Origin of the sequence: Agromyces chromiiresistens, from assembly GCF_029167465.1 — a bacterium.
Taxonomy (GTDB): Bacteria; Actinomycetota; Actinomycetes; order Actinomycetales; family Microbacteriaceae; genus Agromyces; species Agromyces chromiiresistens.
This window is the reverse complement of sequence record NZ_JARFNL010000003.1, coordinates 283,285-334,496: the sequence shown is the minus strand read 5'-3', so window position 1 is coordinate 334,496 and position 51,212 is coordinate 283,285. Positions and strand designations below refer to the sequence as shown.

The 51,212-nt window shown below is 70.0% G+C and carries 54 protein-coding genes and 1 pseudogene (1 of these 55 running past the window's edge); 29 read left to right on the top strand and 26 right to left on the bottom strand.

Annotated elements, in window-relative coordinates:
- The 7 genes from PX701_RS07490 to PX701_RS07460 form a co-directional block, all read right to left on the bottom strand.
- Positions 1-374, bottom strand: a 374-nt coding sequence (locus PX701_RS07490; protein WP_275505912.1) for an IS5 family transposase, incomplete at its 3' end; no start/stop codon positions are given.
- A gap of 62 nt (positions 375-436) precedes the next feature.
- Complete coding sequence (locus PX701_RS07485; RefSeq protein ID WP_275505911.1) at positions 437-2,503, bottom strand: KAP family P-loop NTPase fold protein; 2,067 nt, start codon at positions 2,501-2,503, stop codon at positions 437-439.
- A gap of 1,325 nt (positions 2,504-3,828) precedes the next feature.
- Entirely contained in the window at positions 3,829-4,533 is a 705-nt protein-coding gene (locus PX701_RS07480; RefSeq protein WP_275505910.1) for a hypothetical protein, read from the bottom strand.
- Positions 4,534-4,613: 80 nt separating this feature from the next.
- The gene (locus PX701_RS07475) at positions 4,614-5,156 is read right to left on the bottom strand and encodes a Pycsar system effector family protein (RefSeq protein WP_275505909.1); all 543 of its coding nucleotides are present in this window, start codon (positions 5,154-5,156) and stop codon (positions 4,614-4,616) included.
- Positions 5,153-5,866, bottom strand: a complete 714-nt coding sequence (locus PX701_RS07470) for an adenylate/guanylate cyclase domain-containing protein (RefSeq protein WP_275505908.1) — start codon at positions 5,864-5,866, stop codon at positions 5,153-5,155. The genes PX701_RS07475 and PX701_RS07470 overlap by 4 nt, the downstream gene beginning before the upstream one ends.
- 665 nt (positions 5,867-6,531) lie before the next feature.
- Positions 6,532-6,696 (bottom strand): hypothetical protein, encoded by a 165-nt coding sequence (locus tag PX701_RS07465; protein ID WP_231431249.1) that lies wholly within the window; start codon positions 6,694-6,696, stop codon positions 6,532-6,534.
- A 3-nt stretch (positions 6,697-6,699) separates the two neighbouring features.
- A complete protein-coding gene (locus PX701_RS07460; RefSeq protein WP_231431248.1) occupies positions 6,700-7,161 on the bottom strand; it encodes a DUF6325 family protein in 462 nt (153 codons plus the stop codon).
- A 342-nt stretch (positions 7,162-7,503) separates the two neighbouring features.
- Between PX701_RS07460 and helR the strand changes: the two genes are divergently transcribed.
- Positions 7,504-9,663 (top strand): RNA polymerase recycling motor ATPase HelR, encoded by a 2,160-nt coding sequence (gene helR / locus PX701_RS07455; protein WP_275505907.1) that lies wholly within the window; start codon positions 7,504-7,506, stop codon positions 9,661-9,663.
- A 3-nt stretch (positions 9,664-9,666) separates the two neighbouring features.
- Here the strand turns inward: helR and PX701_RS07450 are convergent, their stop codons facing one another.
- Positions 9,667-10,173 carry an O-acetyl-ADP-ribose deacetylase gene (locus PX701_RS07450; RefSeq protein ID WP_275505906.1) on the bottom strand — a complete coding sequence of 169 codons (507 nt, stop codon included), beginning with the start codon at positions 10,171-10,173 and terminating at the stop codon, positions 9,667-9,669.
- Between the two features lie 52 nt (positions 10,174-10,225).
- Positions 10,226-11,446, bottom strand: coding sequence for a globin domain-containing protein (locus PX701_RS07445; RefSeq protein ID WP_275505905.1), 1,221 nt, complete (start codon positions 11,444-11,446; stop codon positions 10,226-10,228).
- 108 nt (positions 11,447-11,554) lie between these two features.
- On the opposite strand from PX701_RS07445, the gene PX701_RS07440 reads away from it, so the two are divergent.
- The 4 genes from PX701_RS07440 to PX701_RS07425 all read left to right on the top strand — a co-directional run bounded on the left by PX701_RS07440 (position 11,555) and on the right by PX701_RS07425 (position 15,540).
- Positions 11,555-12,169 (top strand): winged helix-turn-helix transcriptional regulator, encoded by a 615-nt coding sequence (locus tag PX701_RS07440; RefSeq protein ID WP_275505904.1) that lies wholly within the window; start codon positions 11,555-11,557, stop codon positions 12,167-12,169.
- 84 nt (positions 12,170-12,253) lie between these two features.
- Positions 12,254-12,832, top strand: coding sequence for a histidine phosphatase family protein (locus tag PX701_RS07435; RefSeq protein ID WP_275505903.1), 579 nt, complete (start codon positions 12,254-12,256; stop codon positions 12,830-12,832).
- An 89-nt stretch (positions 12,833-12,921) separates the two neighbouring features.
- Positions 12,922-14,151 (top strand): dual-specificity RNA methyltransferase RlmN, encoded by a 1,230-nt coding sequence (rlmN, locus tag PX701_RS07430; protein ID WP_231431242.1) that lies wholly within the window; start codon positions 12,922-12,924, stop codon positions 14,149-14,151.
- 138 nt (positions 14,152-14,289) lie between these two features.
- On the top strand, positions 14,290-15,540 hold the full coding sequence (locus tag PX701_RS07425) for a Fic family protein (protein ID WP_231431241.1): 1,251 nt from the start codon (positions 14,290-14,292) through the stop codon (positions 15,538-15,540).
- 185 nt (positions 15,541-15,725) lie between these two features.
- Here PX701_RS07425 and PX701_RS07420 read toward each other — a convergent pair whose 3' ends face one another.
- The 3 genes from PX701_RS07420 to fdxA are packed head-to-tail and all read right to left on the bottom strand — an operon-like array spanning position 15,726 to position 17,292.
- Positions 15,726-16,358 carry a superoxide dismutase gene (locus PX701_RS07420; RefSeq protein ID WP_231431240.1) on the bottom strand — a complete coding sequence of 211 codons (633 nt, stop codon included), beginning with the start codon at positions 16,356-16,358 and terminating at the stop codon, positions 15,726-15,728.
- Between the two features lie 50 nt (positions 16,359-16,408).
- Positions 16,409-16,948: a flavin reductase family protein gene (locus PX701_RS07415; RefSeq protein ID WP_231431239.1), complete on the bottom strand. Its 540-nt coding sequence runs from the start codon at positions 16,946-16,948 to the stop codon at positions 16,409-16,411.
- Entirely contained in the window at positions 16,945-17,292 is a 348-nt protein-coding gene (fdxA, locus tag PX701_RS07410) for a ferredoxin (RefSeq protein ID WP_231431238.1), read from the bottom strand. The genes PX701_RS07415 and fdxA overlap by 4 nt, the downstream gene beginning before the upstream one ends.
- Positions 17,293-17,371: 79 nt before the next feature.
- On the opposite strand from fdxA, the gene soxR reads away from it, so the two are divergent.
- On the top strand, positions 17,372-17,854 hold the full coding sequence (gene soxR, locus PX701_RS07405; RefSeq protein ID WP_231431237.1) for a redox-sensitive transcriptional activator SoxR: 483 nt from the start codon (positions 17,372-17,374) through the stop codon (positions 17,852-17,854).
- Positions 17,855-18,101: 247 nt separating this feature from the next.
- The gene (locus PX701_RS07400) at positions 18,102-19,019 is read left to right on the top strand and encodes an aggregation-promoting factor C-terminal-like domain-containing protein (RefSeq protein WP_231431236.1); all 918 of its coding nucleotides are present in this window, start codon (positions 18,102-18,104) and stop codon (positions 19,017-19,019) included.
- Positions 19,020-19,105: 86 nt separating this feature from the next.
- Here PX701_RS07400 and msrA read toward each other — a convergent pair whose 3' ends face one another.
- Entirely contained in the window at positions 19,106-19,681 is a 576-nt protein-coding gene (gene msrA, locus PX701_RS07395; RefSeq protein WP_374201125.1) for a peptide-methionine (S)-S-oxide reductase MsrA, read from the bottom strand.
- 66 nt (positions 19,682-19,747) lie between these two features.
- Here msrA and PX701_RS07390 point away from each other — a divergent pair, with 66 nt between their 5' ends.
- Complete coding sequence (locus PX701_RS07390; protein WP_275505902.1) at positions 19,748-20,665, top strand: YihY/virulence factor BrkB family protein; 918 nt, start codon at positions 19,748-19,750, stop codon at positions 20,663-20,665.
- A gap of 36 nt (positions 20,666-20,701) precedes the next feature.
- On the opposite strand, the gene PX701_RS07385 is transcribed toward PX701_RS07390, so the two are convergent.
- On the bottom strand, positions 20,702-20,956 hold the full coding sequence (locus tag PX701_RS07385; RefSeq protein WP_231431233.1) for a hypothetical protein: 255 nt from the start codon (positions 20,954-20,956) through the stop codon (positions 20,702-20,704).
- Positions 20,957-21,121: 165 nt separating this feature from the next.
- Between PX701_RS07385 and PX701_RS07380 the strand changes: the two genes are divergently transcribed.
- The 3 genes from PX701_RS07380 to ligD are packed head-to-tail and all read left to right on the top strand — an operon-like array spanning position 21,122 to position 23,022.
- The gene (locus tag PX701_RS07380; RefSeq protein ID WP_275505901.1) at positions 21,122-21,637 is read left to right on the top strand and encodes a nitroreductase family deazaflavin-dependent oxidoreductase; all 516 of its coding nucleotides are present in this window, start codon (positions 21,122-21,124) and stop codon (positions 21,635-21,637) included.
- A 17-nt stretch (positions 21,638-21,654) separates the two neighbouring features.
- Positions 21,655-21,933, top strand: coding sequence for a DUF2277 domain-containing protein (locus PX701_RS07375; RefSeq protein WP_231431231.1), 279 nt, complete (start codon positions 21,655-21,657; stop codon positions 21,931-21,933).
- 51 nt (positions 21,934-21,984) lie between these two features.
- Complete coding sequence (gene ligD / locus PX701_RS07370) at positions 21,985-23,022, top strand: non-homologous end-joining DNA ligase (protein WP_275505900.1); 1,038 nt, start codon at positions 21,985-21,987, stop codon at positions 23,020-23,022.
- On the opposite strand, the gene PX701_RS07365 is transcribed toward ligD, so the two are convergent.
- Both PX701_RS07365 and PX701_RS07360 read right to left on the bottom strand, forming a co-directional pair.
- Positions 23,011-23,823 (bottom strand): isocitrate lyase/PEP mutase family protein, encoded by an 813-nt coding sequence (locus tag PX701_RS07365; protein ID WP_275505899.1) that lies wholly within the window; start codon positions 23,821-23,823, stop codon positions 23,011-23,013. The two genes, ligD and PX701_RS07365, sit on opposite strands and share 12 nt — an antisense overlap.
- Positions 23,817-24,608, bottom strand: coding sequence for a hypothetical protein (locus PX701_RS07360; RefSeq protein ID WP_275505898.1), 792 nt, complete (start codon positions 24,606-24,608; stop codon positions 23,817-23,819). Before PX701_RS07360 ends, PX701_RS07365 begins: the two co-directional genes overlap by 7 nt.
- 64 nt (positions 24,609-24,672) lie before the next feature.
- Between PX701_RS07360 and PX701_RS07355 the strand changes: the two genes are divergently transcribed.
- Positions 24,673-25,344, top strand: a complete 672-nt coding sequence (locus tag PX701_RS07355; protein WP_275505897.1) for an ArsR/SmtB family transcription factor — start codon at positions 24,673-24,675, stop codon at positions 25,342-25,344.
- A gap of 18 nt (positions 25,345-25,362) precedes the next feature.
- On the opposite strand, the gene PX701_RS07350 is transcribed toward PX701_RS07355, so the two are convergent.
- Together PX701_RS07350 and PX701_RS07345 are read right to left on the bottom strand one after the other, a co-directional pair.
- Positions 25,363-26,007, bottom strand: coding sequence for a GTP pyrophosphokinase (locus PX701_RS07350; RefSeq protein WP_376930426.1), 645 nt, complete (start codon positions 26,005-26,007; stop codon positions 25,363-25,365).
- A gap of 227 nt (positions 26,008-26,234) precedes the next feature.
- Positions 26,235-26,651, bottom strand: a complete 417-nt coding sequence (locus PX701_RS07345) for a YchJ family protein (protein WP_275505896.1) — start codon at positions 26,649-26,651, stop codon at positions 26,235-26,237.
- Between the two features lie 258 nt (positions 26,652-26,909).
- Between PX701_RS07345 and PX701_RS07340 the strand changes: the two genes are divergently transcribed.
- Entirely contained in the window at positions 26,910-27,644 is a 735-nt protein-coding gene (locus tag PX701_RS07340; RefSeq protein ID WP_231431225.1) for an aggregation-promoting factor C-terminal-like domain-containing protein, read from the top strand.
- 29 nt (positions 27,645-27,673) lie between these two features.
- Here the strand turns inward: PX701_RS07340 and PX701_RS07335 are convergent, their stop codons facing one another.
- The 3 genes from PX701_RS07335 to PX701_RS07325 form a co-directional block, all read right to left on the bottom strand.
- Positions 27,674-28,360, bottom strand: a complete 687-nt coding sequence (locus tag PX701_RS07335; RefSeq protein ID WP_231431224.1) for an NAD(P)H-hydrate epimerase — start codon at positions 28,358-28,360, stop codon at positions 27,674-27,676.
- Positions 28,360-28,653 carry a GNAT family N-acetyltransferase gene (locus PX701_RS07330; protein ID WP_231431223.1) on the bottom strand — a complete coding sequence of 98 codons (294 nt, stop codon included), beginning with the start codon at positions 28,651-28,653 and terminating at the stop codon, positions 28,360-28,362. The genes PX701_RS07335 and PX701_RS07330 overlap by 1 nt, the downstream gene beginning before the upstream one ends.
- 78 nt (positions 28,654-28,731) lie before the next feature.
- Positions 28,732-29,103: an RNA-binding S4 domain-containing protein gene (locus PX701_RS07325; RefSeq protein ID WP_275505895.1), complete on the bottom strand. Its 372-nt coding sequence runs from the start codon at positions 29,101-29,103 to the stop codon at positions 28,732-28,734.
- Positions 29,104-29,162: 59 nt separating this feature from the next.
- Between PX701_RS07325 and PX701_RS07320 the strand changes: the two genes are divergently transcribed.
- The 5 genes and pseudogenes from PX701_RS07320 to PX701_RS07300 form a co-directional block, all read left to right on the top strand.
- Positions 29,163-29,612, top strand: coding sequence for an NUDIX domain-containing protein (locus tag PX701_RS07320; RefSeq protein ID WP_231431221.1), 450 nt, complete (start codon positions 29,163-29,165; stop codon positions 29,610-29,612).
- 33 nt (positions 29,613-29,645) lie between these two features.
- Complete coding sequence (locus PX701_RS07315; protein WP_275505894.1) at positions 29,646-30,269, top strand: CDP-alcohol phosphatidyltransferase family protein; 624 nt, start codon at positions 29,646-29,648, stop codon at positions 30,267-30,269.
- Positions 30,270-30,376: 107 nt separating this feature from the next.
- Positions 30,377-30,790: an FHA domain-containing protein gene (locus PX701_RS07310; RefSeq protein ID WP_231432343.1), complete on the top strand. Its 414-nt coding sequence runs from the start codon at positions 30,377-30,379 to the stop codon at positions 30,788-30,790.
- On the top strand, positions 30,790-31,479 hold the full coding sequence (gene ftsR, locus PX701_RS07305) for a transcriptional regulator FtsR (RefSeq protein WP_275505893.1): 690 nt from the start codon (positions 30,790-30,792) through the stop codon (positions 31,477-31,479). Before PX701_RS07310 ends, ftsR begins: the two co-directional genes overlap by 1 nt.
- A 111-nt stretch (positions 31,480-31,590) precedes the next feature.
- Positions 31,591-32,121 (top strand): annotated as a pseudogene (locus PX701_RS07300) (MerR family transcriptional regulator); the annotation flags it as partial.
- An 86-nt stretch (positions 32,122-32,207) separates the two neighbouring features.
- On the opposite strand, the gene PX701_RS07295 reads toward PX701_RS07300, so the two are convergent.
- Positions 32,208-33,041, bottom strand: coding sequence for a ParA family protein (locus PX701_RS07295; RefSeq protein ID WP_231431219.1), 834 nt, complete (start codon positions 33,039-33,041; stop codon positions 32,208-32,210).
- A gap of 75 nt (positions 33,042-33,116) precedes the next feature.
- Between PX701_RS07295 and PX701_RS07290 the strand changes: the two genes are divergently transcribed.
- Genes PX701_RS07290 through def form a run of 3 tightly spaced genes read left to right on the top strand, consistent with a single transcriptional unit; the run spans position 33,117 to position 38,443 of the window.
- On the top strand, positions 33,117-36,521 hold the full coding sequence (locus tag PX701_RS07290; protein WP_231431218.1) for a pyruvate carboxylase: 3,405 nt from the start codon (positions 33,117-33,119) through the stop codon (positions 36,519-36,521).
- Between the two features lie 37 nt (positions 36,522-36,558).
- A complete protein-coding gene (locus tag PX701_RS07285) occupies positions 36,559-37,941 on the top strand; it encodes a MinD/ParA family ATP-binding protein (protein ID WP_374201124.1) in 1,383 nt (460 codons plus the stop codon).
- Positions 37,942-37,951: 10 nt separating this feature from the next.
- Positions 37,952-38,443: a peptide deformylase gene (def, locus tag PX701_RS07280; RefSeq protein ID WP_231431217.1), complete on the top strand. Its 492-nt coding sequence runs from the start codon at positions 37,952-37,954 to the stop codon at positions 38,441-38,443.
- A 107-nt stretch (positions 38,444-38,550) separates the two neighbouring features.
- On the opposite strand, the gene PX701_RS07275 is transcribed toward def, so the two are convergent.
- Positions 38,551-40,383, bottom strand: a complete 1,833-nt coding sequence (locus PX701_RS07275; protein ID WP_231431216.1) for an AMP-dependent synthetase/ligase — start codon at positions 40,381-40,383, stop codon at positions 38,551-38,553.
- Positions 40,384-40,531: 148 nt separating this feature from the next.
- On the opposite strand from PX701_RS07275, the gene PX701_RS07270 reads away from it, so the two are divergent.
- The 3 genes from PX701_RS07270 (at position 40,532) to PX701_RS07260 (ending at position 43,672) form a co-directional block, all read left to right on the top strand.
- The gene (locus tag PX701_RS07270; RefSeq protein ID WP_231431215.1) at positions 40,532-41,482 is read left to right on the top strand and encodes an ROK family glucokinase; all 951 of its coding nucleotides are present in this window, start codon (positions 40,532-40,534) and stop codon (positions 41,480-41,482) included.
- 50 nt (positions 41,483-41,532) lie between these two features.
- A complete protein-coding gene (locus tag PX701_RS07265) occupies positions 41,533-42,222 on the top strand; it encodes a lysophospholipid acyltransferase family protein (protein ID WP_231431214.1) in 690 nt (229 codons plus the stop codon).
- 79 nt (positions 42,223-42,301) lie between these two features.
- On the top strand, positions 42,302-43,672 hold the full coding sequence (locus tag PX701_RS07260; protein WP_374201123.1) for a class II 3-deoxy-7-phosphoheptulonate synthase: 1,371 nt from the start codon (positions 42,302-42,304) through the stop codon (positions 43,670-43,672).
- Between the two features lie 99 nt (positions 43,673-43,771).
- Here PX701_RS07260 and pknB read toward each other — a convergent pair whose 3' ends face one another.
- Both pknB and PX701_RS07250 read right to left on the bottom strand, forming a co-directional pair.
- Positions 43,772-45,685, bottom strand: coding sequence for a Stk1 family PASTA domain-containing Ser/Thr kinase (gene pknB / locus PX701_RS07255; protein WP_275505892.1), 1,914 nt, complete (start codon positions 45,683-45,685; stop codon positions 43,772-43,774).
- A gap of 108 nt (positions 45,686-45,793) precedes the next feature.
- Positions 45,794-47,029: a muramidase family protein gene (locus PX701_RS07250; protein WP_231431212.1), complete on the bottom strand. Its 1,236-nt coding sequence runs from the start codon at positions 47,027-47,029 to the stop codon at positions 45,794-45,796.
- 240 nt (positions 47,030-47,269) lie between these two features.
- Here PX701_RS07250 and PX701_RS07245 point away from each other — a divergent pair, with 240 nt between their 5' ends.
- Positions 47,270-47,608, top strand: coding sequence for an Rv2175c family DNA-binding protein (locus PX701_RS07245; RefSeq protein WP_231431211.1), 339 nt, complete (start codon positions 47,270-47,272; stop codon positions 47,606-47,608).
- Between the two features lie 6 nt (positions 47,609-47,614).
- On the opposite strand, the gene PX701_RS07240 is transcribed toward PX701_RS07245, so the two are convergent.
- Positions 47,615-48,727 (bottom strand): polyprenyl synthetase family protein, encoded by a 1,113-nt coding sequence (locus tag PX701_RS07240; RefSeq protein WP_231431210.1) that lies wholly within the window; start codon positions 48,725-48,727, stop codon positions 47,615-47,617.
- Positions 48,728-48,801: 74 nt separating this feature from the next.
- Here PX701_RS07240 and PX701_RS07235 point away from each other — a divergent pair, with 74 nt between their 5' ends.
- From PX701_RS07235 to ftsL, 4 genes are all read left to right on the top strand, one after another.
- Positions 48,802-49,185 (top strand): DUF3040 domain-containing protein, encoded by a 384-nt coding sequence (locus PX701_RS07235; RefSeq protein ID WP_231431209.1) that lies wholly within the window; start codon positions 48,802-48,804, stop codon positions 49,183-49,185.
- 297 nt (positions 49,186-49,482) lie between these two features.
- A complete protein-coding gene (mraZ, locus tag PX701_RS07230) occupies positions 49,483-49,914 on the top strand; it encodes a division/cell wall cluster transcriptional repressor MraZ (protein ID WP_275505891.1) in 432 nt (143 codons plus the stop codon).
- 104 nt (positions 49,915-50,018) lie between these two features.
- On the top strand, positions 50,019-50,972 hold the full coding sequence (gene rsmH, locus PX701_RS07225; protein WP_275505890.1) for a 16S rRNA (cytosine(1402)-N(4))-methyltransferase RsmH: 954 nt from the start codon (positions 50,019-50,021) through the stop codon (positions 50,970-50,972).
- On the top strand, positions 50,969-51,212 hold the 5' portion of the coding sequence (ftsL, locus tag PX701_RS07220) for a cell division protein FtsL (RefSeq protein WP_231431206.1). 389 nt of this gene lie beyond the right edge of the window; 244 of the gene's 633 nt are visible here — the first part of the coding sequence; its start codon is at positions 50,969-50,971; its stop codon lies off the right edge, out of view. Before rsmH ends, ftsL begins: the two co-directional genes overlap by 4 nt.

Below are 51,212 nucleotides of genomic sequence, written 5' to 3'. Positions count from 1 at the left end.
TCTTGTAATTCGACAAGTCCCCCTGTGACCCGCGGAAGAGTCGTCGCGTGCTGGTGCGCGCCGTTGATCGTGGAGTCCACGCTGACTGCCCAATTGATCTCTCCGGCAGCGTCGGCATCCGCGTGGAGCTCAGCGAGGATGTGATCCCAGGTCCCGTCGCCCGAATAACGGCGGTGCCGCTTCCAGAGCGTTTGCCAAGGCCCGAACGACTCGGGAACGTCACGCCAGGGCGAACCGACCCGGTACCGCCAGATGATGCCCTCGATCACCCTGCGGTCTTGCCGGAACGGGCGACCACGCTTGCCAATCGGCGATGGCAACAGCGGACGGATTCGGTCCCATTGGGCATCCGTCAATTCAGCAGCGCGAGGCACCCGAGTATCATCCCGCGCGCCACCCACCCATTAGGAGACACGCCCTAGTGGCGCACCGTTCCCTAGAATTCGTCGGGCCGCCAACCGGCCTCGTACTTCTCCGCGAGCAGCACGAGGGGCGACGCACCATCCGATTCGCGGAGCCGACGAACTGCCTCCGCAAGCTTGTCCTCGCCGCCGGCCACCCTGACTAGGCCGTCCCACGCGAGCCGATCTTCCTCTCTGACATGCCGAGAACCCATGGACTGCGCGCGGGCTACAGACCAAGCTGACTGAAACAGAGCTCGAATTTCCGTGGCGTCGGTCAGTGGCGGAGGGACGTACGCGTCCCCTTCGCGCTCGGCGACGAACCAAAGGACTCGAAACAGACCCCACTCTTTTTCTAGTACTGGCGACGCTGTCGTTTTCACCTGCTGAATGAGGTCCTCGTCCAGCTTTGCGGTGCACTCCGCGGAGATCAACGCGTTGCTTGGGTCTTCGACGCGCCCAACGCTTCGAATTAACAGTTCCTGCGACGAGTAGGACTCCACACCGACCAGAATGTCGCGCACTGCACGTTCTCTGGCGGCCTCTTCTTCGAGTCGACGCAGAAGACGGATAACGACGCGGGTGACGACCACGTCTGGTCGCATGAGGTCGAACATGCCTCGGTTCCGGCGCTCTGGAATGTCCGCGATCCGGTTGAGCAAGGTTACGGAGGTTGGCACCACCGACTCTTCGGGGTACTCCTGCTGGTATGCCTCCAGTCCGGCAATGACTGACTCCAGATCCTCTCTGGGCAAAGAGTCCAGATACTCACCGAGTGCGTCTCCGTCCCGGATCCGGGCATAGGCGAGTTCGGCTTGCTGAAAGGACGCGAGATCCGACGGAAGCGTGCGGCCAAAGTACAGCTCCAGATAGCCGATATATGCGACCCGGTGCTCACGCTTCCATGTGTTGAGCCAGTCAGGACCGTAGTTATTGTTCTCGATGTAGGTGCGCCCAGCTGGGAAAAGCTGCTGGATGAGCGCACGCACGATGCCCTCATCATCACCTGCCACCTTCAGCAGCGCCTCGATCTCCGCCTTTCGATCCCGGTCCTGAGTGCGACCCCACAAATTGTGCGTCTCGGTCAACGCGAGACGAGCGGAGTGCAGTGCCTGGAAGATCTCGGGTCGGAACACGCGTATCGCTTCAAGCGCCAACAGATCGACCGCCTCGATCTGCTGACCGAGCGCGCGAAGTGTCGGTCGCGCCGAGAGCCCGAGCCTCGTGACGTCGCGGAGGCTTCCGATCAGAGGATCAATGATCTCGAGGTAGACGTCCGACCAGATGGCTTCGTTGAATCGCAAACCCTCGACCTGCTGCAGGATCACGTCCAGCCGCTCGAACACCTGCATGCGCAAGACCTCGGTGGGGATCATCGGCAAGTCGAAGCTGAGCTGCAGAATCTTTTCAAGGTAAGCCCTACCGGGCACCCCGTCTTCGTTGAGCGCATGTTCGACCCTGCGTCGATCGAACGCCAGCACGTAGATGACATTCGGGAAGCTCGCTGTCAGACGAACCAGTTTGAAGATGTCACGGATCTCGTTGGTGGTGAGCCGGTCGATGTCGTCGATGACTACAACGACGGGCTGGTCCAGTTGCTTCAGCGCGTCGGAAATTGTCTCTCTGAAAGTCCGGCTGCCCTTCTTCCGGTCGTTCCACCAGGTCGCCGCAGCCTTCGTCGCCTTGAACGCGCGGTCGAACCAACTGCCGAACCACGGGATGACTGCGAGCGGGCTGAGCACGTCCCCGTACTTGTCGAGCCCCTCGGCAATGGCGCCGAACTTCGACTGATCCTTCAGGCGTAGCTCCGCGGCGACCTCGCGAAAGAAGACATCAGTCAGCTGCTGGTTGCCCGAGAAGACCCACGGGTTGAATTCGATGACCGGAAGCTCCGGCGCCTCAGCGAATTCTTCTCGCATCAGATTGACGAAGGAACTCTTGCCGTGACCCCACGCTCCCAATACGCCGACGACGACTCCTTGCGACGCGTCCAGTTCTCGTACCGAGTGCGCGAAATCCCGTGCGACAACGGCACGGCCAAGCACATCTTGATCCGATGATGTGATGGGGTGATCGACGGGCAACGGGTTCGAGTCGGTCATGTGCTGAGGTTCCTCTGAGTTGAGCGTGTGCCGCGAGAGTAGCGCATGTAACTCGGCCGCGGCCGCTTCGTCGGGCTTCGCGGGCTGGGGATACGAGCCGAAACAGTACGCTGCTTTCGGCCCTGCGCGCGCGGCGGCGGGGCCTGCCAGATCACTCCCGGCTCAGCATTGATTTCGCCGACGTGCAGTAGCTCCCGGTATTGAGGAATCGGGTGACACGCTTTCCCAGCAGAAGTAGCGTCACCCGTTTGCGAACGCTGCAATCGCCCTTCCCCTTCCCCTTCCCGAAAGCCGGTCGCCGACCGAAACGCTCGGTTGTCCTCAACCGAGCCGTAAAGGGCGCGGCGTCCGTCGACCGCAGATTCCCGGATGACCCGCCCGCGATAATGCCCGGTCAAGGTGCCTCGAACGCAACAGCCGACACCAAGTAGTTTGCCGCCCCGGGGTATCAATGAACGACCAAGATCGCGTCCAAGCGGGTCGTCCTCCGACCTGACGGCGTCGAGCGCCCTCCCTTTGTCCTAGCCCCCAGCAATCCCACGCCTCTTGCAGATCGAGGACTCCGGTGTTTCGTCGGTGACGAAACGGGGTGGCTCGGCGCACCTTCGGAGCATGAGCATCCGGCAAAAAACCACGTCCCGGCATATCCCTCGAACCCGGTGCATCCGATGCGGCGGGGCACTGCCGCCAGCCGCGACCACCGGGCGACCGCGTGTCTATTGCGGGCCCCGCTGCCGCAAGGCAGCGTATGACGACAGGCGGGCTCGGAACCCGGAGGCCTTTCAGGTCCGCATTGTCGAGAGCACTGTCGTGGAGACGGTGGAGACCGTCCGGACCATCGACGAGGGCCACGACATCATCGAGTGCGTCCGGCGGGTTTACGGATCGCCTCGGGCGGTGACGAATGTCCTCTCCGCTCTGCGTGGCTTGGTTCGATCGGGCACCCTACAGTTGGACGGCAGGTGGACGCCCGCCGTGCGCGCGATCAACGAGTTGAATCACGCCATCCTGATTTCTGCGCGCGAACCGCGGCGCCGAGGGCGTTGAGGACGATCGCATCCAGCTGATCTCTCGAGGCGCCAAGCGCAAGGGCCCGCGATGAGGAGAGCTACCGCGCGCGCGTGTCACTCCCGCCGCGCGGCGCGCTGCTATGCGATTTTCACAAAGCTCGCTCAAGGCTGAAGCGTTTGGGGCACCGTCACCCAGACATCCTCGCTGGCGCGTCATACGAAAATCTCGGGTGGCCGTTTGTCCCTTGAAACTTATCTCGAACGCGAGAAGCTGGTGGGGGACCGGCTATTGGGATAAGACGATGCGAGGGCAGCTTAAACGCCCCACCACCAGTTCGACCCGTACATCGTCCCGGGCACTGCACCGGTCATCGCCCTCGACCACATGTGCTGTCGCGGTTCCCCGTTGTACCGAACTGGTTCCGAAAGTGCGTCATAGACGGCCTGGCTGATGTAGGTCGAATAGCCGAGATTGAGTGCAGCCATCTTGGCCGCGTTGTTCGCGGCGTTTCCTACCCAGACCAGGTCGTTGGATGCTCGTACGCCTGTTTTCGCGACGAACAGCTCGGAGATGTCGATCCCGACCTTTTGCTTGAGCACGAAACCGTTGAGGCTGTCTCCAAATTGGCGCACAAGGGCGGGGTTGAGGATGCGGTGGACGGCATAGTTGATCTTCAGCCCGGCGAATGCTGCGTCATCGGCCTTGGTTTCGCCGATGAATACCCCCATCACCCTGTCGCCGTCGTAGGCCGTAATCGAACCGCCGCAGTTCGTGATGATTCTTCCCGCGCAATAGAGGTATGTCTTGTACACGTCGGCGGCGAACCAGTTGTTGTAGCCCCGCACCAGCGCCGTCGATTCCGTCAGGTCGGCATACAGCACAACTCCCTCGAAGGTGACGGCATCGTTTCCGGCGGTGAGGTCGTCAACGTCGGGGACCTTGCGGCCTTGCCGGACCGTCCAGCCTGTGCGGTATGTCTTGTCCGCGAAGTCGGTGAGCTCGCTCTCGAAGCTAGTCACTGTCTTCAAATCCCTTCGGTACGACGGTTATGTGGTTTGGGACTGGGGTCTGGACCAGCCGAGGTGGCCGTCTGCGAGATTCAGTTCGTGGGCCAGAACGATGCGATCAACCCACAAGCCACGAGGAGAAGGCCACCGAGGGTCGCCGACCACAGCGACCATTGCACTCGGACGTGCTTCTTCCAGGAGATCTTGGCCATCGCAGTGATCTGTCGTGACAGCTGAGGCAGCATGTCTGTTGTCCGGAGAGACGCTTCAAGATCGATGGCCTTCCAATTGCGGGCGTGGCCGAAGTAGATGAAGTTCGTCGCGGACTCGGACTTAGTCTTGCGACCTCGAAGGCGAGGGGCGACGACCATCACGGCGAGCCCGGCGCCGACGACGAGTAACATTAGCCCGGACCAGTACAGCCAGGGCGTGTGTCCCGGCAGGGCAGAGAACAGTCGGTGTTTCGCGGACAGCGCCACAACGGTGGCGATCGCTGCTGATTCGAGCGCGAACGCGAAGGACGCCTTGGCATCGACCTTGCCGGTCCATTCGGTTTGGGCAGCGTGGATACGCCACGCGGTGTCGATGGGATTCGGATTTTGTGATGGCGCCTCGCTGGGCCGGCGGGGCCTCACGGCTTGCGCATCCAGCCGCAGCTGTACGTCGTGACGACGTGGGGTCCGACAGTAGTCGCGTCCCTCTTTTTCCACATGGGCTTGTCGTCGGTCATCCTGTTTTTCTCGTTAAGCACGCCATAGACACGGCTGGTGATCGTGATGCTTCCGGTCTCGCCCCGGATCCCGCTGAGCTTCGCTGCGATGTTCGGCGCGTTGCCGATGGACACGAGGTCGCTGTTATCGCGGGCGCCTCCACGGACGATGAGAGTCTCGCCGTCATCGATACCCGACCGGTGTGCAACTGACCAGAGGGTGGAGTTACTCCTCTCGAGATGTGCCTTCAGCTTCGGGTTGATGACTCGTTCGACGACCCAGGAAAGGTTGAGTGCTGCTTCGACCGCTTCGTTTCGGCGTTGTCCGCCGATGAACACACCCATCACCCTGTCACCGTCGAAGCTGCGAATGTGGCCACCTTTGTTGCGGACACAGTCAACGGCCGCTCGCATGTACATACGGACGACGCGGGCAGCGAACTCTTTCTTGTACCTCTTGACGAGCAGAGTCGAATCCGCCATGTCCGCGTAGAGGAAGGTCGCCTCGATCAGCTTTGCCCCGTCGCGCTGTGAGACGTTTTCCGTCTTCGGTACGACTCGTGCCTTCTCCGAGTTCCAGGACGTGGCGAGAATCTCGTTCATCTTGTCGTCGAACGCGTCACCGAATTGCGTCATCGATCTCCCTCACGATTACTCGTCGTCACTCTAGCTGTGGCGGCAGACATGCACCTCGCGCCTAACGCCCCCGCTGTGCCCTCTACTGGTCGGCACGATAACGCACTGCGGGCGCCCGCAAGGTTCGCGAAGCTGGCGTCCTTTCAACCGCCTCGAGAAGTGAGAAGGAGTGGATGGGACATTCGAGACGGTGTCTGGCGCGTGAACTCGTAGCGCGCGCGGATGCGATCCGGCGACGCGTCAGGTGGGCACGGGTCCGGTCGCGGCGGCCAGAGGATTTGAACCGGGTTACCATTATGCCCATCTCTTACCCATCTAATTGACCCGTGAGGGACCGCAAACGACCGGGTAAACTCGGAGCCAGTGAACCGCCCGGTTCCCTGTAAACACAAGGGAACCCGTGGGTTTCCGGAGATTTCCGGAGGTGATCGGCAGGCGCCCTGATCCTCCAAGGGGTCGCAGGTTCAAATCCTGTCAGCCCGACGCAAATGCCCCGGTGAGAATGAATTCTCACCGGGGCTTCGTCGTCTCCGGCGACCGCTGTGAGGCGTCGACCTGCACGGCGCTGCCTCGAGATCCGCGTGACGAGGGCTGGTCGACCGCTGACATGAGGATGCCTCGGCGGGATCGACATCCCACCGAGGCATCCGCTCGTCTCGCGCCGCTCAGAAGCGGCGGTCGCGCCGATCTTCGCGGCGGTCCTGTCGTCGGTCCTGTCGCCGGTCGATGCCGTTCGAGACGACCTTCGCCGTGCCGACCACCGCCGCGGTGCGCGCGACGGGGCGACCGATCATGCCGACGCGTCCGACGCGTCCGATTCCGATGGGCATCTTCTACTCTCCTTCTTTCGCCATCGAGGCGATCAGCGCCTGCGTGGGGATGCGGCCCGACGCGATGAGCTGGCCGCCAGTCTTGCGCAGGGCCACCGCGAACGGGGCGGCCCACGTGTTCTCCCAGACGAGCACGGCCGCGGCGCTGCCGGGCTCCATCGCCGCCGAGATGTCGATGAGGTCGGCCTCGGCGAGCACGTCGGCGAGCGACGCCTCGATGACGCCGAGCGGGCCGAGGTCCTCGAAGTCCTCGAATTCGTCGACGTCGATCGATCCGTCCTCGCGCTTGTGCACGACGACGAGGTCGAGCACCCGGATCGTCTCGGACGCGACGAGCGCTGCGAGCTCGGCGGCGGCCTCGCCCGTCAATCGGGTCGCCCCCGCCGGGAACTCGACGACGATGTAGTCGATCGGCCCCAGTTCTTCCTCGGTGAGGTCGAGGTCCTCAGTGGTCTGTTCCGACACGTGCCGGCTCCCTTCGTCGGTCGCACCGCCTCGTCGAGGGGTGCGAGTCCATCAAAGGGCGCGCGCTCGCCGTGCGGCATCACGTGAACTGCGTGAATCGCGGGCGCAGGTCTCGGCGGCCTCGGCGATGTGCGCCGATGTCGGCATGGGTGCGCGGCGGATGCATCGGGAGCGGGTGGCGTCGGTGCGATACTCGCCGAGGGCCGCAGGCCCGGGCCTCGCCGGCATGCGAATGGCGGGACCCCGTCCCGCCACGTCCAGTCTATCCGGGGGAGGGGGGCTTGCGGCAAGGGCCCCCGTCGGGGTCATGATGGACGCTTTCCGCCGATCTGGAGCGCGCATTTGACCCTCTCGTCCACCGACGTCTTCGCCCTGCCCGACCGCCTCGCCGCCAAGGCGGCGCCCGAATCGATCGCCGTCGACGTGCGGCACTTCGCGCGCATCGCCGAGCGCCTCGACGCGCAGGTCGCAGAGGCCGAGTCCCGGCTCGCCGAACTGCGCGCCGCACCCGCCCGGGGCGGGCAGGCCGGACTCGATCGGGACCTCGAGATCCATCGCCTGAGCGGCCGGCTGCGACTGCTGCGGCGCTTCGGTCTCGACCTGTGCCTCGGCCGAATGGTCGGAACAGACGGCCGCGAGCCCGTCTACGTCGGACGAGCGGGGCTGAGCGCCGACGACGGCGAACCGCTGCTCATCGACTGGCGGGCCCCCGCCGCCGAACCGTTCTTCGGGGCGACGCACGGCGACCCGATGGGGCTCTCGAGCCGACGGCGATACCGCTGGACCCGAGGCCGCATCACCGACTACTGGGACGAGGTGTTCACGCCCGGCGAGCACGCGGGCGGGCTCGCGCCCGACGACCAGTCCGCGTTCATCGCGAGCCTCGGAGCGAGCCGTTCGCCCCGCATGCGCGACGTCCTCGGCACCATCCAGGCCGACCAGGACGCGATCATCCGCGCGGGGTCGCGCGGTGCGCTCGTCGTCGACGGGGGGCCCGGGACCGGCAAGACCGTCGTCGCGCTGCACCGTGCCGCCTACCTGCTCTACTCCGACCCGCGGCTCGACGCCCGGCGCGGCGGGGTGCTGTTCGTCGGCCCGAGTCACGCATACATGTCGTACGTCGACGATGTGCTGCCGAGCCTCGGCGAGGAGGGCGTGCAGATGGCGACGCTGCGGGACCTCGTCGACGAGGGCGCGGGCGCGGTACCCGAGCGCGACCCCGAGACGGCGCGCCTGAAGGCGACGGCTGAACTCGTCGGTGCGATCGAGTCGGCCGTCAGGGCCTACGAGCGACCGCCCGCCGACGAGCTCGTCGTCGAGACCCCGTGGGCGGAACCGATCCTGACCGCCGCCGACTGGTCGGAGGCGTTCCACGCTCCCGAGGCCGGCACGCCGCACAACGACGGCCGGGCCGAGGTGTGGGAGGCGCTCGTCGAGATCCTCGTCGACCAGGTCGGCGACGACGAGGTGCCGGCGGCCCTCGTCCGGCGGGCGGTCGAGCAGGACGAGGAGCTCGTGCGCGTGTTCAACCGCGCCTGGCCGCTGCTCGACCCGGCCGGCGTCGTCGCCGACCTCTGGGCGGTGCCCGCCTATCTCGAGCGCTGCGCACCGTGGCTCACGCCGACGCAGGTGGCGCGCCTGCAGCGTGACGAGCCTCGGGCATGGACCACGGCCGACCTGCCGCTGCTCGATGCTGCCCGCCGTCGCATCGGCGATCCCGAGGCGACCCGTCGCCGGAGAAGGCAGCGGCTCGCGGCGGCCGCCGAGCTCGAGCAGCGCGAACGGGTGCGCGACGAGCTCATCGCGGCCGACGACTCCGAGATGCTGATCATGTCGATGCTGCGCGGCCAGGACGTCGCGAACACGCTCGCCGACGATGTCGACAGCCGGCCGCGCACCGATCCCGAACTGCTCGCGGGGCCGTTCGCGCACATCGTCGTCGACGAGGCGCAGGAGCTCACCGACGCCGAATGGCAGATGGTGCTCGCCCGTTGTCCGTCGCGCAGCCTCACGATCGTGGGTGACAGGGCGCAGGCCCGGCACGGGTTCACCGAGACCTGGAGCGATCGGCTCGCCCGCCTCGGTCTCACGAACACGCGGCTCGCCTCGCTCGGCATCAACTACCGCACGCCGGAGGAGGTGATGGCGGTCGCGGAGCCGGTCATCCGAGCCGCATTGCCGGATGCGAACGTGCCGACGTCGATCCGGCGCAGCGGCGTGCCGGTCGCGTACGGCTCGATCGGCGAACTCGGCGCGGTGCTCGAACGCGGGCTCGCCGGGCAGCCCGAGGGCACGGCGTGCGTGATCGGGGCGCCCGATTTCGTCGGAACTTCGCGTGTGCGCTCACTCACGCCCGAGCTTTCGAAGGGACTCGAGTTCGACCTCGTCGTCCTCGTCGACCCCGATCGCTTCGGCGACGGTGACGGCGTCGAGGGCGCGGTCGACCGCTACGTCGCGATGACGAGGACGACCAGGCAGCTCGTCGTCCTCACGAGCGGCTGACCGTCAACCGCGTTCGGCGAGGGCCGCACGGATCCGTTCGAACGTCCCGGGATCGCGGGTGACGAGCCGCGCCTCGTCGACGCGGGTCTCCGCCGCCTCGATCGTCTCGACCGCGACCGCGATCGCATCGTCGAGCGGCCAGCCGTAGACGCCGGCGCTGACCAGCGGGAACGCGATCGAGCGGACGCCGAGCTCGTCGGCGACGGAGAGCGAGCGCCGGTAGCACGACTCGAGGAGCGAACGATCGCGCTCGCCGGAGCGGTGGTCGGGGCCGACGGTGTGCACGACCCAGGTCGCCGGGAGCACCCCGGCGGTCGTCCACCCCGCGTCGCCGGTCGCAAGGCCGTACGGGAAACGTGCGATGCAGTCGTCGAGGATCGCCGGGCCGCCGGCGCGGTGGATCGCGCCGTCGACGCCGCCGCCACCGCGCATCGCGTTGTTCGCCGCGTTGACGATCGCGTCGACGTGCTGTTCCGTGATGTCGCCGAGTACGGCGATGACGACGGCCATGCACCCAGTCTGCACCGGGCGGCCCGTTCGTGCGAGGCCGCCCGGTGCGGGATCAGGCCGGGACGGCGGCCGGGTTCTGCGCCCACAGGTCGGGGCCGAACACCTCGTACTGGATCTGCTCGCTCGGGATGCCGCGGGCCATGAGCGTCTCGCGCATCGCGCGCATGAACGGAAGCGGCCCGCACATGAACACGGTCGACCCGTCGGGCAGCTCGACGTCGCCGAGGTCCATCAGGCCCGGCAGGGCCGGGTGCAGCGTCGGGGCGTCGGCGGCGTCGCGCTCGTACCAGTTCTGAGCGCGGGCGTCGTCCATGGCGAGCACCTGTCGGCGGAGGGACGGATACAGCGCATGCGTGTCGTGCGCGCGATCGGCGTGGAACAGGCGCACCGTGCGGTGCGGCTGCGTGCGCGACAGGTCCTCGAGGATCGCCGCGATCGGCGTGATGCCGATGCCCGCCGAGACGAGCACGAGCGGGGCGTCCGAGTCGTCGAGCACCACGTCGCCCGCCGGCTGCGAGACATCGAGGATCGTGCCGGGTCGTGCGTGCTCGTGCAGCCAGCCCGAGACCTGTCCGTCGGGCGCGCCGTCGACCCCGAGCACGCGCTTGATGGTGACCCGCAGCGAGTCCCCGCGAGGGCCGGACGAGATCGTGTACTGCCGCGGCTGTCGCGAGCCGTCGGGCAGGTCGACGGCGATCGCGACGTACTGCCCGGTGCGATGACCGGGCACGACGCCCTCGACGGGTGCCAGTACGAGCGAGAAGACCCCGTCGGACTCCTCGAAGCGCTCGACCACTCGGTAGCTCCGCCACGGGTGTTCGGGGTCGGTTCCCCCGAGCGCGTACAGCTTCGCCTCCTCCGCGATCAGTGAGCAGCCGAACAGCCAGTACACCTCGTCCCATGCCGCGCGCACATCGGGGGTGACCGCGTCGCCGAGCACGGCACCGACCGCATCGAGCAGGTGCTTGCCCACGATCGTGTACTGACGGGCCGTGATGCCCAGCGAGACGTGCTTGTGCGCGATGCGCCGCATCACCGGGGTGAAATCGGGAGCGTCGGGATCGATGAGCTGAACGGCGAACGCGACGACCGAGGCGGCGAGCGCCTTGGGCTGCTCGCCGATCGCCTGGTTCGCGCGATTGAAGACGCGCAGGAGTTCGGGGTGCGCGGCGAACATGGCCGGGTAGAACACCCTGGTGATCTCCTCGGCGTGCTCGGCGACCACGCCGGCGGTCGCGCGGACGATGGCTTCGGACTCGGCAGAGAGCTGCATGACGTACCTTCCAGATTCGACAGAACGCGTCCCTCCGAGTCTCGAACCGTGCCGCGGCGTGCGCTCGCCGTTCCACCGGTTTAATTCGACAGGACGTAGAATTGCTGGGTGCCACGTCGAGTCGGAGACTTCCGCGGTCTCACGCAGCCGAGCCGCATCCGCCTGCTCCGAGCCATCCAGCGCGAACCCGGCCGCCGTGCGAGCGAACTCGCCGAGGAGAGCGGGATCGCGACGAACACGGTGCGCGATCACCTGCAGGTCCTCGAGCGCGAGGGCCTCATCCGCGGCGTGGCCGTGCCGACGCAGTCGCGCGGGCGACCGCCGATCGGCTTCCATCCGGTGCAGGATGCCGCGACGAGCGCGGTCGCGGGGGAGCGCATCGCGGGGGCGCGGCGGCGAGGTGCCCTCCTGCGCGCCACGACGGGCGTGATCGACGGCGACCTCGACGAGGACGCCCGCATGCAACTCGACGTGCTCTACGAGCACCTCGACGACGCGGGGCTCGAGCCCGCGGTCGACGAGGCCGAGCTCTCCTTCGAACTCGCGCCGTGCCGCTACCACGATCTCATCGACGACGACATGGCGCTCGTCTGCTCGGTGCACGCTCGCCTCGTCGGCGACGTGCTCCGCCAGACCGGTGGTCCGCTCGCCCTCAAGGGTCTCCAGCCGTTCGTCACCGATCATCGCTGCAAGGTCGCGCTCGCGCGCCGCGAGGCGGACTGACACCGCCGACCCTGCGCGAGTCCTCGTCGTGTCGAGACCGGAGCGGCCGGAGTCCCCACCGCGGCGGTGTGGAATCGTGGGGGCATGCCGACGACGACCCTGTACCTGATCCGCCACGCCGAGGCCGCCGCCGATGACGAGCGTGCGGATCCGGGCCTGTCGCCCCGCGGCGAGCTTCAGGCCGCCGCACTCGCCCGTCGGCTCTCGGGGATGCGAGTCGATGTCCACGACGACGTCCTGCTCCACAGCTCGCGCCGTCGTGCCGCCGCCACGGCCGCGATCGTCGCGACGGCGCACGCCGGCTGGGCGAGCCGAGCGAGCGACGACGTCGAGGATCGCACCGCCGTTCCCGAGGACCTCTCGGCGGTGCCCGAGCGGCACCACCGTCTCCTGCGCGACGTGCCCGCCGACGAGCACGACCCCGACGGGCGTCGTCTCGACGCCGCCGTCCGGTCATTGAGCGCGATCGGCGACCAGGATCGCACCGTGGTCGCGATCACCCACGCCTTCGTCGTGGGCTGGTTCGTGCGGTCCGTGCTCGATGCCCCGGCCTGGCGATGGATCAGCCTCCCCGTCTCGAACGCCTCGCTGACCGTGCTGCAGTGGCAGTCCGACCGCGAGCCTCGCGTGCTCTCCTTCAACGACACGGGGCACCTCGCCTGACGCGCGGGACGATGATCGGGAGGCGATACCGACGGCGCATCCCACGAGGCATCCAGCGTTCGCCCGACCGGGCCGCGTACCCTTGAGAGGTGACGAACTCGACCGACCAGACCGCCGCCGCTGCGGTGCGCCCCACGAAACCTCGCCAGGTGCGCCCGGCCACCGAAGGCTGGGAGCAGAAGAAGGGCCCCGACGGGCGGCCGATGCTGCAGTTCGCCTCGCCCAAGCGCGGCAAGCCGCCCGTGCACCTCGCCGACATCGCGCCGGCCGACCGCAAGGCGCACGTCGCCGAGCTCGGCTTCCCGGGCTATCGCGCCGCGCAGCTCGCCACGCACTACTTCGTGCACCACACGAACGACCCGGCCGAGATGAGCGACCTGCCCGCGGCCTCGCGCGACGAGCTCGTCACGACGGTGCTGCCGAAGCTCCTCACCGAGGTCCGCCGGTTCACGACCGACAACGGCGACACGATCAAGTTCCTGTGGAAGCTGCACGACGGCGCCCTCGTGGAGTCCGTGCTCATGCGCTACCCGGGCCGAATCACGCTGTGCGTCTCGAGCCAGGCCGGTTGCGGCATGAACTGCCCGTTCTGCGCGACCGGGCAGGCCGGCCTGACGCGCAACATGTCGGCGGCCGAGATCGTCGAGCAGGTCGTGCTGGCGAACGCCGCCCTCGCACGCGGAGAGCTCGGCGGTCGCAAGAAGGGCGACCACACGCCCGATCGCGTCTCGAACATCGTGTTCATGGGCATGGGGGAGCCGCTCGCGAACTACGCCCGGCTCATGTCGGCGGTGCGCACGATGCTCGCGCCCGCGCCCGAGGGGCTCGGCATGTCGGCACGAGGCGTGACGGTCTCGACCGTCGGTCTCGTGCCGGCCATCAGGAAGCTCGCCGACGAAGACCTCCCCGTGACGTTCGCGCTCAGCCTGCACGCCCCCGACGACCAGTTGCGCGACGAGCTCATCCCCGTGAACTCGCGCTGGAAGGTCGACGAGGCGCTCGACGCCGCCCGTGCCTACTTCGACAAGACCGGTCGTCGCGTCTCGATCGAGTACGCCCTCATCAAGGACATGAACGACCACGGCTGGCGCGCCGATCTGCTCGCGGAGAAGCTCAACGAGCGCGGTCGCGGCTGGGTGCACGTCAACCCGATTCCGCTGAACCCGACGCCGGGCTCCATCTGGACGGCCTCCGACACGGACGTGCAGCAGGAGTTCGTGCGCCGGCTCGAGGCGGCCGGCATCCCGACGACCATCCGCGACACCCGCGGCAAGGAGATCGACGGCGCCTGCGGGCAGCTCGCGGCGGCCGACGCCTAGGCGGCGTGGTTCCGGCGGTGCGGATGCCGCGGACGATCCGGCTGGGTCGGCGGACAGCCGAGGCATCCGACGTAGTATTTCAACTTTAGATGACCTAAAGTTGAAATACTGATCGATCGTCGACGGATGGAGGGCGCCATGAGCCGATTCGTCGAACGCACCTGGCACCCGAGCGACGCCGGGCACCTCAGCCGGCGGGACCGCGAGCCGGGCCGATTCCTCGCCTACGTGCCCGACGAGCTCGGTGAGGGCCTGCCCGAGCCGGGCGGCGCCGCCCGCCGGGCCGCCGAAGACGCGCTCGCCGTGCTCGCGCGCGCCGACGAACGGATCGGCGCGCGGGGCAGGTACCTCAACCACCTGCTCATCCGTTCCGAGAGCATCTCGTCGTCGTGGATCGAGGGCAACCGCATCACGCCGAAGCGGCTCGCGATCGCCGAGCTGCTCGAGGCAGGGCCGAAGGTCGCGCTCGACGTCGTGGCGAACGTGCGCGCGACCGAGCGCGCGATCGACGAGCTCGCCGATCGCGAGCGGGCCGTCACCGCCGCCGACCTCGAACGGCTGCAGCACCTGATCGAGCCGACGCTCGCGCCCGGCCTTCGCACCGAGCAGAACTGGGTGGGCGGCACAGGGTGGAGCCCGCTCCGCGCCGACTTCGTGCCGCCGCCCGAGTCCGAGGTGCCCCGCCTCGTCGACGATCTCGCCCGGTTCGTCACGGCGACCGACGGGAACCCGGTCGTGCGTGCGGCGATCGCCCACGCGCAGTTCGAGACGATCCACCCGTTCATCGACGGCAACGGCCGCACCGGTCGCGCCATCATCCACACGGTGCTGCGGCGGGCCGACGCGGTGCGCAACGTGCTCGTGCCGATCAGCACCGTGTTCGCCGGCGACACGAACGCCTATCTCGCGGGGCTCACCGCCTTCCGCGCCGACCCGCCCGCGCTCGACGACTGGATCATCGGCTTCGCACACGCGGCCGAGCTCGCCGCCGGAAACGCCGTCCGCCTCGCCGACGAGCTCGACCGCCTCGACGAGGAACTGACCCGGCAGCTCGTCGAGAGCCGCCGAGCGCGCGGCGCCTCGCCGGCCGTCCCGCGCAGCGACGCGGTCGTGCTGAAGGTGCTCGGCGATCTCGCCGCCGAGCCGGTGCAGACGATCGACCACGTCGCGACCCGTCACGGCGTCTCGAAGGCCGCCGCCCAGCGCGCCCTGGCGGAACTCGCCGATGCCGGGGTGCTCGGACGCAACAAGGACCAGAAGGGCCGCCTCATCTGCTGGACGGCAGACCGCCACCTCGCGCTCGTCTCGCTCACCGAGCGCAGCAACCGGGTCGGCGGCGGCGACACCCGCGACCGCGCGCCGCGGCTCGGGCCGCCACGGCCGGCCTGAGCCGCGGTCGGCCGCGACGGTCACCGAGGTCGGGCGTCAGCGGCCCTGCAGTGCGGCGATCAGGGTGCCGATCGCGACGAGCACGATGATGCCGACGAGCCCCCACCGGCGCAGCTGCACGGCGAGCAGCGCCGCCGAGAGGCGCCGGCGTCGCCGGCGCCTCGGCGGACGCGGTGCGGGCGTGCTCAGGCGGCACCCGGCACGATCAGGCCGCTCGTCGCCGAGCGGGCGCGGTCGAAGCGGGCCGCGACGTCGGCCCAGTTCACGATCTCCCAGAAGGCCTTCACGTAGTCGGCGCGGACGTTCTTGTAGTCGAGGTAATAGGCGTGCTCCCACACGTCGAGCTGCAGCAGCGGGGTGACGCCGAGCGGGGCGTTGCCCTGCTGGTCGAAGAGCTGGAACACGACGGGGCGCGCGCCGACCGAGTCCCAGGCGAGCACCGACCAGCCCGAGCCCTGCACGCCGAGCGCCGTCGCCGTGAAGTGCGCGCGGAACGCGTCGAACGAGCCGAACGCGTCGTCGATCGCCGCCGACAGTTCGCCCTCGGGGGAGCCGCCGCCGTCGGGCGACATGTTCTGCCAGAACACGCTGTGGTTGATGTGGCCGCCGAGGTTGAACGCGAGGTCCTTCTCGAGCTTGTTGACGTTCGCGAGCTCCCCCTTCGCGCGCGCCTCCGCGAGCTGCTCGAGGGCGGTGTTGGCGCCCGTCACGTAGGCCTGGTGGTGCTTCGAGTGGTGCAGCTCCATGATCGTCGCCGAGATGTGGGGCGCGAGGGCCGCGTAGTCGTACGGCAGGTCGGGCAGGGTGTACGTCGACATTGCGTGTCTCCTTCTTCGGTGTCGCCGCCTGCGGTCGCCGGCGGCCTGGTTCAGAGTTCGGATGCCTCGTGGTCGAGGCGGTGGAACCGTCGATCGTGGTACACGAGCGGGGGAGCGTCGGAGCCCCCGTGCACCTCGAGCACCTCGGCGAGCACCAGGGTCGAGCTTCCCACGGGCACGAGCTGCAGCGCTCGGCAGCGCAGCGCCGCTCGCGCCTCGGGCAGGACGGGCTCGCCGGTCGGGAGCCGGCTCCAACCCTGCTCCGGCGTGAATCGGGGCGCCCCCGATCTGGCGAAGGCCCGCGCGAGGTCGACCTGGTGGTCGGCGAGCAGGTGCACGACGAAGGAGTCGGCGCCGAGCAGTGCTCCCGCCGAACCGGTCGCCCGGGTCACCGAGAACGACAGCACGGGCGGATCGGCGGCCACGGAGGCGACGCTCGACGCGGTGAGTCCGACCGGGCCGGTCGCGGTCGCCGCCGAGACGAGCGCGACGCCGGCGGGGTGCACGCGGAACGCCGCCTTGAAGGCCTCGGCAGTGACCTCGGAGGGCGTCGGTTCGTCGGTGAGGGCGGTGTGGCGCGCCGCGTTCACTCGTGGCCGCCCTGCGGCGCCAGCGCGGCGACGACCGGGTGGTCGTACGGCAGGACGCCGGTCTTGGCGGCGCCGCCCGGCGATCCGAGCGCGGAGGCGCCGTCGGGGGCGATCTCGAAGAACTCGACGTTGGCCTTGTAGTAGTCGGACCACTCGTCGGGCAGGTCGTCTTCGTAGTAGATCGCCTCGACCGGGCAGACGGGCTCGCAGGCGCCGCAGTCGACGCACTCGTCGGGGTGGATGTAGAGGGATCGTTCGCCCTCGTAGATGCAGTCGACGGGGCACTCGTCGATGCACGCCTTGTCCTTGACGTCGACGCAGGGAAGGGCGATCACGTAGGTCACGCGATCACCCCGCAGATGGAACGCATGGGTCAAGCCTAAAACTTCAAGTACCCTTGAAGTCCAATCGGAGGAGAATCCCATGGCGAAGCACGCGCCCGATGAGCTGCTCACCGTCGGGGAGATGAGCCGCCGAACGGGCGTCGCCCCGTCGGCGCTGCGGTTCTACGAGGAGCTCGGCCTCATCGCATCGCACCGTACCGGCGGCAACCAGCGCAGGTATGCCCGGCACATGCTGCGCCGAGTCTCGCTCATCGTCGTCGCCAAGCGCCTCGGGATCCCGCTCGGCGACGTGCAGACGGCCTTCGAGCACGTGCCGCTCGACACCACGCCGAGTCACGACGACTGGCAGCGTGCCTCGCGCCGCTGGAAGCGGCAGCTCGAGGTGCGTCGACTCGGCATCGAACGGCTCGAGCGCGAGCTCACCGGATGCATCGGCTGCGGGTGCCTCTCGATGAAGGCGTGCGGCCTGCTCAATCCCGACGATGCGCTCGGTGACGACGGTGCGGGCCCGCGCCGACTCGGCCCCGAATCGGGCGAGGAGGAGCTCGACGGAGTCGACTGAGCGCTTCAGGCGCCGACGGTCCGGCGCGAGCGTGATCTCCGTCGGGGATCGAATCGGCACGGTGATGAGGCATCCCATAAATACTGAGTTCGTCTCGGTTTCGGATGACTTTCACAGGAAGAAATGAGGTTCCGTCCAGAACCCCTCGGCAGACTGGCCACTTCGCCCGGGCGCCCCCGCGTCCGAGGAACGTCGATCGAAGGCCGGGCCCGCGCTCTCGCGCGAGCAGGCCGCCCACGTGAAAGTCATGCAGAACCAGCCTTCCTCCCTGAACACCCCTGACAATTCCCCCGAGAACGAACCCGGTCTGAGCCGCCGAGCGCGGCGTGCCCGCCCCGGCTGGCGCCGTGGTCCGGTCATCGCCGCCGGCGCCGTCGTCGCCGTCGGCGCCCTCGTCGGTTCGGGATTCATGCTGCAGTCGGCCGTCGCCGCCCAGAACGAGCGCGTCGCCGCGACGGCCGAGCTCAGCGCGGCCACCGACCTCAAGGTCGAGCAGCTCGGCTCGCACTCGAACATCCTCGAGGCGCGCGCCGTCAAGACGGCGACGGACACCCTGAGCGGGGCGAAGGACACCATCTCCGCCGCGAAGGGCAAGGCCGACGCCGCCGAGCTCGCCTCGTCGGTCGCGGCACTCGACGACTACCGCCTGCTCGCGCCCGAGCGCGTGTTCGAACTCGCCGACGCGACCGCGGCCCACGCGGCCGAGGTCAAGCAGGCCATCGCGAAAGCCGACAAGATCGCGGCCGAGAAGAAGGCCGCAGCCGAGGCCGCTGCCCGTGCCGCTGCCGAGAAGGCCGCCGCGGAAGAGGCCGCCGCGGCCGAGGCGGAGTCGTCGGGCGGTTCGCGGCCCTCCGGCCCGGCGAACCCGAGCGGCGCCCAGGCGATCGCGCGCGACATGCTCGCGGCCCGCGGCTGGGGCGACGACCAGTTCGGATGCCTCGTGGCCCTCTGGGACCGCGAGTCGGGCTGGAACGTCTACGCCTCGAACCCCTCGGGGGCCTACGGCATCCCGCAGGCGCTGCCCGGCTCGAAGATGGGCTCGGCCGGTGCCGACTGGGAGACGAACCCCGCGACCCAGATCGCCTGGGGCCTCGGCTACATCGCCGACCGGTACGGCACCCCGTGCGGCGCCTGGGATCAGTCGGAGTCGGCCGGCTGGTACTGAGCCGACCCCCACTCGAACGCGGAAGGACCGTGGCGGACGTTCGTCCGCCACGGTCCTTCCGTCATTCGGCCGCGCGCGACCCGCTGCTACGCGATCGATCCGGCGCGGGGTGCCTCGGCGTCGCGCTTCGGCAGCTTCCAGCCCGGGCGCACGAAGTGGCACGTGTAGCCGTTCGGGTAGCGCTCGAGGTAGTCCTGGTGCTCGGGCTCAGCCTCCCAGAACGGCCCGGCGGGGGAGACCTCGGTGGTCGCGGGTCCAGGCCACAGCCCCGAGGCGTCCACGTCGGCGATCGTGTCGCGAGCGACGCGCTCCTGCTCGGGCGTCGTCGGGAAGATCGCCGAGCGGTAGCTCGTACCGATGTCATTGCCCTGGCGGTTCTTCGTCGACGGATCGTGGATCTGGAAGAAGAACTCGAGCAGGTCGCGGTAAGCCAGCTGCTCGGGATCGAAGACGATCTCGATCGCCTCGGCGTGGCTGCCGTGATTGCGATACGTCGCGTTCGGCACGTCGCCGCCCGTGTAGCCGACCCGGGTCGCGAGCACCCCGGGACGCTTGCGGATGAGATCCTGCACGCCCCAGAAGCAGCCGCCGGCGAGGATCGCGGTCTCGGTTCGTGTGCTCATGGTGTGTCTCTCCTGGTCTCTCGATGGGCGAGGCGTCATACCCGCCCGAATGCCTCAACAACAAGGGGGTGGTTCGTGTTCCGCCGCACTCGATAGCCTGACACGGTGGAGGCACGGCAGGGGGATTCGTTCTGGCAGGCGCTGGTCCGCCGGGGTCAACGCGTGTGGGAGTGGGCGCTCCGGTTCACACTCGTGCAGGCGATCGTCCACTACTTCTCCCGCCACGGCCCGATGCTCGCCGACAGCGTGACGTATCGTGCGCTGTTCTCCGTGTTCGCGGGCGCCTTCCTCGGCTTCGCCGTCGCCGGGGTGTGGCTGGCCGGAAGGCCCGAGGCGATCGACGCCTTGATGAGGGCGATCGACGCCGTGATCCCCGGGCTCGTCGGCGAGGACGGCGTGATCACGCCCGAGCAGCTCGTCCAGCCCGTGACGCTGAGCGTCGCGGGAGTGCTGGCGCTCGTCGGACTCGTCGGCGCGGCGATCGGGGCGATCGGCTCGCTGCGCGTCGCCTTCCGTGATCTCGCCGAGCAGCCCGACGATCCGCGGTTCTTCGGCTGGCTGATGTTCCGCGACTTCGTGTTCGCGATCGGATTCGGTGCCGCGTTCGTCGTCGCGGCGGTCATCATGGTGGCCAGCACCGCAGCCCTGGGCACGGTGTTCGACTGGCTGGGGGTCTCGACGCGGTCGGGATGGTTCGACGGACTCACGCGCACCGTCTCGGTGCTGCTGGCCTTCGCGATCGACACCGCGGCGATCGCCGCCCTCTTCCGATTGCTCTCCGGCATCCGGGTCCGAGCCGGCTCGCTCTGGCGTGGTGCGCTCCTGGGCGGACTGGGCCTGACCGGGCTCCAAGTGCTCTCTGGGCTCTTCGTGGGGGGAGCGATGGTGAACCCCCTGCTCGCGTCGTTCACCGCCCTCATCGCCCTGCTGATCTGGCTGAATCTCTCGAGCCAGGTCATCCTGATCGCGGGCGCCTACATCGTCGCCGACCACAAGGTCGTCGAGTCCCGCCCGCGGAGCTGAAGCTGCTTCGGGCGGGCGAGCCGGCTCGGTCGCGGCTCAGATCGGGAACTCGCGCCCGGGCGGGACGATGGCGTCGGGTGCGACGATCTCGACGTCGTCGCTCTCCTCGTCGATCTCGACATCGCCCTCGTGCTCATCGGCGTCGATCTCGATCGCCTCGGTGTCGTGCTCGGCGCTCACGGCCTCCGCGTCGTGGTCCCGCAGCGGAGCCGCGCGTGTGGCGTCCTCCGGCAGTTCGGAGTCGGTGTACTCGCCCTCGGCGGGTTCGCGGGGGCGCATCGGGTCGGTCATGACTGCTCCGATCTCTCGTCTCTTCCACGCTAGGTCGTGAGCTGCCCGCAGCAAGGGGGTTGACCTCTGCCGCCCAGCGGGCTCTGCCATCCGGACCGTCTCGACGCCGCAGGAGCCGTACCCCGTCCTCGACGAGCCGATCGCGGGCCATGCAGAATGGGGCGCATGCCCACCGTCGTCCACCTCGTCCGCTCCGTCGTCTCTCCGCTCACGCGCACCCGGTTGTTCCGCTGGGCGGCCCCGCGGGTCCTCCCGCCGATCGAGCGCCTGATCGGCTGGGTGAGCGGCGGGCGAGTGCAGTTGAGCGCACTCCTCGTGCCGTCGCTCGTCCTGCACACCACGGGCGCCCGATCGGGCGAACCGCGCGACACGGCGCTCATGTACACGCCCGACGGCCATGGCCGGGCGATCGTGGCGGGCACGAGCTTCGCGCGCGATCGCCACCCGGCGTGGACCTACAACCTCGTCGCGCACCCGGAGGCGTCGATCACCGTGCGGGGGCGACGGATGCCGGTGCGCGCGAGCCGCATCGACGACGAGGGGCGCGACGCGGCATGGGCGCGCATCGAGGCGCAGTGGCCGGGCTACCGGGCGTACGAGCGCGAATCGGGCCGAGTCGTACGTCTCTTTCTGCTGCAGCCGGTCGCGTACGAGGTGAACCCGAGCGTTCCTCGGCGTTGAGGCGTAGGCTGCACCGCATGTGCAGGAACATCCATCCCCTCCACAACTTCGAGCCGGTCGCCACCGACGACGAGGTGCATGCCGCCGCGCTGCAATTCGTGCGGAAGGTCAGCGGGTCGACGAAGCCGTCGAAGGCGAATGCCGAGGCGTTCGACCGCGCCGTGGCCGAGATCGCGCACATCACGAGGCACCTGCTCGACGAGCTCGTCACCAACGCCCCGCCGAAGAATCGCGACGTCGAGGCGGCGAAGGCGAGGGCGCGCGCTGCACGCAGGTACGAGTCGATTCCCGCCTGATGCCCGCACCGGGGCTGCGCTCCGTCGGTGCGAACCGGTAGCGTCGCAGCCATGGCCGGCGATGCGATCGAGCTCACTGTTCCCGGGCCCCACGGCGAACGCTCCGTGCGGGTCTCCAGTCCCACGCGGCTGATCTGGCCCGAGGCCGGCATCACGAAACGCGAGCTCGCCGAATACCTTGTGGCGGTCGGCGACGCGTTCATCGCGGCGAACGGCGACCGTCCGGTCTCGCTCCAGCGGTTCCCGGGCGGTGTCGACGGCGAGCAGTTCTTCTCGAAGAACCCGCCGAAGGGCGCCCCCGACTGGGTGCGCGCCGTGACGGTCACCTACCCGAGCGGCCGCAAGCACCCGCAGCTCGTGCTCGACGAGCCCGCCGCCGCCGTCTGGGCGGCACAGATGAACACCGTCGTCTTCCACCCGTGGGCGTCTCGCGCTGAGCGCAGCGACTTCCCCGACCAGTTGCGCATCGATCTCGATCCGCAACCCGGCACCGGCTTCGCCGAAGCGGTGCCGGTCGCCGTGGCGCTCCGAGACCTGCTCGGCGAGGTCGGACTGACGGCGTTCGTGAAGAGCTCGGGCAGCCGAGGCATCCACGTCTTCGCACCCATCGAACCCGAGCACGAGTTCCTCGACGTGCGGCACGCGGTGATCGCACTCGGCCGAGAGCTCGAACGGCGCCTGCCCGAACGGGTCACGACGAACTGGTGGAAGGAGGAGCGCGGCGACCGCATCTTCATCGACTACAACCAGGCCAACCGCGACCGCACGATGGCGGGCGCGTACAGCCCGCGCCCGCTGCCGCATGCCCCGGTGTCGTGCCCCCTCGAGTGGACCGAGCTCGAGCGCACGGACCCCGCCGAGCACACGATCCGCACGGTGCCGCGGCGTCTCGCGGAGCGGGGCGATCCCTGGGCGGGCATGCACGATGGGCCGGGTCGCATCGACACGCTGCTCGAATGGTGGCGGCGCGACCTCGACGACGGGCTCGGCGAGCTGCCCTTCCCGCCCGACTTCCCCAAGATGCCGGGCGAGCCGACTCGCGTGCAGCCGAGCCGGGCGAAGAAGGTCGACGACGAGTCATCCGGGTGACGGCCGGCGTACGCCGAGCGCGACCGCGGCCGAGTAGTCGGGGATCGACCGCGCGGTCGTTCCGGGTGGAGCGCCGAGGCGGACGTCGTCGAGCACTGCCGTGATCGCGGCGAGCGATGCTCGGAACAGCAGTGATCCGGTGCTGATGCGGGCGACCCCGAGGGCGGCGAGGTCGCCGATCGCGCGCCCGGGTTGTGCGAGCACGTTGAGGGGCGCGGTGATCCCGGATGCGAGCGTCGCGATCGTGCCGTCGTCGAGGGTTCCCGGCACGAAGACGCCGGTCGCTCCCGCGTCGAGGTAGCGACGGGCCCGTTCGAGCGATGCCGACGTCCGCGCTCCGATGCCGTCGAGCGCGCCGACCCAGAACGCGTCGGTCCGCGCGTTCAAGTACAGCTCGGGCGCCGCAGCGGCGACGGCGGCCAGTTTGCGTGCGAACGCCACGGGCTCGGTCAGTCCCTGGGCCGTCGAGTCCTCGAGGTTGACGCCCACGACGCCCGCCCGGGCGAGTTCCGCGACGACGTCGCCGACGGCGACGGGATCGTCGGAGAACCCCGCTTCGAGGTCGACGGTGACGGCGATGCCGGCGGCCGTGATGCGGTGCGCGAGTTCGATCGTGGGTGCAAGGGTCGCCCCCGCGCCATCGGGCTCGCCGGCGGCGACCGCCACGCCGAGGCTCGTCGTCCCGACCACCTCGGCGCCGTGCGCGGCGAGCGTGAGGGCCGACGCGAGGTCCCACGCGTTCGGCAGCAGCAACGGATCACCCGGGCGGTGCAGCTCGCGGAATCGTGCGGGGCTCAGCACTCCTGCTCCCGGAGAACGTCGACGACCGCCGCGGCCACGGCCACGGCGTGATCCCGCGCGGGGCAGCGCCGCGGACCGGCGCCGAAGGCCAGCGTTCGCGGCGGTGCACCCGCGGTGGCCTCGCGATCGGGGCCGCCGAGCCGGAGCTCGACGAGATGCTCGGCCGAGCCATGGCCCGGCGGCGCGAGGCGGCGGGTGGCGGGGACGGGCGGCTCGTCGCGGAGCACCGCTGCGACGACGTGCTCGGTCGGAACGGCCGGCACCGCATCGGCGCGGCGCAGTGCCGCGGCGATGAGCCCGCCGGTCGCCGCGTGCGCCTGCACGAGCAACTGCGCGTCGAGCACCCGATGTCGTCCCGGCGCTGCTGCGCCGAGCAGTCGCTCGGCCGCGGCGTCCACGGCGGCCGCATCGTCGACGACCCCGGTCGCGTAGGGCGCCGCGACGATCGCCGCCGCGTCGGGCAGCGAAGCTGGGTCGGTGTGCCCGAGCGCGGCGGCGAGCGTCTCGACCGGGGCGCGACGGGCGACCTCGGCGCGGTCGACGCCGGCCGCGCGCGCGGCACGGGCGGACGCCGCGGCGGCTCGGGCGAGTCGCTCGGGATCGATCGCCGCCAGGCGGGCGTCGATCAGGGCGCGTCGTTCGTCGTGCGTGCGGCCGTTCGCGAAACGGGACGCCTCGACGCGCAGCCGGGCGAAGGCGGAGTCGCCCGGCCCCGGCTCCGGCACGAGCCAGGCGGGGTCGTCGAGGATGCGGGCGACGTCGGATCGGTCATGGATGACTGGCATGCTCCGACGCTACGACGGCGATCGTTCGTCGTCGGGCGAAGCATCCTCGTCGTATCGTGGGGACATGGATGGCGACGCCGACCTCGCGAGCCCGGCCCGGTTGATGGGCGAACCGGCCCGGGCCGCCATGCTCGTCGCCCTGCTCGACGGGCGCGCGCTGCCCGCAGGCGAGCTCGCGGCGATCGCACGCGTGTCGGCGCCCACGGCGAGCGCGCATCTCGCCCGGCTCGTCGAGGGCGGCCTCGTGCGGGCGCGCGCGCTCGGTCGGCATCGCTACTTCGAGCTCGCTGGGGCCGATGTCGCCGACGCCATCGAGTCGTTGCAGCGGCTGGCGCCGCGGCGACCGGTCACCTCGTACGGCCAGTCCGCGACCGCACGACGGCTCGCCGAGGCCCGGACGTGCTACGACCACCTGGCCGGCCGGATCGCCCTCGGCATCGCGGACGCGCTCGTCGCCGAGGAGGCGATCACGCCGCTCGAGGCCGGGGGATCGGGCATGGTCCTCGCGACCGACGGCCCCGTCGCGCGCCGGCTGCGGCTCGAGGCGGCGCCCGCCCCCGGCCGTCGGCCGCCGGTGCGGGGCTGCCTCGACTGGACCGAGCGACGACCGCACCTCGCCGGCGCGCTCGGGGCGCACGTGCTCGAGGTCCTGCTCTCGGCGGGCTGGGTCGCGCGGGTGCCGGGCGACCGCTCGTTGCGCGTGAGCGACGAGCTCCGGGTGGCGTTCGAGTCCTGAGCGGCGCGGCTCCGCGGATCAGACCGCGATGTCGCGGGGCACGTGCGGCAACCGCGGCACCCCGTGCACCTCGCGGTGCAGGCGCTCCATGCGAGCGTCGAGCTCGGAAGCGGTGTGGGCCGCGTCGGTCAGCCCGTCGAGCAGCTCCTGCGGGACCTGGCGGTCGTACTTGTAGTAGATCTTGTGCTCGAGGCTCGCCCAGAAGTCCATCGCGATCGTGCGGATCTGCACCTCGACCGCGACGGGGTGCGGTCCCGTCGAGAGGAACACGGGCACCTCGACGATGACGTGCAGGCTCTGATAGCCGTTCGGCTTCGGCTCCTTGATGTAGTCCTTCACCTTGATCACCCGGATGTCGCGCTGCGCGGTGAGCAGCTCGAAGATGCGGTACGCGTCGGACACGAAGCTGCAGGTGACGCGGACGCCCGCGATGTCGGTGATCGTCTCGCGGATCGTGTCGAAGTTCGGCTCGATGCCCTTGCGCGCCATCTTCTCGATGACGCTGTCGAGGCTCTTCAACCGGCTCGAGATGTGCTCGATGGGGTTGTAGTCGTGCGTCTGGTTGAACTCCTCGCGCAGGATCGAGAGCTTCGTGATGACCTCGTCCATGCCGAACTTGTAGCGCAGCATGAACCGCTCGGTCTCGTCGCGGAGCGCCCGCATCTCGTCGAGGGTCTGGCCGTCGATGGTCTCGAGCGTGCGCTGGGCACGGGGCGTGAGCATGGCGGGGGCGTCTGGATGCCTCGTGGGACGAGTGCCGTCGAGCGGAGTCACGAGCACCACGCTAGGTGGCGAAGCTCTGGATTCGCTTTGATTCCCGGCCGCGTTCGCCCGCAGCGGAGCGCCGCCCGCCGCCGCGCCGTCGGCTGCCACCCGGCTGCGGCCGACGCTCAGACGACCGAGTCGAGGTAGGTCCAGCGGCCGTCGAGGCGGGCGAAACGGCTCGTCTCGTGCTGGCTGCCGCGCTCACCGTGGTGGCGGTAGTGGGCGGTGAACTCGACGAGTCCTTCCCGGTCGAACGGGCCGCCGTGCTCGGCGCGCTCGATCTCGAGTCGGAGCCACCGGATCGACGGGTCGAGCTCGAGCGCGGCCGGTCGAGTCGTGGGATGCCAGGTCTCGAGCAGGTAGGCCGCGGCGCCGATCACGAAGGCCGTGTAGCGCGAGCGCATGAGCTGTTCGGCGGTCGGCGCATGAGCCTCGCCGTCGATGAGACGTCCGCAGCACTCGCCGAACGGGAGTCCGCTGAGGCAGGGGCAGCGATCCTCCGCGGCGGGGGTGGGGAATTCGGCGTCGTCGGCTGGGAGCATCCTCCGAGTATCGCGCGTTTCGCGGGTGCACCCATGAAGCGCACAGGGAGAACTGAGGATCCGTCCAGAATCGGCAGGCAGGGTGTCTGACTTGTGCCCGTGCTCGGGGCCGCCCCCACGAACGAAAGCCGAATCCGAGCAGCTCAGATACTTATGCGCAACCAGACTTCCCCCAGCCCCGAAACCGAATCCGCAGACCCCACCCTCGACCGCCCGCGCCGTGCCGCCCGTCGTCACCGCGGCTCCCGCCGTCGCCTCATGGCCGTCGGCGCGGTGTTCGGCGTCGCGCTCGTCGTCGGCACCGGCTTCACCGTGCAGGCCGCCGTGAGCGCCCAGGAGCGGATCGATGCGACGACCGCCCTGACCGAGGCGACCGGCGTGCACCGCGACCAGCTCGGCGCCTACAGCGCCATCGCCGCCGCCCGCACCCGCGCGACCGCCGAGGACACCCTCTCGACGGCGAGCGCGACGCTCGCCGCCGTCGACGGCAAGACCGACACGTCGGAGCTCGCCGCCTCGGTCGCCTCGCTCGGCGACTACGAACTGCTGCCGGTGGACGAGCTCGCCGACCTCACCGCCGAAACGCGTGACGAGGTCGCGAAGGCGACCGCGGCCGCAGCCGAGTACGACCGCGTGCAGGCCGAGAAGGCGAAGGCCGCCGCCGAGGCGCTCGCCCGTGCAAACACGCCGGACGGCGCCCGCGCGACGGCCCGCTCGATGGCGTCGAGCACGTATGGCTGGGGCGACGGCGAGTTCCAGTGCCTCGACCAGTTGTGGCAGAAGGAGTCGGGCTGGTCGTACACGGCCATGAACGGCTCGAGCGGTGCCACCGGCATCCCGCAGGCGCTGCCGGGCAGCAAGATGGCCACGATGGGCGCCGACTGGCAGACGAACGCGGCGACGCAGATCGCCTGGGGCCTCGACTACATCTCGCGGTCGTACGGCTCGCCGTGCAGCGCCTGGTCGCACTCGCAGGCCGTCAACTGGTACTGAGTCCGCAGTCGCGCGTGCCGTGACCCGGCTCAGCCGCGCTCGACGAGCGGGGTGAAGGCCGCGAGTTCGGGACCGAGCCCGAGGTCGACGACGTGCAGCTCGCCGGCGAGGTCGGCGCCGGGCTCGATGAGCAGCCCCGCCTTCGCCGCGCCGAACGTGACCGTGACGGTCGCCGGCAGCACGGTCGGGTCGGGCACGCTGCCGTCGTCGGGGTCGATGCCGCTCGGCAGGTCGACGGCGACGACCTCGGGGCCGGGCACCCGGGCGAGCACGGGCAGGATGGCGGCGACGAGCTCGCGGGCCCGCCCGCGCAGCGCGGGGTCGGCGCTCGTCCCGGTCCCCAGTACCCCGTCGACGATCAGGGATGCCTCGCCGGCACGTGCGGCGACGATCGACGCGTCGGCGCCGTCGAGCACCCGGGCGCCCGCCGTGACGGCTGCGGATCGTGCCGCGTCGTGCATGCGCGACCCGGTGGGGACGATCTCGACCGCGACTCCCTCTGCGGCGAGCTCGGCGGCCGCGTAGACGGCATCGCCGCCGTTGTCGCCCGATCCCGCGAGCACGAGCACGAGCGGCGAGCGCTCGGCCCGGCCGGCGAGTCGAGCGCGCAGGACCCCGGCGAGCGCCGCGGCCGCGCGGAGCATGAGCGGCTCGCCTCGTGCGAGGTGCGGCGCCTCTGCGGCGCGGACCTGTGCGGCGCTGTAGCCCGCGACCATCAGCCGAGCCGCGGATCGAGCAGGCCGCGCCGGTCGGGATGCCGGTCGAACCACTCCGAGACGTACCAGCAGCTGGGCACGATGTGCCGGTTCGAGCCCGCCTCGACGTCGTCGACCGCGAACGCGACGACCTCGGAGGCCAGGCCCGAGCCGCGGTACGCCGGATTCGTGAACGTCCGCGTGAAGGCCACGGCGTCGCCGAGCACCCGGTAGTCGAGCACGCTCGCGATCGTGCCGTCGACCCGCAGGACATAGCGACGCGCGTCGGGTTCGTGGGTGAGTTCCTTGTGCACGAGCGACAGGCTACGCCCGGACCCGCGCTCGTGCGGCAGCGGCACCGGCCGTTCGCGCTCCGCGGCGTCGGCGGCCGGTCATCGCCCGCGCAGTCGATCGAGGTCGCGCCGCTCGCGTTTGGTCGGTCGGCCCGCGCCGCGGTCGCGCACGATCGTCGCCGGGAGCTCCGCCCGCGGGGGAGGCGGCGGGGTGCGGTCCTCGGCCGCCTCGGCGGCGAGCGGTGCGGAGACGCGCTTCGCGATCGTGCGGCGCACGATCAGCTGCCGGTCGAATCCCGCGATGCGCACCCGCACCTCGTCGCCGGGGCGTACGGCCTGGGCGGCCTTCACCCGCTCGCCGTTGACGCGCACATGCCCGGCACGGCATGCGGCCGTCGCCGCCGAGCGGGTCTTGTACTGGCGCACCGCCCACAACCATGCGTCGATGCGCACCGGTCGCTGGTCGTCCATCGCTCCAGCCTACGGCCGCCGCGCCTCGCAGACCCGCCGGCATGCGTCATGCTGGAGGGGTGACGGGTTCGAGCGGAGACGCGTGGGTCGAGGGGCCGGGTGGCGTCCGCTACTGGGGGCGATACGGCGCGGCCGGACTGCTCGCCGTGAGTCCCGCGGGCGAGGTGCTGCTCCAGCACCGGGCGGAGTGGAGCCACTTCGGCGGAACCTGGGGCATCCCCGGCGGCGCGCTGCACGCCGACGAGGCGGCCGTCGACGCCGCGATCCGCGAGGCCGGCGAGGAGGCCGGCGTACCGCCCGAGGCGCTCTCGGTGCGCTTCACGAGCATCCTCGACCTCGGATTCTGGTCGTACACGACCGTCGTCGCCGACGCGCTCGTGCGCTTCGAACCGGTCGTGAGCGACCCCGAGAGCATCGAGCTCCGGTGGGTGCCCATCGACGCGGTCGCGAGCCGGCCGCTCCACCCTCGATTCGCCGAAGCGTGGCCCGACCTCGCCGCGCGGCTCTGAAGCGGGACATCCGGCGCCCGATAGGATCGGTGCGTGGCTGGGGAGCGCGGGGGAGCCGTCGGTTCGGAGATCTGGACGATCCCGAACATCCTGAGCATGCTCAGGCTGGCCCTCGTGCCCGTCTTCCTGGTGTGCCTGGTCATCGGCGACAACGTCCTCGCGCTCGTGGTGCTCGTCGTCGCGAGCCTCACCGATCTGGCCGACGGGTATCTCGCCCGGCGCCTCGACCAGGTGACCCGGCTCGGACAGCTGCTCGATCCGGCCGCCGACCGCCTCTACATCTTCGCCGCGCTCATCGGGCTCGCAGCCCAGCAGCTCGTGCCCTGGTGGATCGTCGTGGTGATCGTGGCCCGTGACGTCTTCCTGCTGGTGCTCGGGGTGGTGCTCGCGAACCACGGCTTCGGACCGCTGCCGGTGCACCAGCTCGGCAAGGTCGCGACGTTCGCCCTGTTCTTCGGCCTGCCGGTGATCATGCTCGGGGCGGCATTCCCCGCCGTCGCCCCGGTCAGCGAACCCGTCGGCTGGGCGATCACCCTGTGGGGCGCGTTCCTCTACTGGTGGGCGGGTGTCATCTACGCGATCGAGACCGCACGGGTCATCCGTATTCCACGGGTGGCAGGCGACTCGCGATCCGATACGCTGGAAGAGGGAGGTTAGCCGTGGCGGATACCGACAACACACAGGCCGACGGGGCGGGCGAGGCCGAGTTCGAGCATGCGCACACCTCGTCGCAGCCGGTGGCCGACAACGCCGTCGACTCGACGATGGGGTTCAGCCGTGAAGCGGCGGCCCAGCTCGGCGCGGTCGACGCCGACATCTCGGCTGAGGAGCACGAGGCCATTGCGGCGCTGCCGTCGGGCTCGGCGCTGCTCGTCGTGCGGCGCGGCCCGAACACGGGTGCGAGGTTCCTGCTCGACACCGATGTCACGGTCGTGGGGCGTCATCCCGACGCCGACATCTTCCTCGACGACGTCACGGTGTCGCGCAAGCACGCCGAGTTCGTGCGGCATCGCACCGCGTTCGAAGTCAAGGACCTGAGTTCGCTGAACGGCACCTACTTCGACGGCGTGCGCATCGAGACGGCGCTGCTGTCCGACGGCGCCGAGGTGCAGATCGGCAAGTTCCGCCTCACCTTCTACGCCTCCCGGCGCGACCTGGCTCCGGTCGCGAGCGAGTAGTGGCCGGCACCGCGGCGTCGAGGCACGCGAGCGACCAGGCGCCACTGCTCGGCATCGGCCAGGTGCTCGCGCGTCTCCAGCCCGAGTTCCCCGAGCTGACGCCGTCGAAGCTGCGGTTCCTCGAAGAGCAGCGCCTCGTGTCACCGGCGCGAACGGCGGCCGGGTACCGCAAGTTCTCGTCCGCCGACGTCGAGCGCATCACCGTCGTGCTGTCCATGCAGCGCGACCACTATCTCCCGCTCAAGGTCATCCGCGCGCACCTCGAGGCGATCGACGCCGGTGAGACGCCGGCACTCCCCGGTGCCGCGAGCGCTTCCGGATTCCTCGCCGCGAAGCGCATGAACCGGGCCGAGCTGATCACCGCGGCCGGTGCGAGTGCGGCGCTCCTCGACGACGCGGTCTCGGCGTCGGTGCTTCCGGCGGCAGAGCACTATGCCGAGGATTCGCTCGGTGTGCTGCGCGCCCTCGTCGCGCTGCGCGAGGTCGGAATCGAGCCCCGTCACCTGCGCGGCGTGCGTGCCGCGGCCGAGCGCGAGGCGGCGCTCATCGAGCGTGCGATCGCGCCGTCCCGCCGGGCCGACGCCGCGGGCAAGGCCCGCGCCGGCGAGCGGGGGCGCGAACTCGCGACCGCGCTCGAGACGGTTCATTCGAGCATCCTGCGGGCGTCGCTCGAACGCCTGTCCAGATGATCGCGCGACACGCCGTGACGATCGGCCCGATATGTTTGGCGCGGACCCCTCGCCTCGGTAGCGTGGAACTCGCGTCGCCGAGGTGGCGGAGCAGAAGTGAGGGGCGAATCGATGAGTGAGACCGTGCGCTCGCGTTACGACCTCGGCCTGCTGTTCACCGACGGGATGCCCGAGTACGAGGACGGCACCGGTTATCGCGGTGCGATCGCCGCCCGGGCCGCCGGAATCAGCTACCGCCAGCTCGACTACTGGGCGCGCACGCAGCTCGTCGAGCCGACCGTGCGAGGGGCGGCGGGTTCCGGCTCGCAGCGGCTCTACGGCTTCCGCGACATCCTCGTCCTGAAGCTCGTGAAGCGCCTGCTCGACACGGGCATCTCGCTGCAGCAGATCCGAACCGCGGTCACGCAGTTGCGCGAGGCCGGCGTCGAAGACCTCGCGCAGACGACGCTCATGAGCGACGGCGCGAGCGTCTACCTCTGCACCTCCGACGACGAGGTCATCGATCTCGTGAACCGCGGACAGGGCGTCTTCGGCATCGCCGTCGGCAAGGTGCTCCGCGAGGTCGAGTCGACGCTCGTCGAGCTCGACACGCAGCCGTCCGATCCGATGGACGAGCTCGCGGCGCGAAGTCGCGCAAGATCTCCTGAGGCCATCGCCCGGCCGGGCGATGTCACACGGCGTCATACTCGGGGCCCGCTCGGCGGGTGCCGCGGCAAGTCGTCGAGCGGTCAGATCGCGTGCGACTCGACGGCGAGCTGATCGTCGGCGTCGTCGGCGATCCGGGCCGTGCGCAGCACTCGGTCGAGCAGCTGGTCGAAGTTCGCCGACATCTCCTCCGCGCTTTCGCCCGGCCACATGTGCAGCGGCTTCGCGGCGCCCTGCGCCTGCTGCAGCGAGGTGCGCTCGGGCAGCTGCGGGCTCAGCACGAGCGGGCCGAACATGTCCCGCAGCTCCTTGATGCGGAACTGGTGCTCGAGCGACTGCACGCGAGCGCGGTTGACGATGATGCCGAGCGGCTGCAGCCGGGGGGAGAGACCGCGGCGGATCTCCTCGATGGCGCGCAGCGCACGGTCGGCGGCCGCGACCGAGAAGAGGCCGGGCTCGGTGACGACGGCGACGCGGTCGCTCGCGGCCCAGGCGGTGCGGGTGAGGGCGTTGAGCGAGGGGGCGCAGTCGATGAGCACGAGCTCGTAGTCGGCCTCGACGTTGGCGAGCGCCTCCTCGAGCTTCCAGATGTCGCGGATCGACGGGTGCGGCCCGTCGAAGTTGATCGCAGACGGGCTGCCGATCATGACGTCGATGGTCGATTGGGGGTTCTGACGCGCCCAGCCGCTCGGCGCGATCGCCGAGCGGACGATCTTCTCCTTCGGAGACGCGAGCACGTCGGCGACGTTCAGGTGACCGGCGACTTGGATGTCCATGCCGGTCGAAACATCGGACTGGGGATCGAGGTCGACGACGAGGGTACGGACGCCGCGAGCGAAGGCCGCCGACGCCAGTCCGAGCGTGACAGTGGTCTTGCCGACGCCGCCTTTCAGGGAGCTGACGGAGAGAACGTGCACGAACAGATACGTTACCTTTAGTGCTCGGGCGATACCTAAACGTTCGCTGTGCGGATTCCGTTCGGAAAGGCTTGCATGTTCACGAAGATCCTGGTTGCCAATCGCGGTGAGATCGCCATCCGTGCGTTCCGCGCCGCCGTCGAACTCGGTGCGAAGACGGTCGCGGTGTATCCGTTCGAAGACCGCAACTCGCTGCACCGGCTGAAGGCCGACGAGGCGTACCAGATCGGCGAACCCGGGCACCCGGTTCGCGCCTACCTCGACGTGTCGGAGATCATCCGCGTCGCGAGGGAGTCGGGCGCCGACGCGATCTACCCGGGCTACGGCTTCCTGTCCGAGAACCCCGAGCTCGCCCAGGCCGCGGCCGAGGCCGGCATCGCCTTCATCGGCCCGCCGAAGCACGTGCTCGAGATGGCCGGCAACAAGGTCACGGCGAAGGAGCACGCGATCGCCGCCGGCGTCCCGGTGTTGAAGTCGACGCCGCCCTCGCGCGACATCGAGACGCTCGTCGGCCAGGCCGACGAGATCGGCTTCCCCATCTTCGCGAAGGCCGTCGCGGGCGGTGGCGGTCGCGGTATGCGCCGGGTCGACTCGAAAGACGACCTGCGCGCCGCGCTCGAAGAGGCGATGCGCGAGGCCGACAGCGCCTTCGGCGACCCCACCATGTTCCTCGAGCAGGCCGTGCTTCGTCCCCGTCACATCGAGGTGCAGGTGCTCGCAGACTCGACGGGCGAGACGGTGCACCTCTTCGAGCGCGACTGCTCGGTGCAGCGCCGCCACCAGAAGGTCATCGAGATCGCCCCCGCGCCGAATCTCTCCGACGACGTCCGCCAGTCGCTCTACCGCGACGCGATCGCGTTCGCGAGGTCGATCGGCTATGTCAACGCCGGCACCGTCGAGTTCCTGCTCGACACCGCGGGCGAGCGGGCCGGGCAGCACGTCTTCATCGAGATGAACCCGCGCATCCAGGTCGAGCACACCGTGACCGAGGAGGTCACCGATGTCGACCTCGTCGTCTCGCAGATGCGCATCGCGGCGGGGGAGACCCTCGCCGAGCTGGGCCTCGAGCAGGGAGCGATCAGGCTCCGCGGCGCCGCGCTCCAGTGCCGCATCACCACGGAAGACCCGACGGCCGGCTTCCGCCCCGACACGGGGAAGATCACCACCTACCGCTCGCCCGGCGGCGCCGGCATCCGCCTCGACGGCGGCACCATCAACCCGGGCGCACAGATCAGCCCGCACTTCGACTCGATGCTCGCCAAGCTCACCTGCCGAGGCCGCGACTACACCGCCGCCGTCGCGCGTGCGAAGCGTGCACTGGCCGAGTTCCGCATCCGCGGCGTCTCCACGAACATCCCGTTCCTCCAGGCGGTGCTCGAAGACCCGGCGTTCGTGGCCGGCGACCTCAGCACGTCGTTCATCGACGAGCGCCCCCAGCTGCTGCGCGGGCGCGTCTCGAAGGACCGCGGCACGAAGATCCTCAACTGGCTCGCCGACGTCACGGTCAACCAGCCGAACGGCCCCGCGCCGATCAGCGTGAGCCCGGTCGAGAAGCTCCCCGAGATCGACCTCTCGCAGCCCGCACCCGACGGCTCGCGCCAGCGGCTGCTCGAGCTGGGGCCGGCGGGCTTCGCGGCCGCGCTCCGCGCGCAGACGCCGCTCGCGGTCACCGAGACCACCTTCCGCGACGCCCACCAGTCGCTGCTCGCGACGCGGGTTCGCACAAAGGACCTCGTCGCGGTCGCGCCGTACGTCGCCCGGCTCACCCCCGAGCTGCTGTCGGTCGAGGCCTGGGGCGGCGCGACCTACGACGTCGCCCTCCGCTTCCTCGGCGAGGACCCGTGGGAGCGCCTCGCCGCCCTGCGGGAGGCGCTGCCGAACATCAACATCCAGATGCTGCTCCGCGGTCGCAACACGGTCGGCTACACCCCGTACCCGACCGAGGTCACCGACGCGTTCGTGCGCGAGGCCGCCGCGACCGGTGTCGACATCTTCCGCATCTTCGATGCGCTGAACGACGTCTCGCAGATGCGGCCGGCGATCGACGCCGTCCTCGAGACGGGTCACAGCCTCGCCGAGGTCGCGCTCTGCTACACGGGTGACCTGCTCGACCCGAGCGAAGACCTCTACACGCTCGACTACTACCTCCGGCTCGCCGACGACATCGTCGGCGCGGGTGCGCACGTGCTCGCGATCAAGGACATGGCGGGACTGCTCCGTCCGTCGGCCGCGGCGAAGCTCGTCAGCGCCCTGCGCGAGCGCTTCGACGTCCCCGTGCACCTGCACACGCACGACACCGCCGGCGGCCAGCTCGCGACGCTCCTCGCCGCAAGCGCTGCCGGCGTCGACGCGGTCGACGTGGCCAGCGCGCCGATGGCGGGCACCACGAGCCAGCCCTCCGCCTCGTCGCTCGTCGCGGCACTCGCGCACACCGAGCGCGACACGGGCATCTCGCTCGACGCCGTGAGCGACCTCGAGCCGTACTGGGAGGCGGTCCGCCGCCTGTACAAGCCGTTCGAGTCGGGCCTGCCCGGCCCCACCGGCCGCGTCTACCACCACGAGATCCCGGGCGGCCAGCTGTCGAACCTCCGCCAGCAGGCGATCGCCCTCGGCCTCGCCGATGACTTCGAGCTCATCGAGGACATGTACGCGGCCGCCGACAAGATCCTCGGCCGGGTGCCGAAGGTCACTCCCTCGTCGAAGGTGGTCGGCGATCTCGCGCTGCACCTCGCCGCGGTCAAGGCCGACCCCGCCGACTTCGCCGTGAATCCCGACAAGTACGACGTGCCCGACTCGGTCATCGGCTTCATGGCGGGCGAACTCGGCGACCTGCCCGGCGGCTGGCCCGAGCCGTTCCGCACGAAGGTGCTCGCCGGGCGCGACATCCGCATCGGCGTGACCGAGCTCACGGCCGACCAGCGCGCCGCGCTCGAAGCCGACAGCACCACGCGTCGCGCGACCCTGAACGCCCTGCTCTTCCCGGCGCCGACCCGCCAGTTCGAGCAGATCCGCGAGCTCTTCGGCGACCTCTCGGTCGTCGACACCGCCGACTACCTGTACGGCCTGCGTGCCGGCTCCGAGCACGTGGTCGAGATCGCGAAGGGCGTCCGGCTCTACGCGGGGCTCGAAGCGATCGGCGAGGCCGACGACAAGGGCATGCGCACCGTCATGACGATCCTCAACGGCCAGCTCCGCCCCGTGTTCGTCCGCGACCGCAGCATCACCGTCGAGACGCGAACGGCCGAGAAGGCGGATGCCTCGCAGCCGGGCCAGATCGCCGCGCCGTTCTCCGGCGTGGTGACGCTTCAGGTGGAGCCGGGCGCCGAGATCGCCGCGGGTCAGAGCGTCGCGTCGATCGAGGCCATGAAGATGGAGGCGGCCATCACCTCGCCGATCGCGGGCGTCGTGGAGCGCGTCGCCGTGCCCAAGACCCAGCAGGTGGAGGCGGGTGATCTGCTCGTCGTCGTGCGCGCACGCTAGGCTTGGCGTGGATTGGCACTGATGAGGAGGGGTATCGGTGGCTGACGAGACGCATGATCCGGGTCCGGTTGGCCGACGTGGCGTCGGTGTACGCACCGGCCCCGTCGACCGCATCCCGGTGTCGGGGTCGACCGGTGCGCACGCCGCGCGCCCCGATCTCGACCTGAGGGTCGACCTGCCGCCGGCGCCGGTGCACGAGGTGCCCGAAGACGAGGTCGCGGTGGCGATCGACGACGTGTCGGTGAATCCGGGCGCCATCGCGTCGGCCGACACCGGCACCCGGTCCGTCCCGATCCTCGCGACCGGCCTCCCGGCCGGGCGAGGCGCCGTGCACCGCGAGGCGTCGCCGTACAGCGCGCTGCTCGCCGCCGATGCGACGAAGCGCGCGCGAGACACCGAGCTCGACCACATCGCGCCCGCGAGCGGCGACGTCGCGATGGCCGAGAGTCCCGAGCCGGGCGCGCCGACCGAGGTTCCCGAGACGCCCGACTCGCTGACACCCGATCGCCTGATCGACGTGAACCGCACCACCCGGCCCGCGCCCGAAGGCGGACTCAATCGGTTCCTGTACGAGGCATCCCTGCACCTCGTGAATCTCGGCGACTCCGCCAAGGTCCGCGCGCACAAGGCGATGAACCAGCGCATCCAGAAGCGCTTCGAGGGCGGCGCGCGGTTCGTGCCCGTGCTCACCCGCAAGGGCGGTGTCGGCAAGACGACCATCACCGCGCTCCTCGGCATGGCCCTCGCCGACGCCCGTGACGACCGCGTCATCGCGATCGACGCGAACCCCGACCGCGGCACGCTCGCCGAGCGGGTCGACCGCCAGACCCGCGAGACGGTGCGCGACGTGGTCGCGAAGGCCTCGTCGATCGGTGGGTACACCGACTTCTCGAGATTCGTCTCGCGCGACGAGACCCGTCTCGACATCCTCGCATCGGACACCGATCCGACCCTCTCCGAGGCGTTCGACGACAACGACTACAACGTGGTCGCCGGGCTCGCAGCCCGGTACTACTCGATCGTCCTGACCGACTGCGGCACGGGCATCGTGCACTCGGTGATGCGGGCGACGCTGCAGCGCGCCGACTCGATCGTCATCGTCTCCGGCGGCAGCGTCGACGAGGCGCGGCTCGCCTCCGAGACGCTCACCTGGCTCGAGGCGAACGGCTACGGCGAACTCGTCCGCAACGCGGTCGTCGCGATCAACCTCGCCACGCAGGGCACCCACCTCGTCAAGGTCGACGAGATCGAGGCTCATTTCCAGTCGCGTGTGCGCGAGATCGTGCGCATTCCGTACGACCCCCAGCTCGCGGCCGGCTCGGTCGTGAACTGGCACCAGTTGCGCCCCGTCACCCGCGATGCGGCGCGCGAACTCGCCGCCCTCGTGGTGGAAGGCCTGCCCGCCGACCGCGGGCACTGATCGGAGAACATTGCCAGAGCGTCCCATCCGCCTGTTCGGCGACCCCGTCCTCAAGACCGTCTCAGCCCCCGTCGAACAGGTCGACGATCGCGTGCGCGCGCTCGTCGCCGACCTCGTCGACAGCGTGAAGCTGCCCGGGCGGGCCGGCGTCGCGGCATCCCAGATCGGCGTGAACCTGCGCGCCTTCAGCTACAACGTCGACGGCGAGGTCGGGTACATCCTGAATCCCGAGATCGTCGAGGTGTCGGGTGAGAAGGAGCTCATCGACGAGGGATGCCTCTCGGTGCCCGGACTCTGGCACAAGACGCCTCGCCACCCCTACGCGAAGGTGCGCGGCATCGACCTCGACGGCAACGAGCTCGTGCTCGAGGGCACCGGTCTCATGGCGCAGGCGCTGCAGCACGAGACCGATCACCTCGACGGACTGCTCTACCTCGACCGGCTCGAGAACGACGAGCGTCGCGCGGCGATGAAGGAGATCCGCGAGTCCGACTGGTTCTGACGATCGACGTCGCGCCGAGGCATCCGTCGTGGGGCCTCGTGCCGGTCGGCCCGAACACGACGAAGCGCCCCGCGGAGGTTCCGCGGGGCGCTTCGTCGTAGGTCGCGTCAGCTGACGATCGAGTGGCCCTCGGTCGCGGGTGCGCCCGAGTACATCGCCTCGATGTGCGGGGCGAAGTCCTCGAGGATGATGTTGCGCTTGATGCTGAGCTTCGGCGTCAGGTGCCCGCTCTCCTCGGTCAGCTCGGTGGTGAGGATCGTGAACTTGCGGATCGACTCGGCGCGCGAGACGTTCTCGTTCGCGGCGTCGATCGCGCGCTGCACCTCGGCGAGCACGGCCGGGTTCGTCGAGGCCTCCTCGAGCGACATGCCGGCGTCCTCGCCGTTGTTGTTGAGCCAGACGGGCAGCATCTCGGGGTCGAGCGTGACGAGGGCGGCGATGAACGGCTTCTTGTCGCCGACGACGACGACCTGGCCCACGAGCGGGTTCGCACGGATCGGATCCTCGAGGCCGGCCGGGGCCACGTTCTTGCCGCCTGCGGTGACGATGATCTCCTTCTTGCGGCCCGTGATGGTGAGGAATCCCTCGGTGTCGAACGCGCCGATGTCACCCGTCTTGAACCAGCCGTCCTCGAACGCCTCCGCGGTCGCCTCGGGGTTCTTCCAGTACTCCTTGAAGACGTCCACGCCCTTGACCTGGATCTCGCCGTCGTCGGCGAGGCGCACCGAGATGCCGGGCAGCGCCGGCCCGACGGTGCCGATCTTCGACTTCGTGGGGAGGTTGACGGTCGCGGGCGCCGTGGTCTCGGTGAGGCCGTAGCCCTCGAGGATCGTGATGCCGAGCGCGTGGTAGAAGTGGCCGAGTCGGGGGCCGAGCGGCGCGGAGCCCGACACGGCGTACTTGACGTTGCCGCCCATCGCCGCGCGCAGCTTGGAGAACACGAGCGCGTCGAACAGCTTGAACTTGAGCTTCAGGCCGAGCGGCACCGAGCCCTGTTCCTTCGCCGTCGAGTAGGCGACCGCGACGTCGGCGGCCGTGCGGAAGATCTTGCCCTTGCCGCCGGCCTCGGCCTTCTGCTCGGAGACGTTGTAGACCTTCTCGAACACGCGTGGCACTGCGAGGAGGAAGGTCGGCTTGAAGCTGCCGAGCGAGGGGAGGAGCTGTCGCGTGTCGGGCTGGTGGCCGACGCGCACGCCCGCGTGCACGCACAGCACCGCGATGAAGCGCGCGAACACGTGCGCGAGCGTGATGAACAGCAGCGTCGACGCGCCGTTCGGGTCGAGCACGACCTCATCGAGTGCGACGGCCGAGTTGCGCGAGAGTTCGACGAAGTTCGAGTGGGTGAGCACGCAGCCCTTGGGCTTGCCGGTCGAGCCCGACGTGTAGATGAGGGTCGCGATGTCGTCGCCGTTCGCGAGCTTGCGGCGGCGCTCGATCTCATCGTCGGGAACCTCGGTTCCGCCCGCGGCGATCTTGTCGAGGTCGCCGAGGTCGATCTGCCAGCTCTTGCGGATGAGCGGCAGGTCGGGATGCACCTCGTCGAAGCGGGCGAAGTGGTCGGGCGTCTCGAGGATGACGGCGATCGCGCCCGAGTCGCTCAGGTTCCAGCGGACCTGCGCGGGAGAGCTCGTCTCGTAGACGGGAACCAGCACCGCGCCGGCGAACCAGACGGCGAAGTCGATGAGCGTCCACTCGTAGCGCGTCTTGCACATGAGGCCGATCTTGTCGCCGGGCTCGATGCCGGCGGCGACGAAGCCCTTGGCGAGTGCGATGACCTGGTCGTAGAACTCGCGCGTCGTCACCGGGCTCCAGCCGCCGTCGGCGGTGGGCCGGGAGAACAGCACCGAATCGGGCGTCGCCGCGAGGCGGTCGACGAGCAGGTCGGTGGTGTTCGCCGTAGGGTCGGGCGCGACCACGGCGGGCGTGGAGAATTCGATCACGGTAGCTCCTTCGGTACCGAGTGGATCGCGCCCGGCTCGGGTACCTGCGCGACCTCGGCTTTGGGGTCTACTACACTCTAGTCGTTGCGCGCGCGGCCCCGTTCCGGCGCGACCCCAGCCCCGTCCCCCTCTGAAAGGCGGCGTCAGCGTGCACGCGATCGGTATCGACATCGGTGGAACGAAGATCGCCGGCGCAGTCGTCGACGAGCTCGGCGCGATCGTGCGCAGCGATCGGGTGCCGACCCCCGCCGGTGACGCGCCGGCGCTCGAACGTGCCGTCGTCGAGATGATCGCCGGCCTCCGCGGCTCCGACGACATCGAGGCCGTCGGCGTCGCCGCGGCGGGCTTCGTCGACGCGGCGCAGTCGACCCTCTACTACGCCCCGAACATCGACTGGCGCAACGAGCCGTTGCGCGAGAAGCTCGAGGCGCAGGTCGGCGGCACCGTCGTCGTCGACAACGACGCGAACGCCGCCGGGTGGGCAGAGTTCCGCTTCGGCGCCGGCCGGCTCGTGAGCGACATGGTGATGCTCACGATCGGTACCGGCGTCGGCGGCGCGATCGTCGCGAACGACCGCCTCTTCCGAGGCGGGTTCGGCGCGGGCGCCGAGCTCGGTCACCTCCGGGTCGTGCCCGACGGCCTCGCGTGCGGGTGCGGCCAGCGCGGCTGCATCGAGCAGTACGGTTCGGGGCGGGCCCTCCTGCGCATGGCGGGCGAGATCGCCGACGCGGGCGGTATCGGCCAGTCGCTGGCACGGGCGCGCGCCGAGCACGGCGCACTCGACGGCACGATCGTCGGCGGGCTCATCGAAGCGGGCGACCCGGGCGCCATCGCCGCCCTCCGCCAGCTCGGCCACTGGCTCGGAGCGGCGTCCGCGAGTCTCTCCGCGGTGCTCGATCCGCAGCGATTCGTGTTCGGCGGAGGCGTCGCGGTCGCCGGCGAGCTGCTGCTCGAGCCCATCCGCGAGGCGTATCTCGAGCACCTGCCCGCTCGCGGCTACCACCCCGAGCCCGACTTCGTCATCGCCGAGCTCGTGAACGACGCCGGCGTCGTCGGCGCTGCCGACCTCGCCCGCGTGTGGGTCGCCGAACACTCCTGAGCCACCCGGCGTTAAGCTGAGTCGATGTCTCACGGGAAGGGAGCCGCGCGGTGTTCTACTGGATCATGAAGCACCTCGTGGTCGGGCCGATCCTGCTCTCGATCTTCCGGCCGTGGGTCGTCGGGCTCGAGAACGTGCCGAAGGAGGGTGCCGTGGTGCTCGCCTCGAACCACCTCTCGTTCATCGACTCGATCTTCCTGCCGCTCGTCGTCGACCGCCCCGTCGTGTTCCTCGCGAAGAGCGAGTACTTCACCGGCAAGGGGCTCAAGGGCTGGGCGACGCGCATGTTCTTCCAGGCCGCGGGGCAGCTGCCGATCGACCGTTCGGGCGGCAAGGCGTCCGAGGCATCCCTGAACACCGGCCTCCGGGTGCTGGCAGAGGGCAGCATCCTCGGCATCTACCCCGAGGGCACTCGCAGCCCCGACGGCAAGCTCTACCGGGGGCGCACGGGCGTCGCCCGCATGGTCCTCGAGTCGGGCGCACCGGTCGTCCCGGTCGCGATGATCGGCACCGAGCACGTCATGCCGATCGGCACGCGACTGCCGCGCGTGCGCCGGATCGGCATCATCGTCGGCGAGCCGATCGACTTCTCCCGGTTCGAGGGTCTGGAGGGCGATCGCTTCGTGTTGCGTTCCGTGACGGACGAGCTCGTGTACGCCCTGCGCGGCCTGAGCGGGCAGGAGTACGTCGACGTGTACGCCTCCAGCGTGAAGGAGCAGCGGGCCTCGCAATCGCGGTAGGCTCGGAGGGCGGCGGCGCGACGTGCGTCGCCGTTCCGCTTTCCGGCGCCGTGGCGCCCGCACCCTCCAGGACAGCCCAGTGGTACAGCTCGTCGAGCCCATCGTCAACGCAGATCCCTCCGTGATCGCGGGGCTCGACTATTGGCGCGACCTGCCGATCAAGCAGCAGCCCACCTGGCCCGACGCGGAGGCCGCCCGCGCCGCCTCGGCCGAGCTCGCCACGCTGCCGCCGCTGGTCTTCGCGGGCGAGGTCGACACGATGCGCGAACGGCTCGCGGCCGCGTCGCGCGGCGAGGCGTTCCTGCTGCAGGGCGGCGACTGCGCCGAGACCTTCGCGGGCGCGACCGCCGACCAGATCCGCAACCGGGTGAAGACCGTGCTGCAGATGGCCGTGGTGCTCACCTACGGCGCCTCGATGCCCGTCGTCAAGATGGGTCGCATGGCGGGCCAGTTCGCGAAGCCCCGCTCGAGCGACACCGAGACCCGCGGCGACGTCACGCTGCCCGCCTACCGGGGTGACGTCGTCAACGGCTACGACTTCACGCCAGAGTCGCGCACGGCCGATCCGAACCGACTCATCCGCGGCTACCACACGGCGGCGTCGACGCTGAACCTCATCCGCGCGTTCACGCAGGGCGGTTTCGCCGACCTGCGCCAGGTGCACTCGTGGAACCAGGGCTTCGCGCAGAACCCGGCGAACTCGCGGTACGAATCGATGGCCCGCGAGATCGATCGCGCCGTGAAGTTCATGGACGCCTGCGGCGCCGACTTCGAGGCGCTCAAGCACACCGAGTTCTACACGGGCCACGAGGGCCTGCTCATGGACTACGAGCGCCCGATGACCCGCATCGACTCGCGCACGGGCACCCCGTACGTCACGAGCGGGCACTTCATCTGGATCGGCGAGCGCACCCGTGAGCTCGACGGCGCCCACGTCGACTTCCTCTCGCGCGTGCGCAACCCGATCGGCGTGAAGCTCGGTCCGACGACGACGCCCGAGACGATGCTCGAGCTCGTCGAGAAGCTCGACCCGAACCGCGAGCCGGGCCGGCTCACCTTCATCACGCGCATGGGCGCCGGCAAGATCCGCGAGGCACTGCCGCCACTGCTCGAGGCGATCAAGGCGAGCGACGCGAACCCGCTGTGGGTCACCGACCCGATGCACGGCAACGGCATCACGACGCCCACCGGTTACAAGACCCGCCGTTTCGACGACGTGGTCGACGAGGTGAAGGGCTTCTTCGAGGCGCACCGTGCCGCTGGCACGCACCCCGGCGGCATCCACGTCGAGCTCACCGGCGACGATGTCACCGAGTGCCTCGGCGGTTCGGAGCACATCGACGAGGCGACCCTCGCGACCCGCTACGAGTCGCTCTGCGACCCGCGGCTCAACCACATGCAGTCGCTCGAGCTCGCGTTCCTCGTGGCCGAGGAGCTCGCGTCGCGCTGAGCGGTCGCAGCAGAACGGCGCACGCCCCACGGGGCGTGCGCCGTTCTCGCGTCAACGGTGAAACCTCAGCAGTCGCACAGATTTGCACGAGCGGGTCGTTCAGATAGTAAGAGTTGCAACGAGGGCAATAGTGCTCCCGCGGACTGCTTGTGCAGTACCCGCCGGATCTTGCTCAGTAACCGTTCCGAGCCCAGGAATTGGAAAGTTGTAACTTACCTTGAACCCGGCGGCCTCGAGTTCGTCGATAGCGTCCTGAAGGTTCTTCCCAACGACACTCGGCACAGCGACGAGGTCCTGGCCCTTCGAGACGGTGAGCTCGACGGTCGAACCGGGGCGCATGGGGTCGTCGAGCCAGTCGGCGGTGACGACGCTGTCCTTCGCGACCGTGTCGGAGAAGACCGGCTCCTTGTACTTCACCACGAGCCCGGCGTCCTTGAGCTTCGCCTCCGCCTCCGCGGCGGGGGTGCCCTCGACGGGCGGCACGGCGCCGACCGACACGACGAGGGTGACGTCGCCGCGCTCGGGGTACGGCGACGGAAGCGGTGCCCCTTCGGCATCCAGCGCGGCGATGACGGAGCCGTTCTCGATCTCGGCGGAGAACTGCTTCACCGGGTCGAGCAGCGTGAACGCGGCGAGCTGGGACCGCGCCTCATCGAGGGGGACACCCACCACATCGGGCACGTCGAGCATCTGCGGCCCCTCGGACACGTAGAGCGTGACCGTCGAACCTCGGCGGGCGCTCTCGCCGCCAGCGGGGTCGGTGCCGGCGACCTGCCCCTTCGGGATCTCGGGGTCGGTGCGCGTCGCCGGATCGACGATGAAGCCGGCATCCTCGAGGGCTGCCGTGGCCTCCTCGGGCGACATCTTCGCGCTCACCGTCGGCACGCTCGCGTACGCGCCGGGGCCCGCGCCGAAATACCAGCCGGTGCCGCCCGCGAGTCCGGCGAGCAGCAGCACGAGGGCGAGGATCCAGTACCCGCGGCGCTTGCGGCGGGCGGCGCTCGCGGCGAGCACCGAGGCGTCGTCGTCGGGCTCGTCGTCGGACGGGGGCACCGCCGTGACGACCGGTGCCGCGCCGAGCACGCTGGTCTCCGCGGTCGGTACCGCGGCAGCGGCCATGGCCGACGGCAGCACCATCGTCGCCTGCGTCGTGATCGGCAGGTGCGATGCGCGCAGCTCGGGTTCGGCCTCGCGCAGCCGGTCGAGCAGCTCGCGTGCGTCGCGTGGGCGCTCCTCGGGGTCGCGACGGGTCGCCCAGAGCACGAGCTCGTCGAGCGATGCCGGAACGGCGGGGTTGCGCGAGCTCGGCGCGGGCACCTCGTCATTCGCGTGCTGGTAGGCGATCTGCATCGGCGCCTCGCCGACGTACGGCTGCTCGCCGGTGAGCATCTCGTACATCATGATGCCGACCGCGTAGATGTCGCTGCGGGCGTCGGCGACGCCGCGGGTGACGAGTTCGGGGGAGAGGTAGGCGATGGTGCCGAGCAGGGCCTGACCGGTCGCCGTGTTCGCGCTCGCGGCGCGCGCGAGGCCGAAGTCGCCGAGCTTGATGCGGCCGTCGTCGGCGAGCAGCACGTTCTCGGGCTTGAGGTCGCGGTGCACGATGCCCGCCTTGTGCGCGGCGGCGAGACCCGACAGCACCGCGTCCATGATGTCGACGGTCTGCTCGGGGGTGAGCTTCTTGTAGTCCTTGAGCAGGTCGCGCAGCGTGATGCCGGGCAGGTACTCCATGACGAGGTACGCCATGTCGGCGTCCTGGCCCTGGTCGAAGACGTTCACGACGTTGGGGTGGGCGAGTCGGGCCGCCGAACGCGCCTCCTGCACGAAACGCGTTTTGAACGTGTTGTCGTCGGCCAGGTGCCCGTGCATGATCTTGATCGCGACGCGTCGCTCGAGTCGGAGATCGGTCGCGAGGTAGACGGTCGCCATGCCTCCGCGGGCGATGCGCGAGCGCACCTGATAGCGGCCGTCGATCAGACGGTCGATCATCGGGTCCGCGGGCGCTGTGCTCACCGTTCGAGTCTACGAAAGGGCATATGCCGCAGGCCGAACAAACGCCGCCGACGCGCCGATCGCAATCCCATCGTGATCCTCAGGCGCCCTGCGCAGGTGACGGCCGGCTCAGCCGAGTTCGTCCACCCAGGCGCGAGCCTGCGCCTCCCACTTCGCATAGTGATCGGGATGCGCACTGTGCTGCACCGCCTGTGCGGCCTCGGCGAGCGGCATCGATTCCCATCCGGGAATGTCGAGGAGACCGGGCGCGCGCCCCACGTTGGGCCCGGTCGGTCCGCCGTAGAAGGCGGCGGCCGCACGATGGGCGTCGAGCACCTGCTCGGAGGTGCCCCAACCCTGGCTCGGCCGCTGTTGGAAGAGCCCTTGGGAGTCGCGGTCGCCGTGGCGGACGTTCTTCAGGCCGGACTCCTGCGCCGCCGCCGCGAGGGCGATGACGATGGCGCGGTCCGGCACGCCGAGCTCGCGGCCGACGTCGACGATGAGCTGGGCGTTCGCGCGCATCTCGTCGGTGAGTACGACGCTGACCGACGCGACCGTCGTCACCGGGACGGGGCGGGGGATCACCAGGCGCTGGCCGAGGCGGATGGTCGCCCGCTCGTCGAGGCCGTTCGCCTCGACGAGCGCGTCGACGCCGACGTGCTCGCGGGCGGCGATGTCCCACACGGTGTCGCCGGCGACGACGACGTGCACGTCGGCGGACGGCGTCGCCTCGCCCTCCTCGGGTGGCACGGGCTCGGTCCCCGCCGCCGCGTCCGGATCCGGCCCGGGCGACGGCGCCGCTCCCGGCGGCAGCACGACCTGCTCACCGGGGAAGATGAGCGACTGGCGGCCGAGTCCGTTCACGCGGAGCAGCTCTTCGAGGCCGACGCCGTATCGCGAGGCGATGCCGCTCATGGTGTCGCCCGCCGCCACCGTGTGCTTGGCGATCCCCTCGCGGCTGCTCGGAGTCGTGGAGGCCCGGCCGCCGGGCAGCGCCAGTCGTTGTCCGGGGAAGATGAGGCTCGACCAGCCGAGCCCGTTGTGCGCGAGTACCTCCGCGGTCGAGAGTCCGTAGCGCTCCGCGATGCCGCTGACGGTGTCGCCGGCGGCGACCACGATCTCTCGCGGCACCTCCGCCGTCGCGACGACGGGCGCTCGTGTCGCGCCCGCAGCAGGCGCCTTCGCCTTGGGCGACCGCTTGACGGGCTGCGGCGCCGCGTCGGCGGGCTGGGCGATGCCGAGGGTGACCGCGACGGCGCTCGCGACGGCGAGCGGAACGGTGAGCAGCCCCCGGATGCCTCGTGATCGCCCGCGACCGGACGGCCGGTCGTCGCGTCCGGCGGCGTCGTCGACGTCGTACGCCATGGTTCCCCCTTCGCCGGCCTGGTGCACCCGACTCCCGTCACGGTCGCACAGGGGCAGAGGCGAGTCAAACACCTCGCCGCGCGTCCGAGAACTCGGCTCGAGGGCCGGGGCTCGTGCTGCGTTTCCGGTGGTGCGGAAGCTCGCCGCGCGTCCGCCGACTCGCGGCTGCCGCCTGCGTTCCCGGACTCGGTGCGCGGTTCCGGCTTCCGCGTTCGCCCCCCGTCATGGCAGTCTTGCTTCGTGACCGATGCCGCCGAGACCACCTGGCTGACCGTTCCCGAACTCGTCGAACTCCTCGGGCAGAGCCCGTCGCGCATCCGGCGCCTCATCGATGACCGGCACCTCTTGGCCGCCCGTCGCGACGGCGTGCTCAAGGTGCCGTCGGTCTTCCTGCGCGACGATGCACCCCTGCCCGAGATCCACGGCACGGCCGTGCTGCTCTCCGACGTCGGGTTCAGTGACGCCGAGGCGCTCGAGTGGTTGCTCGCGGAGGAGGACAGCCTGGGAACGACCCCGATCGACGCGCTGCGCGCCGGCCGGAAGGCGGAGGTGCGTCGGATCGCCCAGGCGCTCCTCTGAGGCGCGTCAGCTCGATCGCCGGGTCACCGTCCGCACGAGTGCGCCGAGCTCCGAACGCGCAGCCTGGCTGAGCGGGGCCCGTTCGAGCACGGCGACCGCTCGCGCGGCGTGATCCGAGATCATCGACTCGAGCTCGTCGACGGCCCCGCATTCCGCGATCGTCCGCTGGAGCATGCGGATCTGGTCGGCGTCGAGATCGGGGTCGCCGAGGAGTTCGTCGAGCAGCCGGCGCTGTCCGGCCGAGAGTCGCTCCCGCGCGATCGCGACGAGCATGGTCCGCTTGCCCTCGCGCAGGTCGTCGCCACTCGGCTTGCCGGTGACCTCGGGGTCGCCGTAGACGCCGAGCAGGTCGTCGCGCAACTGGTAGGCGATGCCGAGCGGCAGGCCGAACTCGCGGAGCGCGGCCGACTGGGCGCCATCGGCCCCGGCGATCGCCCCGCCGATGACGAGCGGGGCCTCGATGCTGTACTTCGCCGACTTGTACACGATGATGCGCTCGGCACGCAGCCGCTGCTCGTCGTCGGGCTGCGCCACCCAGGCGCGCTCCTCGAGGATGTCGAGGTACTGGCCGGCCGTCACCTCCGTGCGCATCCGCATGAACTCGGTGCGCGCTGCTCGGGCGGCCGCACGATCGGGCAGGGCGTCGAGCCCCGCGTCGAGGAGTTCGTCGCTCCAGCCGAGCAGCAGGTCGCCGAGCAGGATCGCGGCGTCGATGCCGAACGCGTCGGCCTCGCCCGCCCAGCCCGACTCGGCGTGCAGCGTCTCGAAGAGGCGATGCGCCGAGGGGGCGCCGCGACGGGTGTCGGACTTGTCGATGATGTCGTCGTGCACGAGCGCCGCAGCGTGGAACAGCTCGAGGGCGGCGGCCGCGGAGACCACCGGTGCGAGATCGACCTCGTCGTCGGCGTCGAACGGATCGAATCCGCGCCCGTGCACGGCCTCCCACCCCCAGTAGCAGAACAGGGCGCGGAAGCGCTTGCCACCGCTGAGAAATCGCCGTGAGAAGAGGTCGAGCGGGTCGAGGTCGGGACTGATCGAACGGAGAATTGAGGTACGTTCGGCGAGGAAGTCCTCGATGCGTTCGTGAACCAGATCGACCAGCCGGGAACTGTGAGCCACCCGCCTAGCCTACCGAGGCGACGCGGGGCTAGAATGGACTCGGATGCGTCGATCCCGAGCCTGAGGGGAATGAGATGCCGCTTTCAGAGCAGGAGCAACGTCTTCTCGAGGAGATGGAGCGGAACCTCTACCGCAACGATGCCGACTTCGTGCATGCCGTCGGCGGTGTGCGCGGTCGGCGCCCGAATTACCGTGCGATCGTGCTGGGCGTCCTCCTCGCGGTCGCCGGCGTCGGTGCACTGATCGGCGGCGTCGCGTCGCAGATCCTGATCATCGGCATCGTCGGATTCGCACTGATGTTCGCGGGCGTCCTCGTCGCGATCACGCCAGGCAAGCGCGGTGCGGCGACTGCAGCTCCGACCGAGTCTCCGTCGAGCAGTGCGAAGCCGCGCTCCGGGGCGGGCTTCATGGATCGCATGAACGATCGCTGGGACCGCCGCCAGGAGGGCCGCGACTAGTCCCTCCACTTCCGACCACCTGAACGGGCCGATCTCCTGATCGGCCCGTTTTTCGTGTCTCCGGACCGGTTCGCGCCCCGGGAGCGGGCCCGCCGACGACGCCCACGGCCCGCGACGCGCCCGTTCGCGCCATTTCAGTGCGATTTCCTCCACTCCGCTCCACCCGGCTGTATCCCCGTGTTTCCGCGGGACTTCTGTGCGACGCGCGCGAAATTCGAGCGTTTGTCGTTGATCAGTGGATGAAGGTGGAGTAAAGTGGGGTCACCTGGATCCTGGCCGGAGGAAAGGGGGTGGCGCATGTTCCTCGGGACCTACGAGCCGAAGCTCGATGAGAAGGGGCGCGTCATTCTTCCGGCCAAGTTCCGGGAGGAGCTGTCGAACGGGCTCGTGCTCACGCGCGGGCAGGAGCGCTGCATCTACGTGTTCAGCGCCCGCGAGTTCGAGAGCATGAGCGACAAGATCCGCCAAGCCCCCGTGACGAGCAAGCAGGCACGCGACTACATGCGCGTCTTCCTCTCGGGTGCCTCCGCGGAGACCCCCGACAAGCAGAACCGGGTCACCATCCCCGCCAACCTCCGCGGCTACGCGGGGCTCGACCGAGACCTCACGGTCATCGGCGCCGGCAGTCGGGTGGAGATCTGGGACCAGGCGGCGTGGCAGAGCTACCTCGCCGAGCAGGAGGCGGCCTTCGCAGAGACGGCGGAGGAGGTGATCCCCGGACTCTTCTGAATCCTCGGGTCCCGACTCCCAGCCGGCCGGGCCTGGTGCACTTCCCCGCATCAGGACGAACGGATGGGGATCAGGGCGCGAGGCCCGGAAGCAGAGGCGGAATCATGGACATCGAACGAATCCACACCCCGGTCATGCTCGAGCGCACGCTCGAGCTGCTCGCGCCGGCCCTCGAGGCCGACGGCGCGGTCATGGTCGACGCCACGCTCGGCATGGGCGGGCACACCGCCGCGTACCTCGAGCGCTTCCCGAAGCTCACGGTGATCGGGCTCGACCGCGACACCGACGCACTCGGCATCGCCCGCGAGCGGCTTGCGAAGTACGGCGACCGGGCGCGGTTCGTGCACACCGTGTACGACGGCATAGCACGCGCGGTGCGTTCGGAGGGCTTCAACGAGGTGCACGGCGTGCTCTTCGACCTGGGTGTCTCCTCGCTCCAGCTCGATCGTGCCGAGCGCGGGTTCGCCTACTCGAAGGACGCCCCGCTCGACATGCGTATGGACTCGACGAAGGGTCGTACGGCAGCCGATGTCATCGCCGAGTCGAGTGAGGAGGAGCTGCGACGCATCTTCCTCGACTACGGCGAGGAGAAGCTCGCCGCCCGCTACGCCCGCGCGATCGTGCGGGCGCGTGCCGAGGCGCCGATCACGCGATCGGCCGAACTCGTCGCCGTGCTCCAGGCGGCGACACCCGTCGCCGTCCAACGGCAGGGGCACCCGGCGAAACGGGTGTTCCAGGCGCTGCGCATCGAGGTGAACGAAGAGCTCTCGGTCCTCGAGCGGGCGATGCCCGCTGCGCTCGACACCGTCGCGGTCGGCGGTCGCATCGTCGTGCTCGCGTACCAGTCGCTCGAGGACCGCATCGTGAAGCGCGTGCTGCAGGCGGCGTCGAGCTCGACCGCCCCTGCCGGTCTCCCGATGGAGCTGCCTGAGCACCGGCCGCAGTTCAAGCTCCTCGTCCGTGGCGCAGAGCTCGCCTCCGAAGCCGAGCAGGCGGAGAACCCGCGTGCCAAGCCGGTGCGCTTGCGTGCCGCAGAACGAGTGAGGAGGCCGTCATGAGTGCGCTGCCGGCCAACGTCCTGCCCGCCGAATCCAAGCCGGCGCCCCGGCGTGCGCCCGAGCGAGGGCGGTGGCTTCGCCCCGCACCCGAGCCGGGCCGCCGTGCGAAGCCGACGCTCGCCTACGCGATCATCGCGGTCGCGGGTGTCGCGGCGATCGTCGTCGCCCAGCTGCTGCTGTCGATCGCGATCACCCAGGGCGCCTACGACATCGACCACGCCCAGATGCAGCAGACGAAGC

Bases quoted from the DNA above. Each gene is read 5' to 3' on its own strand.
- PX701_RS07345 (WP_275505896.1), bottom strand. From the start codon at position 26,651: ATGCTCCCAGCCGACGACGCCGAATTCCCCACCCCCGCCGCGGAGGAT.
- PX701_RS07400 (WP_231431236.1), top strand. From the start codon at position 18,102: ATGCAGAACCAGCCTTCCTCCCTGAACACCCCTGACAATTCCCCCGAG.
- PX701_RS07380 (WP_275505901.1), top strand. From the start codon at position 21,122: ATGCCCACCGTCGTCCACCTCGTCCGCTCCGTCGTCTCTCCGCTCACG.
- PX701_RS07250 (WP_231431212.1), bottom strand. From the start codon at position 47,029: ATGGCGTACGACGTCGACGACGCCGCCGGACGCGACGACCGGCCGTCC.
- PX701_RS07350 (WP_376930426.1), bottom strand. From the start codon at position 26,007: ATGCGGGCGCTCCGCGACGAGACCGAGCGGTTCATGCTGCGCTACAAG.
- mraZ (WP_275505891.1), top strand. From the start codon at position 49,483: ATGTTCCTCGGGACCTACGAGCCGAAGCTCGATGAGAAGGGGCGCGTC.
- PX701_RS07445 (WP_275505905.1), bottom strand. From the start codon at position 11,446: ATGCAGCTCTCTGCCGAGTCCGAAGCCATCGTCCGCGCGACCGCCGGC.
- rsmH (WP_275505890.1), top strand. From the start codon at position 50,019: ATGGACATCGAACGAATCCACACCCCGGTCATGCTCGAGCGCACGCTC.
- PX701_RS07465 (WP_231431249.1), bottom strand. From the start codon at position 6,696: ATGCCCATCGGAATCGGACGCGTCGGACGCGTCGGCATGATCGGTCGC.
- PX701_RS07290 (WP_231431218.1), top strand. From the start codon at position 33,117: ATGTTCACGAAGATCCTGGTTGCCAATCGCGGTGAGATCGCCATCCGT.
- PX701_RS07355 (WP_275505897.1), top strand. From the start codon at position 24,673: ATGGATGGCGACGCCGACCTCGCGAGCCCGGCCCGGTTGATGGGCGAA.
- PX701_RS07435 (WP_275505903.1), top strand. From the start codon at position 12,254: ATGCCGACGACGACCCTGTACCTGATCCGCCACGCCGAGGCCGCCGCC.
- PX701_RS07360 (WP_275505898.1), bottom strand. From the start codon at position 24,608: ATGCCAGTCATCCATGACCGATCCGACGTCGCCCGCATCCTCGACGAC.
- PX701_RS07375 (WP_231431231.1), top strand. From the start codon at position 21,655: ATGTGCAGGAACATCCATCCCCTCCACAACTTCGAGCCGGTCGCCACC.
- PX701_RS07450 (WP_275505906.1), bottom strand. From the start codon at position 10,173: ATGGCCGTCGTCATCGCCGTACTCGGCGACATCACGGAACAGCACGTC.
- PX701_RS07310 (WP_231432343.1), top strand. From the start codon at position 30,377: ATGGGGTTCAGCCGTGAAGCGGCGGCCCAGCTCGGCGCGGTCGACGCC.
- PX701_RS07325 (WP_275505895.1), bottom strand. From the start codon at position 29,103: ATGGACGACCAGCGACCGGTGCGCATCGACGCATGGTTGTGGGCGGTG.
- ligD (WP_275505900.1), top strand. From the start codon at position 21,985: ATGGCCGGCGATGCGATCGAGCTCACTGTTCCCGGGCCCCACGGCGAA.
- msrA (WP_374201125.1), bottom strand. From the start codon at position 19,681: ATGACGCCTCGCCCATCGAGAGACCAGGAGAGACACACCATGAGCACA.
- PX701_RS07385 (WP_231431233.1), bottom strand. From the start codon at position 20,956: ATGACCGACCCGATGCGCCCCCGCGAACCCGCCGAGGGCGAGTACACC.
- PX701_RS07335 (WP_231431224.1), bottom strand. From the start codon at position 28,360: ATGGTCGCGGGCTACAGCGCCGCACAGGTCCGCGCCGCAGAGGCGCCG.
- PX701_RS07420 (WP_231431240.1), bottom strand. From the start codon at position 16,358: ATGTCGACGTACACCCTGCCCGACCTGCCGTACGACTACGCGGCCCTC.
- PX701_RS07485 (WP_275505911.1), bottom strand. From the start codon at position 2,503: ATGACCGACTCGAACCCGTTGCCCGTCGATCACCCCATCACATCATCG.
- PX701_RS07425 (WP_231431241.1), top strand. From the start codon at position 14,290: ATGAGCCGATTCGTCGAACGCACCTGGCACCCGAGCGACGCCGGGCAC.
- PX701_RS07235 (WP_231431209.1), top strand. From the start codon at position 48,802: ATGCCGCTTTCAGAGCAGGAGCAACGTCTTCTCGAGGAGATGGAGCGG.
- soxR (WP_231431237.1), top strand. From the start codon at position 17,372: ATGGCGAAGCACGCGCCCGATGAGCTGCTCACCGTCGGGGAGATGAGC.
- PX701_RS07340 (WP_231431225.1), top strand. From the start codon at position 26,910: ATGGCCGTCGGCGCGGTGTTCGGCGTCGCGCTCGTCGTCGGCACCGGC.
- PX701_RS07470 (WP_275505908.1), bottom strand. From the start codon at position 5,866: ATGACGCAATTCGGTGACGCGTTCGACGACAAGATGAACGAGATTCTC.